This window comes from Filimonas zeae (assembly GCF_014641615.1).
GTDB classification, from domain to species: domain Bacteria; phylum Bacteroidota; class Bacteroidia; order Chitinophagales; family Chitinophagaceae; genus Filimonas; species Filimonas zeae.
The window spans coordinates 1-57,671 of record NZ_BMIB01000003.1 but is presented as its reverse complement, the minus strand read 5'-3'; the positions used below and the strand labels follow the sequence as shown (position 1 = coordinate 57,671).

Below are 57,671 nucleotides of genomic sequence, written 5' to 3'. Positions count from 1 at the left end.
TCGGGTGATAGCATCAACCAAACATTTCCCTCAATATTACTGTTGACATTAACCATTTGCAGCTGGTATTTCAGACCGCCCAACCGCAGACTGGTGGCGGTAAACACGCAAACCGCACACATATGAACCCCCGAAAGGCCTGAACGATTAAACAGATAAATAACCACATCATGAGCACTAAAAAGAAATTGTCTTCCGAAGAAACCACCGGCCTGTTAAAAATATTAAAAGCCCGCTTTGGTAAAAACGCGCATCGCCATAAAGGCATAGAATGGGAAGATGTAGAGAAAAGGCTGAAGGCAAACCCGGCTAAACTATGGTCGTTACAGCAGATGGAACAGACCGATGGCGAACCGGATGTAGTGGCACAGGACGCCAAAACCGGCGAATACCTTTTTTACGATTGCGCAGCAGAAAGCCCCAAAGGGCGCAGGAGCACCTGCTTTGACCATGAAGCACTGGAAGCCCGTAAAGAACACAAACCCGGAGACAGCGCCCTTAACATGGCCGGGACTATGGGCATTGAGGTGTTGAATGAGGAACAGTACCGACAGCTGCAGCAACTGGGAGAATTTGATTTGAAAACATCCAGCTGGATACAAACCCCGGCACCTATCAGAAAATTGGGTGGCGCTCTTTTTGCCGATCGCCGGTACGACCATATATTCGTGTATCACAACGGCGCTTCTTCTTACTATGCAGCAAGAGGTTTCCGTGGCTCGCTGAGAGTCTGAATTTAATCCAATAACCGTACACAACCCTAATGAGTCAGTCCGCAACTATTTACAGAGTATCAGAACAGGTATTTACACAACTGGAGCAGTCAGAAGAAAGTCATTTTGATCAGGCCGCCGCAACAGATCACGTACTGTTTCACGGAACTTTCGCGGCACTGGAGTATCTGCTGGCTAAACACCAGGATGCGCCGGCCACCAGACTGGTACACGCTATTTTTAACCCGCAAACCATGCTGGGCAGCGAAGTGATGGAAAGCAACGTATCGTACGATGGGCAGATTGAGTTTTTTGAAGTGCCCCTGCTGTACCCCTATCATGCACCGGCAGCTGTTGCACTGCTGCACGCTTTTCTGGAAAACGTATCGGCAGCAGATATAGAGGCCCGGTATGATGCAGATGAACTGAACCGTAACAAAGTGTACCCCGAAATGTGGCAAAAGGAAATGGTACCCGGCAAGGCTTATAACAAAGTACAACTGGTACACGACCTGGCGCAGCTGAAAAAAATTATCCGTGAAGCAAACGAAGCAAAAGATTACCTCTTCGTTTTCATAGGTTAAACATTCCGGAGGCGGCCGGTATAAGTCAGCACACTTATACCTGGCGCCTGGCCGGGTATTTACAACCTGTATTCTCCCAATACAAAGTAGTACGATTCATCACCCTTCTTTTCCTCTACCAACCGCTCATATTCCTGCGCAGCGGTGTTGGCATTGTCAAAAACCCTTTCTTCCGCAACACCGTTTGTGCCTTTTTGTCCGCTCCGGGTTCTTACAACGGTATCTTCTAGTGTAATCTCTAAAAAGCAGGAAACGTTATCATCCTGAAACTCAAAATATTGCATCATCGGCCTTTCTCTTTTTCTACTAATAATTATATTTACACCCGCTAATTCGTACACGAAAATAGGGCCGCAAGGCAGCGATCAGGAAAATCCGGTATCTACAAATACTCTACATGAGTGGAAAGATGCTAACTACAAACACTATACAAACGCTCACATGTTACAGAAAATCAGCAAGATAGCGCTCTACATTCTTCTTTTGGGTGTATCTGCGCTTACCAGCCCCGCACAAACACCGGCAGACTCCCTCACTGCTGTACTTAAACAACAAAAACTTACCACGGAGCAAAAAGTACACACCCTTAGCCTGCTGGCAAGGGCCCAATCGGCAACCCAAAACAGCCTGGCTATACAAAACGGACTACAGGCAGTACAGCTGGCACGCCCCCTTTCCAATGCGCAGCACCTGGCCATTGCTTATGCCATTCTGGCGCCCGTGTATCTGCAAAACGATGATATGCCACAGGCCACACAGGCGGTGGACAGTGCTCTTTTTTACGCTGCTAAAACAGAAAACCCATTGGCCAGAGGCATTGCCTGGTACCGCAAAAGCTGGATAGAAAATCAGAAAGGCAAATCCAAAGAGGCACTTGCCAGCGCCAGCCAGGCACTGCAATACCTGGAAAAAGCAGGCTCGCCTTATTACGAAGCCGGTGTTTATTATGTAATGGCTGGCATTTACGCCAATGAATACGATGGCCCATTACATAAAAAGTATGCACAGCTAAGCCTGCACGCAGCACAAAAAGCCGGTGATATAGATGCCATACTCTGCGCCTGGCAAACACTGGGCACCTACTGGCAATACAACTATATAGAGCATAAAGACAAGAAAGCGCTGGATTCGGCCCTGTATTACAACCAACTTGCGTTGAACACGTATCTCACCCAAAAAAATAAGGTTATTACCCACAGCGTTGGTGCCATTGTAGCGCTAAATACCGCCGATATATACGCCCAGTTTTTTCCGGCCAGCTACCGCGATACAGTATTCCATTACCTGGATTACGCAGAAAAAATTGGTACAGAAACACACCATACAGAAGTAGTGGCCAACTGCTATGGTATGAAAAGCGACTATGAAGTGGCCGCCGGTAATTATGACAATGCAGAAGCGTTACTGCTGAAAGGCCTGAGTATGATGCCCACCGACAGCAGCAGAAACCTGGCCACCAAAATTCAGTTTATGGCCTCTCTCTCCGGCCTGGCAGAAAAGCGGGGCCGCTACAAGGATGCGCTGGAGTACATGTACAGGTATAACCACCTGTATACCGACCTGTACAACCAGGAAAAACTGAATACCACCAAAGAACTGGAAGCCAGGTATCAGGCAGAGAAAAATGCCACTGCACTGGCTACTTTACAACAAACCACCCGGCTGCACAAAAGGTTGGGCTATCTGTACATAGGCCTGGCACTGGTATCCGTTACCGCTGCTATTTTCCTGATACGCTCCCTCCGCTTTCGCCTGCAACTGGCAGAAAAAGCGAAGAACGATGCGGCACTTACCGCGCAACTGAAACAACAGGAAAACAAACAACTGGCCATGGAAAAGCAGGAGGCAGAACTACAGGCCCTGCTTAAAAACGAAGAAACCCTGCGCCTGACCGCCGAACAGGAGTTGTTACTGGAAAGGCAGGAACGCCTGCAGAAAGACCTGCTGGCAGGCACCCTGCAGGTGGAACAGAAAACAGAATTGCTGCAAACCCTGCAAAAGACCATTGCCGAAAACAAAAGCGCCGCTTCTCTGCTAACACAGATAAACCGTATTATTAACCACGATAAACGGCTGGACGAATCGTTTGCCGATAGCAAAGCAGAACTGGACAGCGTTCACCCCGGCTTTTTTGAAACACTGAAAGAACGCTCTGCCAATCAGTTGTCTAAACTGGATTTGAAACATTGCTCTTACATCTACCTCGGCCTCTCTAATAAAGAAGCCTCACAGCGGCTGGGTATTGCACACAAAAGTATACTGATGGCACGCTACCGCATTAAACTAAAACTGGGGTTGAGCAAGGAAGAAGAACTGGACGATTACATAAGATCGATATAAACCAAAGAGGCGTTGCCGGATAAACGGAACGCCTCTTTTTATTTCCGGGATGTGGTTGTTCATGCCCCGGTCTGTGGTGTATTATACTATATCAAACCTGTCCAGGTTCATCACCTTTGTCCAGGCAGCTGCAAAGTCGTTTACAAACTTCTGTCCCGCATCGCTACTGGCATACACTTCTGCAATAGCCCGCAGTTCTGCATTGGAGCCAAATACCAGATCAGCACGGGTGGCAGTCCATTTGGCTTTGCCACTTACACGGTCGCTTCCGGTATATACTTCCTTGTCTGCAGAAGCTGCTTTCCAGGCAGTATTCATATCCAGCAGGTTTACAAAAAAGTCGTTGGTAAGCACACCGGCACGTGTAGTAAACACACCATGCTGCGAGCCATCAAAGTTGGTATTCAGCACACGCAGGCCACCAACCAGTACCGTTAACTCAGGCGCAGTAAGCGTAAGCAGATGTGCTTTATCAATCAGCAGTTCTTCTGTAGATACAGGAAACTGTATGTTACGGAAGTTACGGAAACCATCCGCCACAGGCTCCAGGTAGCCAAACGATTCTATATCAGTTTTTTCCTGTGAAGCATCTGTACGGCCGGGCGTAAAAGGTAAGGTAAGCTCCTGCCCTGCATCCCTTGCTGCTTTTTCTACACCCGCATCACCCGCCAGTACAATCAGATCGGCCAGCGATACTTTCTTACCATTCTGCTGCGCACCGTTAAATTCAGCCTGAATACCTTCCAGTACATTCAGCACTTTCTGCAACTGCACCGGGTAATTGGCTATCCACTGGTTCTGGGGAGCCAGACGAACGCGGGCACCGTTAGCACCACCACGTTTATCAGACCCACGGAAAGTAGAAGCAGAAGCCCAGGCAGTAGCAACCAGTTCAGAAACAGATAAACCGCCTGCCAGTACTTTCGCCTTCAGCGCCGCTACATCTTCTGCACCGATAAGTACATGATCTACTTCCGGCAGCGGATCCTGCCACAACAATTCTTCAGCAGGCACTTCCGTACCCAGATAACGTGCACGCGGCCCCATATCGCGGTGGGTAAGCTTAAACCATGCCCGTGCAAAAGCATCTGCAAACGCATCGGGATGCTCCAGGAAGTGACGGGATATTTTCTCGTACTCCGGATCTAAACGCAGCGAAAGATCGGTAGTAAGCATAGCAGGCAAATGTTTTTTGCTGCCATCATACGCATCCGGTATAATACTATCTGCATTTTTAGCCACCCACTGGTGCGCACCCGCAGGGCTTTTGGTCAGCTCCCACTCAAACGCAAACAGGTTTTCGAAAAAGTTATTGCTCCATTGTGTGGGTGTGGTAGTCCATGTAACCTCCAGGCCACTGGTAATGGTATCTGCCCCTTTGCCGGTATTGTAGCTGCTGCTCCAACCCAGGCCTTGCGCCTCTAAACCCGCCGCTTCCGGTTCTTTTCCTACATGCGAAGCAGGAGCTGCGCCGTGGGTTTTACCAAAAGTATGTCCACCTGCTATCAGCGCTACGGTTTCCTCATCATTCATAGCCATACGGGCAAACGTATCCCGGATGTCTCTGGCCGCCGCAATGGGGTCAGGGTTGCCATCGGGCCCTTCGGGGTTTACATATATTAATCCCATCTGTACCGCAGCCAATGGCTTTTCCAGATTGCGGCTTTTATGAATATGCCCATCTGCGTTATCATCAGACGATACTACGCCATGTTCTTTAGGTACGCCGTGCGAGCCATCTGCATAACGGATATCACCACCCAGCCAGGTGGTTTCAGCACCCCAGTATACAGATTCATCGGCCTCCCATACATCTTCACGTCCGCCTGCAAAGCCAAAGGTTTTAAAGCCCATGGATTCCAGTGCTACGTTACCGGTTAATATCAGCAGATCGGCCCAGGAAAGGCTTTGACCATACTTCTGTTTAATAGGCCATAATAAACGACGGGCCTTATCCAGACTTACGTTATCGGGCCAGCTGTTCAACGGGGCAAAACGTTGCTGCCCCATACCCGCGCCACCGCGGCCATCCCATACGCGGTAAGTACCGGCGCTGTGCCAGGCCATACGCACAAACAGGGGACCGTAATGACCAAAATCTGCCGGCCACCAGTCCTGAGAATCGGTCATCAACGCATGCAGATCTTTCTTTACAGCTTCCAGATCCAGACTTTTAAAAGCTTCGGCATAGTTAAACGCCTCACCCAGCGGGTTAGATTGAGGGGCATGCTGGCGCAGAATACTCAGCTTTAACTGGTTGGGCCACCAATCGCGGTTTCTGGTGCCACCACCTCCGGTTGTGTGTTTTAAACTGCCATTGTGAAACGGGCATTTACTGATGTCGTTAGAGTCTTTTTGCATTGTTATCTGTTTGTAGTATTTGACTAAACAATTTCCTGCGGCAGTAAGTTGTGCCGGAACCCGGTAAAATTAGGAAGCTGCGCAAATAATCGTAATTGATTAAATCTATGCTTATATAGTCAAAAACTATCAATACAGAAGAATAATGGAAACCAGACACACAATACCGGTTAGAAAGTATTAAAGTGCTACGCTACAATGGTGCGGAAAGTGAGGTTTATGCGTGCAGCGTGTATCAGCTTAGTAGGTGGCAACCGATGCAACCAATGGGTTTGCGTAGTATGTTTCATAACCAGCAGACTGCCATGTTCCAGCACCAGCTCTACCTTTTCTTTGGTTGCTTTATGCTTAAAGGCAAATTTCCTTTCTGCACCAAAGCTTAGCGAGGCAATAGCACCGTCTTTTTTCAGATCCGTTTCCCCATCGCTATGCCAGGCCATTCCCTCATCACCGGTATGGTATAAATTCAGCAGGCAGGAATTGTATGTTTCACCGCTCTCCGTTTCTGCCAGCTGTTTTAAAGTCAGCAATTCCTCCGTCCACGGCAGCGCATATTTAGATACGCGCGAATACGTATACTCAAAAGGCTTCTCACCATACCATGCCACCTTACGTTTGGTAATAATCTTCTTACCCATAATAATGGCTTCATCATTACGCCATTCAATCTTATCCATCAGCAGGTTAAAATACCGGTTCGCCTCTGCCAATGGCAGTACTGCGCCGTAATACTGCACTACTCCGTCGTACGGCAGCCAGTTCTTACCCTTATCCCACTCTTTTGCAAATAGCTCCATAGTATTCAGTTCCCGCATGGGGCAGGCACAAAGGTCTGCATTTTCCCCAACAGCACAACCCGATTCCTGCGCAATACGGCACCCGCACGTTTTACACCCGGCATCATACGTGCTCTTACGGTATTTTAAGCCGCAGGCTATCAAAGCAACCCGGGCAGCTTCAGATACAGCCAGGAAGGAAACTTTGTTGGAGACATCCATAATTTTTTACCAGATAAGCGCTGTTGAGTATACATTTACAGCCAATCAATCAAAGGCAAACCCTTACAACAATGAAAACAATAACCCTGCTACTGTTCGTTCTCTTTTCCATAAACGCCTGGGGCCAGTCGCCATTCGCAATTATTGCAGACAAAGATGGATACACTAACGTGAGAAGCGGAGCAGGCAAAAGCAATAAAATAACCGATACACTTCATAACAACCACCTTATCTACTGTTTGGAAAACCAGGGCAACTGGAGCTATATCTTTTATTCCAAAGGCCCGGGAGAAGAAGATGGATGGGTATACAACGACCGGTATATAATGGTGTCGGCACTGCCATCGATACCGGCAACTACTAAAACACATAATTCTCTGAAACTAAACAAAGACAGCATACAGGTAATAATTACCACAAAAAAGTTTCAGAAAGAAAAGCATACTATTAAATATATTGACGGAGGAAGCCTGACAGAGCGCATTGACAACAAACCCATATGGGGAACAGACGGTAACATGCCCGAAACAGAATACCAGAGTATTACCGTTAAAATAGGACAAAATACTATTACCCTACCCCAATCTGCCCTGGCTACTTTATATCAGCCCAATCTGGAGCATACGAAAGCGCATCTGGACAAAACATCAAACACATTGTACATTCATTCGCTCAATAGCGATGGAGCCGGAGGCTACGCAGTTATCTGGAAAATACAAAACGGTGTATACAAAGAACGTTTTGTTACACATGGTTTTTAAGTTGATGCTATCGGATTTGAACCGATGACCTTGTGCGTATAAGGCACCTGCTCTAACCAGCTGAGCTAAGCATCAATAATTACTTTTCCGGAAGACTACAGCATACAGGTACTCTTCCACTAAAACCAGACGGCAGTAACAGTAAACACTTTGAGAAAGGATATAACACGTTAAGGCAGGTACATAAAAAAGCCCCGTGCTATATGGCTCCGGGGCTTTTAATATCTTGATATGATGTATACCTCATAACAAAAATCAATAACCACGGGAAAGCCGTATGCTTCCTATGACAGTATTGTTTGTTATGATAGATATTCGTTTCATTTTCTTAATTGATAGAGCGAAGATAACTACTTGATTTTAAAAAGCAAATATTTTATTCTTTTTATTCAACAGCACTTTACAACTATCTCAACTATTGCAGCGCTACCGCCGCCGCCTTACGCTTATATACCGTATACCATACCACCCCTACCAGCAATGCAGATATTGCCATATACCGGGTTACTATATCCTGCTGCGTATTTATTTTACCTGTGATGGATAACAAAAAGCTAAACAGCGAAGTAATCAGATACACCATACCGCCCATAAGTCCACTGGTCATACCCGCATGTTGCGGAAAGCACAGCATGGTGCTGGTAAAATGCAGGGTATATAAAAAACCGGAACAGATATGAATAAAAAAAGCCAGCAGCATAAAGCTCCACAACTGATGACTTTGTAACCCCACCAGCAGTAACACTACAATTAAGCACAACTGCAAAGTGGCAGAGCCAGTCACCTTTCGGTTAAAGTCCAGCGCAGTAAGTCGCTTGGCTATAATACCACCAATCATCCACGAAAAGCCCAGCACCAGCGTACAGTAACCAATTACAATAGAATTGTAATGAAAATAGTTTTCTATTACAAACGGGCCGGCAATATTAAACACCATTACTACCGAGTAAGCCAGCCCCAGCGTAAATATGCCCAGCACAAATACCCGGTTACCCAGCATCATGCCGTAATTATCTTTAATACGCTTCAGCTGAAAAGGCTTACGTACTGCCATGGTTTCACCACTTACCAGCAACTCTGCCACCAGCATCAGTAAAGCGTAAGCGGCAATAAAATAGAAATTGCTCTGCCAGTTAAACAACTTTTGCAGGTAACCACCTAAAAACGGAGCAACAATGGGCCCCAGCGACCAGGTGATGGTAAAATAACTCAGGTAATGCTTCAGTTTATCGCCCGAATACAAATCCACAAAAAACGCCCGCTTGGCTACCACCACAAAAGCCACTGCAATGCCCTGCAATACCCGCAGCAGGCAAATCAGTTGAATATCTTTGGTTAAACCTATTACCACGCTGGATACAATCAGCACACCCAATGCATACATAGCAGGCTTAAAACGGCCAATGCTATCCAGCAAGCTGCCCACAAACAGCTGCGAAATACCGTAGCTCATAAAAAAACAGGTAAGGGTAAGCTGAATATTACTTTCCGCCACCCCAAGGCTGTTGGCCATGGAAGGGAAAGAAGGCAAATAAATATCGGTTACAAAACCAGATAAAGGAATGGAAATAAATGCCAGAATGGTTGCCAGTCTCTTTCTTCTCTCAGACGCACTTTGTAACATATACGCTTCTTTAAATCTGCACTACAAAAATAAGTATACCTGAAAACAGGCGCATTAGACAAATCAAATAGATAATTGTAATAATCAAACAAAAACACCCGGCATACCTGCAAAAAGCCGCTGATCCCAAAAACGCCACTAACAAAAAACAATCACTTAGATTTGTTAAGCAGCAAAACACACTACTTATGAATACCGGCCAGCAACTACTTTTTCTTACCAGCGCCCTTGGCGCAGCAAATGGCCTGTTACTGAGCATTTACCTGTTTATAAGCCGCAAAAGAAAGTCCATGCCCGCAGTATTTCTGGGCCTGTTATTACTGGCTATGAGCCTGCGGGTGGCCAAATCCGTAGTGGTGTATTTTAACCCGCAACTGCCTCCCATTTACAAGCAACTGGGCCTATCTGCCTGCTTTTTCATCGGCCCTTCGCTCCTGTTCTTTATAAGGTCGTCCATCGAGTCCCACCTCAACCCACGACCTTCCTGGAAATGGCATTGGGGCACACTGGCCGCCATAGTACTAATAGGTGGTATACGGCTACCCTATCAGGTATATCCCCAATTGTGGAACGGCATTATTATACAGCTTATTTATCTGCAATGGGGCCTGTACACAGCGGTTGCCGGATATTTGCTGTGGAAAGATTATCAATTACCCATTATACCTTCTAAAAGCTTAAAAGCTACCCGGCAGTTCAGACTACTGGTATTCCTGGCTGCCGCCTGTATATTTACCCTGTACGTGCTGGCTATGCGGGTATGCAGTATTTATATCAGCGGGGCGCTTACTTTTTCCTTTTTCCTTTATCTCTCTTTTCTGTTTTACCTGCAAAACAACCAGCTGGAAAGTATTTTACAGGTACAAACCGCCATTATAACAGAACGTACAAAAAAGAAAATACCCGATAATGAGGCGCAGGTATGGATAGAAAAACTGGAAAAAGCGCTGCAGGAAAAAGAACTGTACAAAAACCCTCATCTGAAACTGAGTGATCTGGCACAGAAAATAAACATTTCCGCCCACCAGTTATCGCAGCTACTGAACGACAATATGGGTAAAAGCTTCTCTGCCTATATGAATGAGTACCGCATTCATGCCGCCTGCCGGCTTATCACCACCCACTCCCACCTTACACTGGAAGCCATTGGATACGAAGTGGGCTACAATTCAAAATCTACATTTTACGCTGCATTCAAAAAAGTAAAAGATACTACACCGGCCTTTTACAAGGAAAACCAGGGAAAAACCACCAACACCTAACTTTCTGATTCTCTGTATAGTTCAACATACGTACACGTACGGTTTTATAAATCCGTACGCCGGAATTGCAAAACCAGACGCTGCCAGCCAATAGCCTTGTTAGGTTTACGCAAACACGGGCAATGGCATACCGAACACTCCTCAGCAGCCTGCTGGCCGCAACCACCCTTACAGCAACCGCACAAATCAACACCGATACCGCGCACCTGCAACAGGTGGTGGTAACCGGCCATCGCCCGGCCTTTCAGCGGCAGGCAGATAAACTGATAGTAAACATAGCCGGCAACAGCCTGTTTAAATCAGCTTCCAATGCATTGGATGTAATGAAAAAAATACCCGGACTGGAAGTAAGTGGTGAAGGGAATCTGCTGTTATCTGGCAGAATAGCCCCCACCGTTTTCATCAACGGCAAACCCGTGCCCATGAGCCCCGAAGAATTGCTCAACTACCTCAACACCCTGCCAGCGGATATGATTACCTCCATAGAGGTAATGAATACCCCCTCCGCCCAATACGATGCCACCTTTAAGGGTATTATTAATATACGGCTGAAGCCCGACCAAACCCTGGGCTGGAAAGGCTCCCTTACCTCCCGCCTGCAACGCAACGCCTATACACTGACGGATAACAACCTGCTGCTTACTTATAAAACACCGCGCCTGGCTTATACAGCCCGGCTGGGCCATACCGGAGGAAATACCATACGCGGCTATAAGGCGTACCAGCATTTATTTAACACCAACATTATGGCCACCAATACAGATACACGCACCAACAACAACAACTTTAATTATCAGCTGAATACAGAATACAGTTTCAGTACCCGGCATCAGCTGGAACTGCAACTGAGGGCCTTCCGCATCAACAGAGACATATTTTCAGAGAATACCCTGCGCACAACCGACTCTACAGCCACCCACCTGGTATCGCACACCAGCTCCCATAACAATGCGCACCTGCAACAAAACAACTATGCCGCCAACCTCAACCATACACTGCAATGGAAGCAAACACAATGGACATTTTTTGCCTCTCTGCTAAAAATCAGCAACCAGCAGCAGGAAAACATACAGAACACCAACACCCGTAATAACCAATTACTATCTTATTGGAAAACAGCCCTGAAAAATGAGGTAACTATCCGCACTGCCCAAACCGATATCAGCGGCAGGTTACTAAAAGGCGAATGGAGCGCAGGTGCACGCATTTCCTTTACCACCACCCACAACAACCTGCGGTATGATACGCTCGCTATCAGCGGTCAATTTCAGCCAGACAGCGGCCGCAGCAACGGCTTTCTGTATAAAGAATATATAACCGCCGGTTATCTGAATTACAAAAAACAGTTCAGTAATATCAGTATAACAGCAGGCCTCCGCGCCGAACACACCTATACCAGCGCCGATGCTTTTACCAAAGACCCGCTTACAAAAAGAGACTACCTTAACTGGCTTCCCTCCCTCAATATCAATTATGCTTTCTCTGCCAGCCAACAACTCAACATGGCATTCACCCGTCGCATTACCCGGCCCGATTTTTCACAGCTTAATCCCTTCCGCTTTTACTTCAGCCCCCTCAACTACTGGGTAGGCAACCCCTATCTCCGTTCATCTGCCACCAGCCAGCTCACCCTTTCCTGGAACCAGAAACGTTTTACAGCTTCCGCACATATAGGTAAGGAAACAGATCCTGCCACCCGTTACCCGGAATACAACCCCATTACCAACGAACTGGCCTACCTGGGCAGAAACCTGCCTTACAACCATTTTGCCGGTCTGGAAATAAGCTTTCCCATAACCGTAACCCCCTGGTGGAAGATGAACTATAATATAAACGGATACTATAAAAAAGAACCCACCCCTTACCACAACGCCACGTACGCCATTCCTATAACTGCATTCACCACTGCTACCACACAGGTATTTACCTTACCCAAAGGTTTTACGGCTGAGGTGTATTACTACTACACCTCACCACGCGGTGACGGATTGTACATGGGCAAACCCGTATCTAACCTGGACCTGGGCCTGCAAAAAAGCTGGTTGAAAAACAAATTGAATACCCGCATTAATTATTACGATCTGTTCAACACCTATACAGTAACCCGCATATTCCGTGAAAAGAGTATTATCAACAACCGGCTATCGCATTGGCCCGGTGTGCAACAGCTGGTAATTACCGTTAGCTATAGCTGGGGCCGCTCCACCTACAAAGCCCGGCAAATACGTAAAGCGGAAGAAGAAAACCGGGCCGGGATATAATACCCAAACACCCTCCTACCCTCAAAATCATACTTTCAGAAAATAAAATAAGTAAGCAAAAACTTGGAGCCAATAAGATTGTGCAGTTAATTTTACTGTACTTGCCGGAAGCGATGAATCATTTTAGTTGAAATGAGTACACGTGTTTGGCAGTATTTGATTCATAGCTTTCCATTGCAGGGAAGCTATTGTTATTTTTAGAAGGCTATTGATTTTTAACAATTCAGAGGTTTGACTATTTAACAAACTTCATGTTACTTTGGGCCCCGATGAAGAGATTTTTTATCAGACTTATTCTATCTCTGTGTTTCCTCCTGGTAAGGGGGAACGATCATCTGCATGCCAGTCTGCAACAATACACACCTGGCTTCTACCCTATCGAAACGCTGTCTGACTTTACTTCTTTCACGCAAACCTCTCACACAAAAATTACACGGGACACCTTTAAACAAGCCCACCCGGTAAAGAAAAAAGAGAGTGAAAGCAAGAATGAAGAGCTGGAAGACGAAGAAGACCTTACATCATCTTCTAAAAAGTACCTGGAGTTAAGCCACTTTGCAGTAGCCCTCTTCTACACCTTTACCCCCGGGTTTACCAGCCTTAACCAGCACAACCGCCTGCCCGTTTGCGAGCATCTTTCTTACTCATCTTCTTTTAAGTATCTCCTGCACTGCGTATTCAGAATCTGATGCTGTAATACCGTTTAGCAGTGTACGGAAGCATTTGCATTTCCCGTTCACATCCGTTTTTACGTCGGCTACCGTGCCCTGTGGTGTTGCGTTATAACATTCCCTGTGCCATGCACATACCTAAACCGCAATGCCGGCCGGCAATATCATTCAACATTTTTTAGAACCCATAATAATATGAAGAGAATCCTCATGTTCCTGAGCCTGTATGCCATTATTTGCCATACAAGCTGCAAACCTAAAACCGAAAAGAAAGAAGAGGCTACAAAATTCCTTGTAACCAGTCCCGCGGTAATGGACACCACTATTACCAAAGAATACGTATCGCAGATACGTTCTATCCGCAACACAGAAATCAGAACCCAGGAAAAAGGCTACCTCCAGGGCATTTATGTAGATGAAGGTCAGTTTGTAAAAAAAGGCCAGCTGCTGTTTAAAATTATGCCGCAGTTGTACGAAGCAGAAATGGAAAAGTCGCAGGCCGAAGTAAATGCCGCTGAAATTGAAGTGCAGAACACACAGCCCCTGGCAGAAAAAAACATTGTATCTAAAAACGAACTGGCTATGGCCAAAGCCAAACTGGCTAAAGCTAAAGCAGAGTTACAGTTATCTAAAGTACACCTGGCTTTTACGGAAATAAGAGCGCCTTTTGATGGCCTTATAGACAGGCTGCACATGAAACTGGGAAGCCTGGTGGAAGAAGGGGAATTACTGACCGACCTGAGCGATAACAGCCAGATGTGGGTATACTTTAACGTGTCTGAACAGGAATACCTTAACTACCAGCAAATGGTTAAAGCACAGGGCAAACTGAAAGTAAGCCTGCGTATGGCCAACCACGAACTGTTTGAACATACCGGTGTAGTAAAAACCATAGAAGCAGACTTTAACAACGAAACAGGCAACATTGCTTTCCGCGCCACCTTCCCTAACCCCAAAGGTTTATTAAGAAACGGCGAAACCGGCAGCGTACAGGTAACAGACCCTATTAAAAATGCCATGTTAATTCCGCAGAAAGCCACTTTTGAAGTGCTGGAAAAGAAATACGTGTATGTGATTGACAAAGACAACACTGTTAAGTCCAGAGAAATTACCATAGCAGCAGAACTGCCACATATTTTCATTATCAAAGACGGACTTTCTACCGGCGATAAAATATTGCTGGAAGGCCTGCGCCAGGTAAAAGAAAACGAAAAAATAGAATACAGATTTGAGAAGCCGGAAGAAGTGTTATCACACCTGGAATTATACGCAGAATAATCGCATCACCTAAAGACAGAAAATATGTTTTCCAAGTTTATACATAGGCCTGTATTTGCGATAGTGATTTCGATTATTATTGTTTTTATGGGTACACTGGCAATCATCAAATTGCCTACCTCTCAGTTTCCCGATATTGCCCCCACCACGGTCAATATCTTTATTGCCTATCCTGGTTCCAGTGCCGATGTGCTGGTAAAATCAACGCTGATTACATTAGAAAACGCCATTAACGGCGTGCAGGATATGCGCTACATGGCAACAGATGCCACCAGCGCCGGTGAGGCTACATTAAGAATCATTTTTGAGCCCGGCACAGATCCCAACCAGGCCGTAATACGAGTCAAAACCAGGGTAGACCAGGTAATGCCATTGCTGCCCGAGCTGGTGCAGCGCGAAGGTGTGGTAATTACCCCCATACAGCCCAGCATGCTGATGTATGTAAACCTGTATGCGAAGGACAAGAACATGGATGAAAAGTTCCTGTACAACTATGCCAACGTAAAAATGCTTCCTGAGATCAACCGTATTAAAGGCGTAGCACGTTCACAGATATTAGGTAGCCGTACCTACGCTATGCGTATATGGCTCAATCCCGATCGGATGCGTGCATACAATGTATCGGTTGATGAGGTAATGAAAGCACTGGGCGAACAAAGTATTGTAGGCCGCCCCGGACGTATTGGTCAAAGCTCAGGTATTAAAGCACAGTCACTGGAATACGTGTTAACCTACAAAGGTCGTTTTAGTGAGCCGGCAGAATACGAGAATGTTATTATACGTGCCAATGCCAACGGCGAACGCATTCGCCTGAAAGATATTGGTAAGGCAGAACTGGGTAGTGAGTTTTTTGATATTTACTCTAACCTGGATGGTCACCCTTCTGCCTCTATTGTATTAAAGCAGAACTACGGCAGTAACGCCAACGAAGTAATTGAAAGTGTAAAAAAGAAGCTGGAAGAAATGAAAGAAACCTTTCCTCCCGGCCTGGATTACAAAATCAGTTACGACGTATCTAAATTCCTCGACGCCTCTATTGAGCAGGTTATTGATACCCTGCGCGATGCCTTTATACTGGTGGCCATTGTGGTATTTATATTTCTGGGCGATTGGCGTTCTACCCTCATCCCCATTCTGGCCGTACCGGTATCGCTGGTGGGTGCCTTCTTTGTAATACAGTTCTTTGGTATTACCATTAACCTGGTAACCCTGTTTGCACTGGTACTGGCTATTGGTATTGTGGTGGATGATGCCATTGTGGTGGTGGAAGCCGTGCACGCCAAGTTTGAGGAGCATCCGCACATTTCGCCTTACAAAGCGGTAAAAATGGTTTTGGGCGAAATAAGTGGCGCCATCATAGCCATTACGGCAGTAATGGTATCAGTATTCGTTCCTATCTCATTCATGTCGGGCCCGGTGGGTACCTTCTACCGCCAGTTCTCTATTACCATGGCCAGCTCTATTGTTATCTCGGCCATTATTGCCCTTACACTTACACCGGTATTATGTGCCATGTTGCTCAAAAACCATCATGGCCATCCCAAAAAGAAAAACATACTTACCAAAGCGTTAGACAGCTTTAACCGTGGGTTTGATAAACTTACCGGTGGGTATGTAAGCATACTGAAAAGAATAGTAAACAGAAGATGGGTAACCTTCCTGGTATTGATAGCCTTCTGTGCCGGTACTTACTTTGTAAACAAAACACTTCCGGCGGGTTTTATACCTATTGAAGATCAGGGTACCATTTACGCCATTATTCAAACACCTCCCGGCTCTACACTGGAAACCACCAATCAGGTTTCTCAGCGGCTGCAGAAGATTTGTGAGGAAATAGATGGGGTAGAATCCGTATCCTCTCTGGCAGGCTACGAGATTATGACAGAGGGCCGCGGCTCCAACGCCGGTACCTGTTTGATTAACCTGAAACCATGGAGCGAAAGAAAACATAAGGTAACCGAGATTATGGAAGAACTGGAAGAAAAATCCAGAGACCTCGGTGCTAAAATAGAATTCTTTGAGCCACCTGCTATTCCCGGCTTTGGTTCTTCCGGCGGTTTTTCCATGCGTTTGCTGGATAAAAACACTACTACCGATTACCAGGACTTTGACAAGATACAGAAACACTTTATGGATGAACTGGCTAAACGCAAGGAACTAACCGGCCTGTTCAGTTTCTTTGCCGCCAACTATCCGCAGTACGAGCTGGAAGTGGATAATGATCTGGCTATGCAGAAAGGGGTATCTATTGGTAAAGCCATGGAAAACCTGGACATCATGATTGGTAGTACCTACGAGCAGGGCTTCATTAAATTCAACCGCTTCTTTAAAGTATACGTTCAGTCCGACCCTCAGTTCAGAAGACTACCTTCTGATGTACTGAATATGTATGTAAAGAACGATCAGGGTGAAATGGTGCCATACTCTGCGTTTATGAAACTGATTAAAACCCAGGGGCCTAACGAGATTACACGCTATAACATGTACAACTCTGCAGCTATCCAGGGCTTGCCAGCCAACGGATACACCACAGCAGATGCCATAGCCGCCGTACGTGAAGTAGCTAAAAAACTGCCTAAAGGGTACGATATAGCATGGGAAGGTCTTTCGTTTGATGAAGCCAACAAAGGCAGCGAATCTATATACATCTTTGCTATAGTACTGATATTCGTATACTTTGTACTGGCCGCACAATATGAAAGCTTTATCATTCCTATCTCCGTAATCCTGTCACTGCCCGTAGGCATTTTCGGCTCCTTCTTCCTGCTGAAGATGATGGGCCTCGAAAACAATATCTATGCACAGATTGGTTTAATTATGCTGGTAGGGCTATTGGGCAAGAACGCAGTACTGATTGTGGAATTTGCCGTGCAGAAACGCCACGAAGGTTCTACCATTATAGAGGCCGCCATAGAGGGTGCAAAGGTGCGCTTCCGCCCTATCCTTATGACTTCCTTCGCATTCATTGCAGGCTTAATACCACTGATTATAGCTACAGGCGCAGGTGCCATTGGCAACCGTACATTGGGTGCAGCCGCACTGGGTGGCATGCTCTTCGGAACCATTTTCGGGGTGGTAATTGTGCCAGGCCTGTACTTCATATTCGCTTCTCTTGCCGATGGCAGAAAGCTGATCAGATTTGAAGAGGAGACTTCTTTATCAGAAGGATTCGTGCACCAGATAGATAACTTTTCACACAACGAAGAAGGGGAATAACATGGTTAAAAAGATAAAATACAGCAGTCTGGCAATAGCCTCAGCTGCATTCAGTTTCACCGCATGTAAACTACCCGCGGTTGTGGAAAAAGCTGAAAATAAAAACACACCTGCCAGTTATAATAACGCGCAGGATTCTACTAACTCTGCTAAGGTAAAATGGAAGGAATACTTTACAGATCCTTACCTGAATGCACTGATTGATTCTGCATTGCAGAACAATCAGGAGCTGAATATTACCTTACAGGAGATAGCCGTTACCCGTAATGAAATACAGGCCAGAAAAGGGGAATACCTGCCTTTTGTGGGTGTAAAAGCTGGTGCAGGCGTGGATAAAAAAGCCAGGTATACCCCACAGGGTGCGCTGGAAAAGAATGTAGAAATTGCCCCCGGCAAAGAAACACCTGAGCCACTGGGCGACTTTCTGATAGGTGCTTATGCTACCTGGGAAATAGACATATGGAACAAGCTGCATAATGCCACCAAAGCAGCCATCAACCGGTACGTAGCTACTGTGGAAGGCCGGAATTTTGTAATCACCAACCTGATTGGCGAGATAGCCAACTCGTACTACGAGTTATTGGCACTGGACAACCAGATGGATATTATAAAGCAGAACATAGACATACAAACCAATGCCCTGGAAATTGTTAAGCTGCAGAAAGAAGCCACCCGTACTACCGAACTGGCGGTAAAAAAGTTTGAAGCCGAAGTGCTGAAAACCAAAAGCCTGCAGTTTGATATTCAGCAGCAGATTGTAGAAACAGAAAACCGCATCAACTTTCTGCTGGGCCGTTATCCGCAGCCAATACCGCGCAACAGCCAATCGTTCACCACACTGTTGCCCGCCGCAGTACACGAAGGCCTCCCCTCTCAGCTGCTGGCTAACCGCCCGGATATACGCAAGGCAGAGCAGGAACTGGTAGCCGCCAAACTGGATATAAAAATAGCCAAGGCGCAGTTCTACCCTTCCCTGGGCATTTCTGCAGGCATCGGCTATCAGGCCTTTAACCCTTCGTACCTGTTCAGAACACCGGAATCTATCCTGTATTCGCTGGCAGGCGATTTAATGGCCCCACTGGTAAACAGAAATGCAATAAAAGCAAGTTATTATAACGCCAGTGCCAAACAGGTGCAGGCCGCTTACAACTACGAGCGCACCATATTAAACGCTTATGTAGAAGTAGCAAACCAATTGGCAAAGATCAAAAACCTGGAGAAGAGCTACGACCTCAAATCCAAACAGGTTCAGGCGCTAACGCAGTCAATCGACATCTCTAACGACCTGTTCAAATCAGCACGGGCAGATTACATGGAAGTATTAATGACACAAAGAGACGCATTAGAATCAAAATTTGAACTGATCGAAACCAAAAAGCAGCAGATGAATGCCATGGTAAACATTTACAAGGCATTAGGCGGCGGATGGAATTAAGAGAGTTTATTGGCTCATTCAGCAGAGCCTTGATGCAGAGTAGCCGGTTTTTACCGGCTATTCGTTTTTTACGGCAATCAATATCATAAACAGCCCGTTGACAAGATCCTTCAGGAAAAAAGCTATTTATAATACTTAAACATAAGCAACTCTACCAAATAAAAAAATGCCCCATATCTCTGTAAACCCATGACACTGGTGTACATTTAATAACTATGACTATTACACAACAATTAGCCAAACATTTGCGCGATGTACACTTCGGTGGTAACTGGACCAGCGTAAATCTGCGCGACACTGTTAGAGATATTACCTGGCAACAAGCCACCACTAAAGTATATACTTTCAACACCATTGCCGCTTTGGTATACCATATTCACTACTACGTAGACGCCGTACTTAAAGTGTTACAGGCAGAACCACTGAACGCACACGACAAATTTAGCTTTGATGTACCGCCAATACAATCTCCGCAGGAATGGGAGCAACTATTGGAAACCACCTGGAAAGATGCAGAACTGTTTGCAGCACTGATTGAAACATTGGAAGACGAAAAACTGCAGGAATACTTTTCCGATGAAAAATACGGTAACTACTTCCGTAACCTGGCAGGTATTATTGAACATTCGCATTACCATCTGGGGCAGATAGTATTGATAAAAAAAATAGTGCAGGTAGAAACACCCGTTTAACGGGGCTACTACGCCTGCACCAATCCGGAAACATCATTGCGGAATGAACTGCAAAAAACAAACTGGAAACGCATCCTTCTTTGCAGTTCAGGCAACACGCACTTTATTCTCCTGGTCAACGAAAAAGAGGCTGCACCAGGCAGCCTCCTTAAAACAAAAACCGAAAGTCTATCGTAATACCATCACCCGTTTTCTTACAAGAAGCGAATTGCCGGAATACAGTTGTAAAAAGTATACACCATTGGTAATAGATGCAGGCAAAACAATACTGTTCTGCTGTACCACCCCTTGTGCAACCGCTGCTCCATTATTATTATACAGCGTATAACTGCCGGCCTTCCCTTTCAGCCCTGAGAGGTACACAACACTGCTGGCGGGGTTAGGATACACCTGTATCTCCATATCCGGCGTGCCGGCAAATGCTGGTGCTGCACTTTGTGTATTGGTCACCAAAGCGGTACTGCTTGCCGCAAGTGTAGCAATATCAGCAGCATTCAGTGCATAGTTATAAATCCGGAAATCATCATAAATATGATCACTATACGGATCTGCGGGAAACTGTGAGCGACCGAGGTAATTGATAGCGGTAACCCCCATATCCGATGGCTTCACTGTAGCTCCGCTGTCCGTGTATTGCAATACGCCGTTCGCATACAGTTTAAACACATTACCACTCTGCGAAATGGTAAGATGCACCCAGCTATCCAGCGGCACTGCATAAGGAATGTAACGATCGTACGTACCGGCCGGGCAGGTAATTTTATACCGCACCGTCTGGTCTATTTTAGGTACCAGCACCATAAATGTGCCTGTACCATTTCCAAAATCAAACAGGCGGGTGTTATTACCCTGATTAGCTGGCAGCTTTACCCAGGCTGCAATGGTAAAGTTATTCAACTCACTCACCACTCCTGCCGGCAAACCTACATAAGAAGAAGAAGCTTTTACCAGCTGCACCGCTGCATCGTTCTGGCCGCTGGCCCACACAGCGCTATTCTGCAAACTTCCGTGAAAAGCACCCCAGGTATCTTCCGCAAAAGTGCCGGTGTTCTCATTAAAGTTCAGATGCAGGTGCTGCCCTGCTTTAGGCGTAGCAGTAAGCGCAGCTGTTTGCGGACTGCTACCGGCTGCGTTATAAGCCACCAGTTTATAGTAATAAGTGCTGTTGTTACTGATATTATAGGTATCCACGTAACGCACGGTATTCACATTAGTAGCAATGGTACTATATGTTCCGTTCACCGTGGCAGAGCGCAGAATATTATAGCTGGCATCATACATAAAATCCCAGGTAAGCGTTACCCGTCCATCACCCGATGCTACCCGTGGGTTTACCACACCGGCAGGTGCCACCAGATCTTTCGTACGCAGCGTTAACACCGTTGAGTTAACACTCTCCCCCGCCGAGTTCAGCGAGGTAACCACGTAATAGTAATTGGTAGAGGGGGTTAAATTATCATCCGCAAAGCTGAGCCCGGTAGTACGCGCTGCAATAGTAGCAAACGGACCAGACGCACTAAGCGATCGCTTCAGGTTATAAGAACGCGCCGTAGCTGCCGCAGTCCAGTTCAACTGGTTTTTAGTGGAAGCCAGTGCGGTACCCGTAAGGCTGGCTGGTGCCTGCGGAGCATTATCACGCAGCACTTCATACAATGCAGAATACACCGAAGCACTGAGGGCTGTATTGTAGGCTTTTACGCGATACGTAGCTTTGCTGTATACACTATCAGTATAGGTAAGTGTGCTACCTGCCGTATATCCTGTAAACTCCTGAACTGTAGTAAAGTCAGCGTCTATCCCATCCCGTTTCCTTTCCAGCACATATTTACCACCCAGCTCTCCGTTTAAATCACGCCAGCTCAACCGCACCCTAAAATAGTCAGACGTATCTATAGCACCACTCAGCGGTGCCGCCACCAGCTTCCAGGTATGCGTAAACGCTTTCTGCGGGTTGTACGCAAAGTCAGACTTATTGGCCGCATAATACCTTCCCGCAGGGGTAAGCGTATCAGCCAGTATCATAGCACGCTTATCCTCCACCCAGTTGTATATAGAATAACGTTCTACAAAAGAACAGGTATCCAACACACGCAAAATACCTTGTAAATCTGCCAGCTGCTTGGCCTGCTGCTCAGGAACGGTAGAAGGCCAGGCCTCCCCTGTCCAGTTAGCACCATTATTCCACTCTGTAATCCATAAAGGACGTTTTACCTGGTCATAAACCGCTTTCAGGCCGCTGTACCACTGTTCGGGCGTTCTGCTGTTCCAGTAACAATGAATTGCTACATAATCCACCCGGTAATTCAGGCTATCACACTTGCTGATGAAATTGTACAACCAGCTGTTAGGGTTACTCGGTGCAGGCGACCCTATCCTCAGGCCCGACTTCATCATTTCCGGCCACTGGCTCAGCGCTTCTTCTATAGTCATGTTGGCCTGGTCAGGGCGGTCAGGCTCATTAAAGCCCAGCAAATGGTTTACGTTCTGTTTATTGCCAATATCTGTCCACGAAGGCCAGCCACCATGCTGCCGTATAATAGCATACTGCTGGTTGCTTGTGGTTTGCCCGGCTATATTCCAGTCGTAATACCAGGTAGCGTTCACCTTGTCCAGTGCATTACCGCCACCGGCCCAGCCTTTCTTACTCACCCAATCCCATTTAAACACGCGGATAAACGAGGTTGTAGCCACCAGTCCTTCCGGCATAACATTCACCACCAGATCGCGGTCGTTGGCTACAAACACACGGCTATAGCCCGATCCGTCTGCATTGGTAGCAAACGTAGCCGAGTAACCTCTCTTCAACACAAACGAACGGATAGCATTATCAAACGCACCCAGATTGTTATGGTACGTCTGTATCTCCATGGTACGGCTGCTGCCGCCCAGGCTGGCCTGCGTATACACCTGCAAAGCAGCCTGTGAGGTTACATTTCCATTCGGTATTATCACAGTACCGTTCTTATAAATGGCAATACGCGCACTGGTATTACCCGATGCCGATACGCCATTAATATAAATATTACTCAGCATTCCTGCCGTTACGGTGGAAGGCTTTACATTATCCAGAAACAGCCACGCATCATTGCTGTTCAGCTGCACCGTGCTGTTTACAAGCGGACTAAAATCGCCCGTCAGGTGCAAATCCGTTTTACCAGGAACAATGTAATTGATATTCACGCTGGAAGGGAAAAATGCAATACTATCTGTAATAGTAGTATTCTGTTTTGTCTGCACCAGTACAGAGGAAGGGGCATAAGCACCCTCATCATAGGTAACAGAAGCAATGTCCATATTCACCGCACCGCTGGCATAGTTCTTACCAAACAAAAAGCGGGGCGTTATCTGTGCTTTCGTTACAGAAAGGTCTGCCACAGAATATAAAGCCCAGGAACCGGTAAAAGTGAGGTAATACACGCCTGCCTCCTGCGAGGTAAACAGAAAGCTTTCCCGCTTCAGCGCCTTCGTTCCCTCCGGGCTGAAGGTATGGGTAGCCAGCCGGTCTGCTGCTGAAGTGGTTTTACCAATACCCGCTGTTATATATTTACTGCCGGTAGCATTGGATACATATGAGTGCAGCATAGTAAAATCATAAGTAGTATTGGCTTCCAGCGTAACAGGATAGCTGTAACAGGCACCCGTAATAGCACTGTTATCCCAGCGCAAATACAGCACCCGCCCTGTCCAGGCACTATTGTTATATGTATGTGTGTTGGCAGTAGTGGTTACATCCATGTAACGTACACCGCTGCCACTGTTGGCAGTATTAAACAGCGCAGTGGTGGTGCCGGTAAGCGCCCAGCCATAGGTTGCGGGGCTACCCGCTTTGCTGGTATCCGTACCTGCCCAGTTGGCTATCAGGTTGGTGGCCTTCAACTGCAGTTCGCCAATCGAATACAATCCCCAGGTACCGGTAATACTCAGGTAATAAGTACCCGCCTCCTGCGTGGTAAAAGTAAAGTTGCTGCGTACCAGGTTTTTAGTACCCGCTGGCGTAAAACTCTGCGAGGCAAAACGGGCAGAAGCCGCTGTTGTTTTACCTACACCCACCGTAAGGGTTTTACCACCCGTAGCATTAGATACATACCCCTGTAGCATAGAAAAAGTATACGTGGTATTGGCCTGCAGCGTAACCGGATAGGTATAGCACGCATTAGCTATATCACTGCCATCCCAACGCACATACATGGCCCTGCCGGTCCAGGCAGCTCCATTATACGTATGTGTGTTGGCGGTAGTAGTTACATCCATATAACGCACACCCGCAGTATTATTGGCAATGGTAAACAACCCCGTATTGGTAGTGCCGTTATAGGCCCAGCCATAGTCCGCAGGCGTACCGCTATTGTTGCCGTTAACACCAGCCCACCCGGTAAGATATACAGCGGTATCCTTCACAGGCACCACCGGGTCATTCACCTCCGCGCCGTTTACAATGTCCTTTACATCAGCCAGCGTACCCGCCTGTATAAAAGCGCCGTTGTGATAGTAAAAAGCAGAATCATTTTTTACTGCTATCCGTAAAGTTTGCTGGGTAGCAGCAGGAAACACGGAAAGCGCCTGGGGGGAATTAAGACTGGCGGTATTACTTACCCCGGACGCCCCCATACTTAAACGAAATCCTTTAAAAGAAGCATTACGGGCTTCAATATCCAGCCCGCGCCCCGCAGCAGCATTTACCCGGCCGGTAACCTCCAGGGTATAGCTGGCAGGTAGGGTAACCGGCTTCATTACCGTATCTACCTGTGTAGCATTGGTAAACGTGCGGGAACTGAATAAAGTGTTGCTTAATGTGCCTTTCACAGGCAGAACGGGTGTTTGGGCATTGCCCGTGGTACACAGGCAGGCCATAACAACCCACAGTAGTAGAAAATTCCTCATATGGCTATTGTTTAATGCAGTGTTTATAGCGGTTTCCCGCCAAAGGCCGCGCACAGGCAATCGTCAGCTTCGTATCATTGGCAATGCACAAAAATAACAGCCCGTAACAGCAACCGGCATGGGGGTATTCGCAAAAAAAGGGGGACAAATCTGCACGCTATACCGCCCTCAGAAAGGCTATCCCGTTATTTTTAAGTAGTTTGCGCCAAACTGTTTCAATAAGAATATGGACGTTAAAATTGAATCCAGCTGGAAAGAAGCGCTGCATCAGGAATTTAACCGGCCCTATTTCCAGGAAGTAACCGCCTTTCTGAAAACGGAAAAAATGCAGGGCAAAACCATCTACCCACCCGGCGCACTCATATTTAATGCGTTTGAAAAAACGCCTTTCGATAAAGTGAAAGTGGTAATACTGGGCCAGGACCCCTACCATGGTCCCGGACAGGCCATGGGTTTAAGCTTTTCCGTTCCCGAAGGCGTACCTCCACCACCCTCACTGGTAAATATTTATAAGGAACTGAATAAGGATATTGGTATGGTTATTCCCAAAACAGGCGACCTTACCCCATGGGCCAGCCAGGGCGTACTACTGTTAAACGCCGTGCTTACAGTAAGAGCCAATGAACCAGCCAGCCACAGCAAAGTGGGTTGGATGAGTTTTACCGATGCTGTGATACGCAAAATATCTGACGGGAAAACAGGGGTGGTATTTTTACTGTGGGGCAAGTTTGCGCAGGAAAAGCAGATTCTGATAGACGAAACCAAACACTATGTGCTGAAAGCAGCACACCCTTCGCCCTTTAGTGCCGACAAGGGCTTTTTCGGCTGCAAACACTTCAGCAGAACCAACGAATTACTGGCAAAACAAGGACTGGACCCGATAGACTGGACGGTATAATTACCTTTGCAGCGTATATAGAAGCATAAAAGACAAACATGAATTTAGTTAAGAACATAACAGGCAGGATTTGGGCGCTCTGGGGTTTAACCACCTTTTTCGCTACCATGATGATAGCAATCTTCTTTTATCTGCCCTGTTTTATTATGCCAGAGCCTAACGCCGCCCGCTGGCACCGTCAGGTATCCCGCGCATGGATGCGTGTTTTCCTGCTGCTGGCAGGATGCCCCCTGCGTATCAGAGGAAAGGAAAACTATACACGCGGCAGAAACTATGTGGTTATCTGTAACCACCGCAGCCTGATGGATGTACCCGTTACCACCCCCTTTATGCCCCAGGCCAATAAAACCATCGCTAAAAAAAGCTTTGCCGTAGTACCCATCTTCGGTTGGATTTATTCGCTGGGTAGTGTACTGCTCGATCGCAAAAGCGCGGTAAGCCGCCGCAAATCCTTCGAACAGATGCGCAAAGTATTGGGTATGGGCCTGGATATGGTAATTTACCCCGAAGGTACCCGCAACCGCACCAGCGAACCGTTAAAGAAATTTCACGATGGCGCATTCCGCCTGGCTGTAATAGCAGAAAAACCTATCGTTCCCGTACTTATTTTCAATACAGATAAGGTGTTACCTGCCAATAAAGTCTTTTACATGCTACCACATCATCTGGAAATGCATTTTCTTCCTCCTGTGGAAGTATCTGCTCAGGACAATGTAAATGAGTTAAAAGACCGTCTGTTTCAGATAATGACCGATTATTACCGCAGCCATCATAAGCCTTAATAAAGAAAAGCCCGGCACAAAGCCGGGCTTTCTTCTTCATGCATATATAGGACCGTTACTTTACGCGCGCACGGTCCTATATATACAGCAACAGCCGCTATAAAAATAGCAGCTGCCACATCAATGTTAATACACTATTTAATGAAAAGGCGAAATTACAAAAGGCAGATACGGCTCCAGCTCAACTCTTTCTCGTGTACAAAACTCAGTAAGGTTAATCCTATACCTACCAGCCCATTCAGCAGATCCTTCTCACGGGTTCGGTACAGGCCGCTTTCCAGCTCATGCTCCAGTAAATCCATCATCTTTTCCATCCAGAAATAATAGCCCTTTTCATAAGCAGGCAGCGGGCGTAACTTATGCAGGGTTTTATACATCTGTGCCACACCAGAAGCGCCTGCGTAAAAGCCAGCATCGGTGCAAAGCGTTTCCTCTTCCGTAATGCGCATCAGAGACGATGTGCCAACAATATCCGCTACCTGCAGGTATTTTTGATTACTCAGTGTATCTGCAGCATGATACAATAACAGCGCCTCCGTTAAATCACCACCATTCCAGCCAAGCCGGTTAGAATAGGTACGTTGGTGGGTAACACTGTTGACTGATTCGGGAAAAAAGGAGTATTGGGCGCTCTCATTGTCTACATCCTGCTTTACCTGCAGCATATAACTGATGCCGCGGGTAATAGCCATATAATTACGGTCTATGCTAATACCTTTTTCCAGCGCCTGAAGCAGAATAAGCAGGTAGGCCGGCTGCCCTTCGGCAAGGCTGAAATCAATAGTATGTTTATGATGCCCTGCTCCATTGCGTATCCAGTAACGGCTCAGGTTTTGCACCGCATGGCTGTCTATCTCTTCCAGCAAAACCTCTATCTGCTCGTGTCTGCCTTTGTTGTGCATCGTATTCAGAAAGCTGAACAAAATACCAAAAGAGCCATTCAGAAAGCTATTGGAATCATTGGCAATGCAACGCCTTGCCCATGTGTAACAGTATTGCTCAATCAGTTCGCGCTTGCGGGGTTGCAACACGTAGTGGCCCTTGCGCTCCTGCATATCCGCCAGGTATAGCAGTCCGCTTAACCCCTTGGTTAAACCGGGGTTCCAGGTGCGTACACTCTGCTCATCTACAAGGGCAAAAGCTTCGGTAAGCAGGTTATCGGCCAGGCGGCCATACACCTCATCGCCGGTAGCTTCATACAGCGCGGCATAGTACAGTATTAAATCGGTATCAGGTGGCTGCTGTGGCAGGTAGTCTGCTTCATGGTACAGGATGGCCTCTTCTGTTTTTTCCAGTAACAGCGAGGCACGGGCTTTCAGCGTTTCCCGGTATACAGTGGGGGCTTCTATGTCTTTTGAAGCGTATAGGTAACCAATTCCCTTCATGTGACGTTATTAGAATACAAATCTAAAAAAGGCACCTATACGTATTCAGACCATTATGTGAAACTGAGTTTACGGCATGTAAAATGAGGTTATAGCCTAGTCACCCATCAGTCTGGAACGCATTCTATCCATAAACCCCTGCTTATAGGTAGCACTTAATGGTACGCGCATCTGGGTATCGTGCATTAACAATTCACCGTTTTCCACACTGGATATAGACTTCAAGGCAACTATAAACGATTTATGTACCCGCATAAACTGGCTGGCAGGTAAACGCTCTTCCAGATCCTTCATGGTCAGATAAGCAAGAATTCTGTCCCTGCCCCGCTGAAAAGCAACATAGTTACCCATGGCCTCTACAAAGTCAATATCATCTACATTAATCTTAATCATCTTACCCTTCTGCTCTGCCTTTACAAAAATGTAATCGTCTGGTATAGCATCAGGAATAAGTGCGCTTTGTGAAAGAATAACGTTAGATACACGCTGTACCGCTTTTACAAAACGGCTGAAGGCCACCGGCTTCATCAGATAATCCACTGCATCCAGCTCATAACTCTGTACAGCAAATTCTGAAAACGCGGTACAGAACACTACTTTAACAGCGGGCCCCAGTACTTTCATTACATCTATCCCCCCCATTTCATCCATCTGTATATCCAGAAAAACAAGGTCTGCTTTATGCTGCTGCACCAGCTCAATACCCACCAGCGGATTAGTGGCAGTGCCCACCAGCTGCAGGTTGGGCATCTTTTTCACGTACATCTCAATTACATTAATGGCAAGCTGCTCATCATCAATAATCACGCACTTGATCATGCATTCATTTTTTAATAGTTAGTTCAAAAGTATAAGCATCCTCACCATTATCCGCCTTAATCTCATACTTGTTTTTAAAGGAAAGATCCAGCCGCTTACTCAGATTACTCAGACCTATATTGTGCGAAGCCAGCTCCAGCGAAGGCGTGGCTTTCTTTTTATTATGGCAGTAGAAATAGATATTGTCTTCCTCCAGCTTCACCCGTATTACCAGTGGGCGGGATGGGTCTTTTAAATCGCCGTATTTAAAGGCATTCTCTACTATGGTAATAATAGACAGCGGCGGCAGCATATGGCCTGCCATGTCACCGGTTACGCTGAAGTCCACCTTTAGTGCACCTGAAAAACGTACCTGATGTATATCAATCAGCGTTTGCAGGTGTTGCAGTTCGTTACGGATGTTTACTTTTCCTTCCTCTGCCTCAAAGCTCTCCAGCGCATAGCGCATCAGGTGTGACAGCTTCATTATATTATCAGCCAGCTCCTGCGAGTGCATCAGCGCCTGCGAAAACAGCACGTTTAAGGTATTGTGCAGAAAATGCGGGTTAATCTGCGAACGCAGGAAGGCATATTCCAACTCCAGCTTCTCCTGCTGTATCTTCATCTCCTGCTGCTTCAGCAAAGCATTTTCCAGCTCCTTCTGTTTCTTCTCCCGTTCCAGCATAAAGTTCTCTTCCTGTATTAACCGCAGGCTCTGCTCGCGTTTAAACAGCGCACGTATCATATAATACAACAGCGCATACACAAAGTACTGCAGGTAACCGGTAAGGGCAGCCTGCAAAAACTCGGGCAGCTTCATGCTTTTGTATATGTATATGCCCACATTGGCAAGCACCCGGTAGGTGTAGTTATACCCCAGGTACAGGAGCGACAGCAGCGAACCTATCAGCGACAGTATGCCCAGAATAAAACTTTTCTTAAACAGCTGTAAGCAGGCAAGACATACGTAAAAAGACAGGCAGAACGGCAGCAGATGGGCAATAACTTTAACGGGGGCAATAGTGGGGTCTGTTATGCAGTTGACAATATAAATATACAACGCATAAACAAACCAGGCGGCAACGTGCCTTAGCACGAGCCGCGTCTGGTTGCTGTTTTTTAATCCGGAAGAAGACATAACTGTTTGTAAAGGGGGTAAGTACTTCAACAGGCTAAATATAATGTAAAATACAATACGTATTTAACCATGCAGAAGTTTATGCCCTAAGCCTGAATAAACACTTTATGTGCATATAACTGTTCAAATACCTGACTGCTGATTTCCTCTCGCTGTACAGCGTTGCTGAACGATTTAAACAACAGCTGATAAATATCTCTGTTAACCGGGTAAGAGGTATAGGATTGTTTATGAAAGAGGTACCACTCGTTGCCGATATTAAAAACGCCATACCGGCTTTTGTTGAGATGAAAGGCGCCGGTAGCCGGGTGCGTATCCTGCTGCACAGCGTCTGCTCCGGTAAAGGCCTTACAATCTACCATCTTGTGAAGATACATCCAGCACTCCCACTGCTCCGGATACTGCTGTAACAACGGTGCAAAAGCATTATAAATCTGCTGAGTGGCTGTAGCTGCATACTGCTTTCTGGATACCGTGGTATCGGGGTAAATAGCCTGCTCAATACGCAGCCGTATGCAGTTAAGGCTGGTGCGGTAACTTACCACCGGTATTACAGGCACATTGGCCAGGTGCGACAGATACGCCACACCACTGCGCGCATAAATATGTCCGTTCAGAAAATCAATACGCGTACGGTTTTCATTGTGAATGGTATCATCACCCGACCCCGTATTACCATCAATATATATTAAAAGCGATCTTCCTTTTTTCAGTTCACGCAGCATCTGTAACCCTGCATTCGGTTGCTGGGCCTCTATTACCGTAAAGGGCTGCTGCCGGTTGTATTCACGCGCATACATCTGGCTAAAAGCTTCGCCTTCGCCACGGGCTATATGGTTGGCAGCCACTACCGTAAATGGTATACCTGCCGCCGCCAGCATATGATTCAGCACCCGGTTGCTGCCCATATGAAAAGTACATATAATAGCCGGGCGGTTTTTCAGTAAAGCAATGGCATCTTCATAAGCGCCTTCGGTACGCACCTGGTTTAACGCGTCCGGGTGGTGGTAGTCCAGCATACTCAGCTGCTGATGCATAAGCATTTGAGAAAACAGGGCCTCGTGGGTATCTGCCGGTATGCCGGGCAGAAAATTAAGCAGGTTGGCGCTTACAAAATTGAACGTTCTGTTAAGCGTATCATCCTGGCTAAGGTCTGCTTTAAGCAAGGTGCCAGCTGCTATACGCTTCCTTTCGGCCAGGTATTGTTTTTTGCTCATTGCTACAGAGTTTATACAGTTGAACAGCATGCTTTATCAACACCCATATGCTTACCACCGTAACACACGCAGCCAGTACACCTGGTAACGTTACGGTAACATAAGCAAAGCCCCGCTGCTGCACATGAGCAAACAGCGTACGGCAATTATTAACAATCAGTGAGGCCACTTCTGCGTACACAAATAACCAGAACACAATACCGGCAAGTGTGTAAAAGTGTAAAGCAAGGGGAAGGGAACCTTTTAACTGCCGCCATTTTCCAATACCACCCAGCAACAGACCGGCGCCAAGAGCCGCCGACTTTGTCCGGAGATTGGGGATATTAAAGTAGTCGCTGAATAACCAATATCCATCGTAGCGGAAAAAAGGGATTAAAGAAATCACCATGCTGATTGTGTTGCTGATAATAAGCGTACACAGAAGTGGCTGACTGATGTTTGTATAAAAACAGGAAATAAGAATTACGTTAACAAGCAATTGAAAGTAAATGCCTCCTATGTTTACTACATTACGCTTACCCGCGCTTAGCTGCCATACATCTGATACATTGGCGTACAAAACCGGGAAGATGAAGTACAGGCACATACCTATTTCCCGTGGCCGTATGCCAAAGGAGAATGCGGCGCTGGCATGCCCCACTTCGTGCAGTAATATAATGAACATAAAAAGCGGATATACCACCAACATGGCACCGGGCGACAACTGCGTTACAGAATGCTTCCATAATGCGGCAGGCGACAGCAGATGCTGGTTATACAAAAACAAAAAGGTAGCGGCAACAGAAAAGCAGAAGAGAAATGTAAATAACTGTGGCTGAAATAGTGCAGCAAGCACACGGTACAGGCCATGCAGGCGCCCCTCCTTTATCAGCGGCACGCGCAAATGCACGTAGTGTTGTTCTGTAGGGGTTGCAACCGGTTCTGTGTGTACAGAGGTTAGCACCTGGTTCAGGGTATTTTCTACAAAAGCGGGTGTAAACGAAGTGGTATTATGCAGCACATTCATTGCAGCTGCTATATCACCGGCGCTTTTACCGCTTTTATGTTGTAATAATACCTGATACAAAACAGCACTCAGCTGGTACATGCTGCCTGCCTTGTTCAGCAGCAAGTACCGCTCTTGTCCGTTTTCCTCAGTTTTTTTCAATTCAAAATCCATTGCGTCCTTCTTTGGGGGGAAATACATAGTATTCAAAGGCAGTTCTTTTGGCAAAAAACTGCCTCAATACATAACTCGGTGGTGTTTTTCAGAAGTGGCAACGGCTGCTAAAAGCCAGGTGTGCATAGGTAAGTCAACGGCATGCTACTATCGTATTACAGTGGAATCACCTGTAAAAACAACGGGAGTTTTTACAGTGGATAATTCCAGGCGCGGCTCCAGTTTTTCGATGCTGATGGCAGTAGCGAAAATATCAGGAGTAGCTGTAGTAGTATTATTTTCCATAACAATGCGGTTTTACTAGATATTGGTGCGCTTACTCTGTTAAAGGGTTTTCAGCTTGCCCCCTGTTTTTATTCTACCGGCCGGTGAGAATGTATATTTAATCCGAATACTTGCTGGAGATTGTCCGTTTCCAGTATTGTAGAACGAATATCAGCAAACTGGAAAATGTGTAAAAAACTGTTATGTGAAATGGCTTTTGCCCGATGTAAAACTGTTAAAACCGTTACAAACGGACATAAAAAAAGGTTTTCGCTATGCGAAAACCTTGTAAAATAAATTATCGTGGTTACCATCCACCACCTCCGCCGCCACCGCCGCCGCCGCCGGAACTGCCTCCCCCACTGCTACCACTGCTCCAGCTGCTGCTACCACTACTGCTGCTGCCACTGCTGCCGGAGTTTGGGTTGGTACCGGCGCTGGTGAGCGACCGGTTAAAGGAAGAAGGAAACGATGTTACAACAACCATATAAGAACGGTCACCTTCATACCACTCAGGGTTATACCCGGCCGTAGCTAACACTGCTTCAAACTTTCGTCCCCACGCACTTTCCAGATCCAGTGCCACAGCGTACGGCAACAACTGTTCAAACAATTCCGGTGTGCGCCCGGGCGGGGTTAATATATTTAATCTACGCTCCTCCGCTGTTTCCAGATACATGCGGAAGCCCGCAATGGCTGCTTTGGCCTCCGCCCCTTTTTCGGTATAAGCAGGAATGAGTATCCAGAAAATGGCATAAGCCACCATAACTACCAGCAGTAATACTATAGACAGCGTTGGTAATCCCTTAAACAAGTACACCAGCACCATAGAACAGGTACCTATAAATGGCAGGGAAAACAATATAAGAAAAATGCCTGCCGCCTTGCTTTTACTTCTCAGACTACGGATACCAAAAATGAGCATACTTGTAAACCCGGCCCAGAATGGCAACACAAACAGCATGGGCAGCATCACCTGCCAGCCTTCTGTAAGCACCAGAAACACAAGCAGCCACACCAGCAAACGCCAGGTACCCTGCCACCAGGCTTTCCAGTTAGCTGTGTAATAATCTTTTATATCTATCTGCTCCTTCACCGATTTTTCAAAAGCCTTCCACGCTTTATCAAATTTGTGATAGTTTCCGTCTGTAGTGCGTACCGGTTTACCTGAGCCCAGCAACGGTGTATACGCCGCTTCTTCTTCCGCCGTCAGCACTTCCTTGCCGGCAGTACCTTTTGCCAGGCGGTATATGTACTTACTATCCTCATCTTCTTTAATAACAAGGGCTTTTTTCACCCCCATATGTATAAAGGCAGCAGTATACCCTTTGGTATCCACAGCTTTTTTATACACGTAACGTATTACTGCGGGCGACCAGCCATATGGCGGTGTAAACGTGGGTACTACCACCTGTTCCCGGGCATCGCGCCCCACTTTGTTCCATTTGCGGTAAAAGAAAACCAGCAGGTATACCAGGCCCGCCAGCCCGAATGCTGTTCCCGCCTGCTCCTTCAAACGCTCCCAAAAGCCGGGCGGCGGCGGTCGTTGTATTAATCCTGCCTGCCAGGCTACCGCAGCAGTAAGCCCCTCATTGGGGGCCAGCGCCTTATTGCTGTAAAACACAGGTGTGCCATCTGCATCAGGCTGCATAGTACAGTCGCTGGCGGTAGAGCCACTCTCCCCCGTGTAACAGGCGCTCTGTTTTAACACCGCACCGGGCGGCATGTGAAGCCGGGCCGATGCTCCCTGTATTTCATACGCCCATTCGTTACCAGTAATATTCCAGTACAGCTCATCGTAATTATCAAAAAAGCCTACATGGCCCCTGCTGGTATACGTAATGGTGTAGGTGTATTTGCCTGGCTGCAGGTATACATCGCTGCTGCCGCAGTAAATTACCAGGTTGCCATCTTTATCCTCCGTATGATAGCTTTCGGTTTCTCCATCGCGCAGCACTTCTTTTACTTCAATATCAATACGTTGCTTCCGGCCGCTCCGCTCCTTGCGAAACAGCGGAATACTGCGGAAAATACCGCGCCGTATCTGATCCTGATTGGCATATACCCGTATGGTTTCGGTTATGGTAACCCAACCGGTGGTATCTATGCCTATGTCGGAATGGAAAAAGAGAATGCGTTCGGTAGTGTTGTCATCTGTAGTATCGCCATACACATGCTCCGGTGTAACAGCGGGCCGCTGCGGGCCGGCAACAGCATCATCAGCAATGTCCTGGGCATGGGTAGCGGCGCACACCAGTAGTGCGCACAGGAATAAAAGCTTTTTCATGGGTATGGTTATCAGAAGCTAACCCGCGGAGCTTCGCGGTGGGTGATATTGTCTATTTCAAAGAATACACCTTTCTTAAAACCAGCGGTGTTGGCAATAATGTTGGAAGGAAAGGTTTCCACCAGTACATTATTATCGCGCACGGTAGCATTGTAATACCGGCGGGCACGCTCCAGTTCAGTTTCTATTGCACCAATATCGGTTTGCAGCTGCTGAAAATTAGCACTGGCCTTTAAGTCGGGATAATTCTCCGCCACGGCAAACAGATTACCAATGGCACGGGTAACCGCCTGCTCTGTTACCTGCTTTTCTGCCACACTGCCGGTTTGCATAGCGCGTGTACGCAGGGCGGTTACCTCCTGCAACAGCCTGGTTTCATGGGCGGCATAACCTTTTACGGTTTCCACCAGATTGGGCAGCAGATCGTACCGCTTCTTCAGCAATACATCAATGCCGCTCCAGCCCTCTTCCATATAAGTGCGGCCGCGTACCAGGCGGTTGTACAGGCTTACCACCCATATAAGCAGTAATACCAGTACGCCTGCAATAATCCAGGTTGTATATTCCATAGTGCTTGTTTCAATTGTAAAATGCTGATGCCAGCCTGCGGCAAATATGCTGCCATTTTATAATTTATTCCTGTGGCAGCTGAATCATACAACGCTCATTCTTCAGCACTTCTATCATCTCACGCTGCTCTACTTCCGATTTCAGGCGGACTTCCTTTTTCCGGTAATACTTCTTCAGCTCTTTCTTGTGCAGGGCTTCAAAAAAGCGGCGCACCTCCTGCTGGTTCTGCAGCAGCAGCCCCGGCACCTCAGTGGGCTTATGTTCGTCATCCATTGCCACCATGGTAAAATAGCTGGTATTGGTGTGCTTTACTACTTTGGTTTTAATGTTCTCGGCCATTACTTTAATGCCTACTACCAGCGAGCTGCGGCCAACGTAGTTAACGGATGCATACAAACTCACCATTTCACCCACTTCTACCGATGCCAGAAAGTCTACCGTTTCAATAGATGCCGTTACACAATAGGCCTCCGCATGTTTTACCGCACACACATAGGCCACCTTATCCATCAGCGACAATATATGCCCGCCATGTATTTTACCACCGAAATTAGAATAAGAAGGAATCATCAGTTCGGCCAGAACGGTAGCCGATGCGGATACGGGCTTGAAGTTGCTCATACAAACGTAATTGGTTGAAAAGGAACGCCAAAGTACTGATTATTCTTCAATACCCAGCGCCGTCCATTCATCCACCACCTCCCAGAAAGGCAGTTCGTACTCCGGTTCTTCCTGCGAATACCATAGAATGGCTTCTTCACCGGTGTTCTCTTTTTCCAGATCCAGCACCAGGTAATCCCCCATCCCGTTTTTAAAGAAACCATAGCTGGTTTCCAGGTTCAGCTCCAGGTCTTCATCCAGCTCTTCCAGTATAGGCCACGCTTTATCGCTCAGCTTCAGCAGCGATTGCAAAGGCACCAGCCCCATGTTGCCACTGGAAGAATAATAAAATCCGTTATGGAGCGTTTCGTAAAACCGCTGTAACGCAGCAGGCAATTGCTGCCAGTGTGCCTGCAGGTACGGGCTGCGGGCAGAAAGTTGCGGAAAGCCCCCTTCGTAGTAATACACCACTCCGTCTTTATTACGGATAGCGTACAATAGCAACAGCTGGCCCTTGTGCAGCAACAGAAACACATCTGTCAGATGCGTATTCAGATGGGTTATTACCCGGCTGAATTCTCTGCCACAGGTATGCTGCCATAAACTGATGAGTTTGTTTTTTCTGATAGTAATGTCTTCCGCCCCCAGTATGCTCATCCACTGTTCAGGAATCTGCTCTTTTTGTAAAGCGTCTTCGCTGTTAAAGGGTATCATGTCAATGTCGGGCCGGAACTTGCGCAGGTATTCGAGTATATCGTTCATAAGAGTGGTTGTGATAAAAATCAACACCGGAAAATTACGGATTGGTATAGGCAACAGGCCGGGGAAAAACTAGTATAAACCTGTGATTTTCATGACTTAAACACCGTTAAAAATCACGCCTGTATCTAAGGCTGCCTGTGGCCACTGCGGGGAAAGTGGCAATACAGCACGTCTGGCTGGCGGGTGAACACGGCAGAACAGCAGTTGGGGGTACTGCGGCAACCGGAAAGATGGCACACCCAGGGATACATAATATGTATATAAAGCCATACCGGTAAGGCCGGTGCGCTGTTTCGCGCTCTTTTGTAAACGCGGATAAGCACGGCTGGCTGCAGGTAAAACAGGCCTGCTGTTATTATGGTTATGTTTTGTAGCAGCTACACGCATACCTGCACCCGATACACGTTTGTTTTTATGAATACCTGTATCGCTACATGTATTCTGCGGCGCTTCGTTAATCAGCAACTCTGCCAGCATAATCAGTGCATCTGCCTGTAACTGCGCTTCTATTACCGCCACCGCATGCCCCTGTTTCAGCATTTGTATAGCGGTACCGGTAAGCTGACGGCGGTGGGTAATAGTACGCTTACCCTTTGGCAGGGTTTTATACACCGCACAAGCCAGCGGCGAAGCCTGTTGCAGCAAAGCAGCTGCACGGCGGGTACCGGCAAACTCAGGCGCCGTTTTTACCCTTTTGCTGCTAAGCGGGTTACTGATACGGGCATACCCCTTCCCGTTCATTTCATAGAAACAAACATTGTCGATAGTACCCTTAACAATATAACTTCCGCATTGCTTTGCCATACACGCCCCTATTTCACTTCTAATTTACGAATAAAACAGGCGGATTGTTAGGAAGGAGGCAATAAAAAAGGCTTAGTTAACAACCTTTTACAAAGCCATTAACACCATTCTGCGCTTTAACCCGCCAGCTGTACCGAACCGGTACTGATGCTATCCCCCGGCAAACATCCGCGTAAGGGCCAGGTTTCACATACGCCAACCGTTGGCTCCTCACTACTAATTCGCTCCTTAATACCCACTACTCCCCACTATACTCCATGCCAACCCGTACCTTCCCCCATAGATGCTTCATAGCTCCTCCGTAGATACCTGTACTATCCTCCGTACATCCTCCATACATGCTATATACCAACTCCTACCCATAAGCATACTTAAAGCGCACAACAAAAAAGCCTGCCTCCAAAAAGGAAGCAGGCCCATATAGAATAACGTAAACGAAAAATTTATTGTGAATAGAAGAAACGGGAACGGTTCACCTTCAGATCACGCAGGATACCCGATTTAGGGTTCAATACAATACTGAACGATTTGAAAACACCTACCGGGGTAATATTGATACTCATCTGCCAGCAGTGCATCTCGCGGCTGATGAACATGGTAAGCGTTTGTATGGAATTGGTGCGGATATCGTAATAAGCACTACCCCCCATTTTCCATTTGGGCGTAAGGCTGAAGTCGCCGTTTACGTTTAAACTGCTGTTGATCTGGGTGTAAAAGCCTTTGTAATCCGGACGCAGCAGCCGCGAAAAGTTAACAGACAACGAGGTTTGCACGTTCCAGGGAATATTGAAATCCACAAACTCCGATGGGTTGCTACGCACATAATCCAGCTGACGTTGCTGCTCATCGGGTGTCATAGTTGGGTCGTTAGGCATACGTTGGTTATCGGCACGGTCATCCGTTTTCTTACTCTGGAAAGAGGAGGAAAGAGAAAGTGAACCGCTGGAAATACGCCCCAGCTTACCTTGCTTCCACAACAAACGGTTAATACGGTTGCCGGTAGAATCCACATCATACGGGTCCAGCGAGGTGCTACCGGTAATATTCACCTTCTCAAACAAGGTGGTACGGAAAGCAATAGCCACAGGCGACCATTTCAGTGTGTCGGCAAAAAAGTTATAACCGGTATTAAAACTCAATCCATCAATCAGCTTAATCTTCCGGGTAGGCTCTTCACCTGTAGAATCCTTGTTGTTCTTCACCTTCATTTCAAACAGGTTATCAAACCCGAAGTTGAAGCCACCAAAAGTACCCTGGCCAAAACCGCCCACCGGGCTGCCATCGAAACGGGAAACCAGTGTTTTCCGGCCATCATAGCTTACCTGCACGGTATCATAAAACTGCTTTACCAGATCGGGCTTATAGTTGATGCTGAAAGTAGGTTTTATTTCATGGCGCAGCTTGCTGGTTTTACCCAGGTTGAACGTACCAAAAATACGGGTGTTGGTACTCATGCCAAACGTAACCTCACGGGCAGTAAAAAAGCCCCGTTTAACGGTAGTAACTACCGTATCTTCTATACCAGGAGCAGGCTGTCCCCATTTTCTTTCGAAGTACTGTCCGTACCATTTTTCTGCATAGGAAACCGAAGGCGAAAACAGCAATGGCCCTACCGCAGGCAGGGTTAAAGTGATAGGTATATTGTGCGACATGCCCCATTGTGCTGTATCCAGAAACTTGCGGAAACTGAAAGCAGAGTCGTAAAACGACAACTGGTTTAAAGCACTACCGGTATAGCTGATACCCAGTTTCTCGTACCATTTGGGAGTACCGATAGCTTCTTTCTTTTGAAAAGGATAAAAGGTAGTAGCCGTAAACGCCAGTGTAGGCAGTGTAACGTTTATTAAACGCGTGCTGTTGTTCTGGTTGTGGTTGGCGCTGGCCGTCAGGTTGTACTTGCCATTATTCCAGGTTTTGCTGTACGTAATAGACGAGCTCATCTGGTTCTGGAAGTTCTGCACCGCGTTATTGGGTACATAACTGTTATACTTGGTACTACCGGCGTTTACGCTGGCAGAGAAGCTGGTACCGGGGCGCGCCCTGGTATCGCTGCTATGGCTCCAGTTTAACTGAAAGCTGGTATTCTTGGTAAACTCCTGCCCGGTACCGGCACCGGTATTGAGTATTTTGGTGCTGAGAATATTCAGGTTAAGGTTACCGGTATATTTATACCGCTTCATGTACTTGGAGTTGAAGTACGCCGCCCAGCCACCGTAACTATATATATTGGTACGGGTGGTTAAATCCCAGTTATCATTAATTACTTTATAATAGCCTAAGCCTTCCAGACCCAGCCCATAACTCTGGTTGCTGGTAAATTGCGGCGGCAGCAGACCCGAATGGCGGCCTTTGGCCAGCGGGAATATACCAAATGGAATAGCCACCGGCATAGGCACCCCTTCAAACTCCGGGAAGGCAGGCCCCGATACCGCAAACTTGTTATTGATAATCTTTACCCGTTTGGTACGGAAATCAAAGTGCGGCGTATCCAGATTACAGGTGGTAAAACGCGCGCGGTACCCGTAGGATACATCTTTATCTATCTTTTTCAGCTTATCGGCATGCACATACATCTCCCCTTCCTGGTAGTAAGAGTTTTTGGTAACACCCCGGCCTGATTTAATATTATATCGTATGGTATCACTGATGGCCTTGCTTTCCCCCTCGGTAAACGTGGGCAGGTTCAGCGGATTATTTGAGGTATCTTTTCCACCATATGCCTCCAGTACCTGCTTGTTCTGATCGTAGTGAATTACGTTGGCTTCTACTTTTAAGGAAGTATAGTTTACCGTGGCTTTACCATAGAGAAAGAACTGACGGGAAGGTATCTTAATAATGGCAGAGTCTTCTGCAGTATAGTCTATCGGTGCATCCAGCGAATCCTGCGACATGGTAAGCGTATCCACTTTAGGCACGCGACGGGTGCTGTCGCCCTTTAAAAAGCTGGTATCGCCCGGGTTCATCAATGTATCAATACGCAGTTTTGGCACAGTATCTGAAACTCTGCCGGTGGTATCATTCATGCGTCTTGCAGGCCTGCGGTTGTTCTGTGCGCTAGCTTCAAACGTAGTAAAAAACAATAGCAGCAGTACAGACAAGGCTGTAATATAATTTACCCTAACTTTACAACGTTTGCTCATAACTTGGTGGTGACAAAAATAGGGGTTAATTATAAACGAGTTGTGAAGAATACCCTAAACAAGGACGAATATGTTTAAAAAGGCAGAACGGTTATTACTATTGATTTTCCCGGCTGTATTCATGGTGTCGTTTACGCCACTGCGTACAGAGCCGGCAATCTTTGCACGTCAGCAACTTAAGACCATTATTATAGATGCCGGACACGGATTACCCGACCCCGGTGCTGAAGGTGACGAAACCAATGAAGCCGCTATTACCCTTGCCGTAGCCCTGAAAGCCGGTAAATTACTGGAGGAAGCCCTGCCCGATTGTAAAATTGTTTACACCCGTACAGGCCCCGGACTGCCCGGCGGACTACAGGATTTACGTGAGGCCAACCGCCTGCGCGCCAAAATGGCCAACGAAGCACACGGCGACCTTTTTATTTCTATCCACTGCAACAGCGCCGGCCCCAACTACCGCACTAAGGTAACCGGTTATACCACTCAGACGTATTACGTTAAAAGTGGTAAGAAAAAGGTAAAGAAAACCCGCAAAGTACCTATTGTAAAGAGATACAAAGTGCCCGGCACCACCGAAGGCACCGAAACCTATATTTGGGCAGCAGGTAAAAACGACCTGAAAAAGCAGTTTGTAGGTTCCGGACAGGGAGAAGAGGAAGAAGAGTTTGGGGAGAAAACAGACAGCAACTACCACTATTTCTCTTCTGCAGAAGCCAAAATTATGGCCTCGCTGCGTACCCGTAAATACTTTGACAACAGCCTTACCATAGCCAGCTTTGTGGAGGAGGAGTTTGTAAAAACAGGCCGCCCCAGCAGAGGTGTGAAACAACGCGACTGGGAAGCCATATGGGTATTACAGGCTACTGCCATGCCCAGTATTTTAATTGAAACCGGCTTTATCTCCACCCCTGCCGAAGAAGAATACCTCAACAGCGCAGAAGGGCAGAAAGAAGTCAGCAACGTTATTAAAAACGCAGTACTCCGCTATAAAGCGCATCTGGAAAGATAATCGTTAAAACAGAGGGTTAAAAGCTTTAACACTCCCGGCCATTTTGCAGGGGGCGTGTTATCTTTATTGCGCATCAGCATAGTAGCATGAAAAAAATTGTTGTATTTGGGGTGGCGTGGCTGTTTTGCACCTCCTTTATCACTTTGAAAGATCCGGAAAACGACGTACCTCCGCAGCGTCGTGCCCTTCACACTATTATTATAGACGCCGGACACGGCGGCAGAGATGAAGGTGCGCCCGGAGCGTATTCCTTTGAAAAGAATATTTGTTTGGCTATAGCCCTGAAGCTGCAGCAGAAAATGGCGGAAGAACTGCCGGAGATTAACGTGGTAATGACCCGTACTACCGACAGCTACCCTTCCCTGTACGAACGTGCCGATCTGGCCAACCGTTCCAAAGGCGATCTTTTCCTTTCCATACACTGTAACAGCGCCGATCCGCATCGCGAGCGTGAATTGCTGGGTTACAAAACCGAAACCTATTATAAAGGCAAGGGCAAAAACCGGAAAAAGTATACCCGTAAGGTACCCAACTACCGTTACTATACCGTACCCAGTACCGCTAAAGGCACCGAAACCTATATATGGGCCGCGCATAAAAACGAAGCCAAGGAAGTAGCTATGCGCGAAAATGAATCGCTTTACATGGATAGCGCTACCACTGCCCAGATGAAGGATTTTGACCCGGAATCGCCCCAGAAACGCATCCTGTATACACTGAAAACCAGACAATATTTCGATCGCAGCGCCAGCTTAGCGCTTACCGTGGAAGACGAATTCAGTAAGGTAGGCCGCATCAGCCGCGAGGCCCGGCAGCGCCAGGTAGGAATATGGGTACTGCAGGCTACAGCTATGCCCAGCATTCTTATCGAAACCGGCTATATTTCCAACCCCGAAGAAGAAGAATACCTGAACAGTGAAAAAGGACAGAACGAAATAGTGGATGTGATTATAAAATCGCTGAAAAGATACCGTTATTCACTGGAAAACAGGCTTATTCCACCCGCTGCTGCTACATTAGCGGCTGATACCGCGGTGGGCACTATACCACCTGCGGCAGTGGATTCTACGGAGGCGGCAACACCGGCTTCCAACTAAATTAACAGGCTCCTTTCAAGGCAGTTATAAATATCCCTTACTTTTGCTCCGGTGCAGGGGGCTGAAATGGCATAGATAGGATGTGCGGCACAATGATTGATTAATTGAGGATATAAAACAACAATAACCCGGATGAAAGTCGCAAATGAAACCAAGATTGGAGCGCTAACTGTAGTTGCCATAGCATTACTGGTATTAGGATTTAATTTTTTGAAAGGAAAGAGTCTCTTTAAGTCAGGCAACTATCTCTACGCGCGCTTCACCAACACCAAAGGCGTTTTGTCCTCCAACCCCGTTATGATTAACGGCTATCAGGTAGGTTCTGTATCCGATATAGAAGCAGCCGATAACAGCCTCCGCGAGATTATTGTGGAAATGAAACTGAACGGCCCTTATAATATTCCCGACAACTCTGTAGCTGTTATTAACGGCAACCCACTGGGAAGCGCCAATATTGAAATAAATCTGGGTAACTCCACCAACTTCCTCGCCAACGGCGCTACGGTTAAAAGCAATAACGACGCGGTAGGCGTGCTGGGCGAACTGACCGCCAAGGTAGGCCCGGTAGCAGATCAGCTGCAACATACACTGGCCAGCCTGGATACGGTGTTAAACAACGTAAATACCGTTCTTGACCCCAATACCAAAGGCAACCTGCAGGATGTGGTGAAAAACCTGAGCAGGGCTACCGGTAATTTTGTTACCACTTCTGCCTCGCTGGACAAACTGCTGAACAGCGAAACAGGTGCTATTACCCAATCGCTTAACAACGTAAACAGCTTTACTAAAAACCTGGCCAGCAACAACGAAAAGCTGAACGGGGTAATGAATAATCTGGAAGAAACCACCAGCCACCTGGCCAAAGCCGATATTGACGGTGTGGTAAACAAATTACGCGCATCGGTAGAGCAACTGAACAGCGCTATGGTAAAACTGAACAGCACCGACGGCTCGCTGGGTGCCATGATTAACGATAAACAGTTATATAATAACCTTAACAATACAGTTCGCAGTCTGAACACCCTGATGGACGATCTTCGTGTTCACCCGAAAAGGTATGTGAGCTTCTCTGTTTTTGGTAAAAAAGACAAGGGCACACCTTTAACGGCGCCATTGCCGCAGGATACTACTACTATTAAAAAATAATGTATCGTTTAACAATACCTGTTTTATTCAGCCTGCTGGTTTGTACGGTAACCGCTACCGCACAGAACCAGAACCCGCAAGACACTACCACCGAAAAGAAAACGGTTACCATTATACATGGTGACCGTGTGGGCCAACGTACTACCGATTCGGCTACGTTTAAGATTCTGTCTGGTGATGTAAAATTGCTGCAGGGTAAAACACTTTTCTACGCAGACAGTGTTTCTATTAACGAAACCCGTAACATAGTGGAGGCTTTTGGCCGTGTACACATTAATGATAATGACAGTATACACACTTACTCTGATTATCTGCGGTACCTGCCCAAAGAGAAAAAGGCTTTTTTGAAAGATCATGTAAAGCTTACTGACGGCAAAGGCTCGCTTACCACCCCTACCCTGGATTATGACCTGCTTACCAAAATAGGCCAGTACACCCAGGGCGGAAAACTGGTAACAGACAGCAGCGTATTAACCAGCCAGGAAGGATACTATTATGGCGAAACGCGGGATGTGCTGTTTAAAAAGAGGGTAAAACTGGTTGACCCACAGAGCACGGTTACCACCGATACCCTTTGGTTTAACACGGCTACCCGTATAGCCACTTTTACGGTGCCTACCAAAATTGTAAACAAAGACAGTTCTAAAATAAATACGAGCAGCGGCTACTACGACTTTGCTAAAAAGAAAAGCGTATTTGGCCAACGCTCCGAGCTGCAGAGCGGCACCAGTACGCTGATAGCTGATGATATAGCCAACGATGAAGCCTCGGGTTTTGGCGAGGCGCGTGGTAATGCTATCTTCCGCGACACGGCAAAAGGCCTGGTATTGTTGGCCAATAACATGAAAACCAACCGTAAGGACGAAGCGGTGCTGGCCACCCAAAGCCCCGTAGCCATTATTAAACAGGGAGAAGATTCGACTTATTTTGCTGCAGACACCTTCTATTCAGCCAAACTTTCGCAGCTAATACTGGATCGCTATGTACCTAATGTACGTGACAGCGGCTACCTGAACGACTCTATTAAGCAGGTGCGTATTGTAAATAAAGACAGCAGCAGCGACCGTTTTCTGGAAGCATACTTTCATGTAAAGATATTTTCCGACTCTATGCAGGCAGTGTGCGACAGTATGTTCTACTCTATGAACGACAGCACCTTCCGTCTGTTCCGCGATCCTATTGTATGGGCCAAAAACAGTCAGATTACAGGCGATACACTTTATGTATTCACCGCCGGTAAAAAGCCGCAGCGCATGTTTGCCTTTGATAACTCGCTTATTATTAACAAGCCGGTAGCCAAAGACAATTTTTACAATCAGGTAAAGGGCCGTAATACCAATGCGTATTTCGATACTTCTGGTAATATCAACTTTACCCGTACACGCGGCAGCCAGGCAGAGTACGTATACTACCTGCTGGATGAGAATAACCGCTATATTGGTGTAAACAAATCATCTTCAGATATCATAGAAATGTACTTCCTGAACAGAGAGCCTGAAACGCTGAAACTGTTCAACGCCGTAAAAGCCAACACCTCGCCTATGGGTATGGTAGATCATGAGAATATTAAACTCAGAGGCTTTAAATGGCAGGAAGACCGTCGTCCGAAAACGAAATACGACCTGTTTGGCAACTAGCGATAATGGATGATTTATCTGCCATTGCGTATAAAAAGTACGCATACGGTTTTAGCAGCAGTACAGCACATTGCAAAAATATCCGTATTATTGGAGTCTTCAATATCCATCTTTTAAGCGGCGCCCGGCCATATACCGGACTAAAACGCTTTATGAAAAATACGCTTAAATAAAAGAAACTGGCTTATGCTGAAAAAGGAACGTCATGCTTACATCATGCAGCAAATCAACATCCACAACAAAATACTGTCGTCTGATTTGTGTGTGCAGCTGAACGTATCGGAAGATACCATCAGAAGAGATTTGCAGGAGCTGTCGGAGGAGAACAAGCTGATTAAAGTACACGGCGGCGCCCTGAGCAATTCGTTTCATTTCACGCTACAGAACAACGATATTTATTCCCTCTCTGAAAAAAGAATCATAGCCCATAAAGCTGTGCAGCTGATTCAGGACGGGATGTTTGTACTGTTATCCGGCGGTTCTACCATACGGGAGCTGGTAAAAGCCCTGCCGCCCGACCTCAATGCTACTTTTATTACCGTAAGCATACCCACCGCGCTGGAACTGCTGAGCCACCCGAATATAGAAGTGATATTTCTGGGCAATAAACTGCTGAAGAACGCACAGATAGCCGTAGGCGCCGAAGTGGTGCAGAAACTGAGTACCCTGAAGACCGACCTCTGCTTTCTGGGCACCAACAGCATAGACGTACAAAACGGCATCACCGATCTGGAATGGGAAGTAATTGAAGTGAAGAAAGCCATGATACAGGCTGCCCACAAAACCATCTCCCTGGCCATATCCGAAAAGCTGAACAGCGTACAACGCTTGCAGGTTTGCCCGCTGCCGGAACTGGATTTATTGATTACCGAGCTGCACCCGGATAACGAACTGCTGACTCCGTTCCGCGAAGCAGGCTTGAAGGTGATATAACTGACCTCCGATAATATTATAAGGTGTTGCTGTTGCAGGCAGCACCTTTTTTTGTTAACTTCCTTCCGTCTAACAACAACTCCTAACAAACTCTATCCGCCAACCTATATTCCCTTCCATTAAACTGCCAGGTAGCACTTAAGCATCAAACTACCCTTTCCCCAAAACTTAAACTTCTCTCTCAACTAACAACTACCAACTTCAAACTCCCAACTTTCAATCTCGCACCTTACCGCAAACACAACCTGCACAAGCAAGCCGCCACCTCCTTCCCGCCTTATTTCAGTTACGCTTTGCCGATTTTGCGGGTAAAGATGCTTCTTTATGCAGCTTTCTACTAACAAACGTTGTCATTTCCCTAAATAAACACTAATTTAACATTCAAATAACCGCAATCGGGAGTTATTAAGTACGTGAGCACCCATTTGAGCATGCTGGTTCACTCATATTTGTTATTGCTGCTTTTTGCGTTATCTGCCTCTATTCCTATGTAATTCCACCACTATTAAACAGGCACAAACAAACAAACTGATATGAGTAAAACTCTCTTGCAGGTAGTTCTGCATTTGGTACTGCTGCTTTTTACGGGCAAAGCATTCAGTCAGGAAGCAACCGTATCCGGCACCATTGTATCGGAAGAGGATAACGCCCCCCTGTCTGGTGTTACGGTAACCAACCAACGTAGCGGTAAAAAAACAGTTACCACCGCAGCCGGCTATTTTTCCATAGCTGCGCAACCTAAAGATGTGCTGGAGTTAACCTATGTAGGTTATGCCCGCAAAGAGTACACTGTAGGCGCCGAAACCAAAGTATCAATACGGCTGACTTCTAACAGAGAAAAGCTGGGTGATGTGGTAGTAACCGCCTACGGCATTAAAAGAGAAAAGAAATCGCTGGGCTACTCCACCCAGGTTGTAGCGGGTGAAGACATAGCCCAGACCAGACGCGAAAACTTTATTAACTCCCTCGCTGGACGTGTAGCAGGTGCAACCATTACCGCTACCTCAGGCACACCCGGAGCTTCTTCACAGATTGTACTGCGTGGTGCCACCTCTATTGGGGGTAACAACCAGCCACTGTTTGTGGTAGATGGTGTACCGTACGACAACCAGACCTTAAACCAGGAAGGTTTGATTGGCGGGCAGTCTGTAGCCTTTAACAACAGAAACTCAGACTATGGCAACCGTGCTATGGATATTAACCCGGAAGACATTGAAAGCCTTACCATATTAAAAGGCCCTGAAGCCACTGCGCTGTACGGCTCAGACGGCGCTTCCGGCGCTATTGTTATTACTACCAAAAAAGGGAAGTCAGGCAACGTATCTGTAGGCTACGACAACTCCTTCCGCTTTGAAAAAGTATACCGCTTTCCGGAAGTACAAACAGAATACACCCTGGGCCGCAATGGCGTTTACGACCCCAACGCAGTAGTAAACCCTTACGCCATTTTTGGTACAGGTGGTGGTATATCAGCAGCCTTTGGTCCGCGTATGCCCGCCGGTAAAACCACGTACGACAACGTAAGAAACTTTTTCAAAACCGGTTTTACCCAGCAACATAACCTGAACATAGAAGGTGGTAATGACATCTCTACCTATCGCTTTTCCACCAACTATATCAATCAGGACGGCGTGGTACCCAGAACAGGTTTTGACCGTGCTACCTTTAAACTTACAGGTTCTACCCGCTTAGGCAAGTTGCGCATCAGTTCTTTTATGAACTATGTTACCAGCACTACCAACAAAGCCACTAAAGGCTCCGGCGGTTACCTGCAGAACCTGTTATTATGGCCCGTGGATAACGATGTAAGAAACTACATGAACCCGGACGGCACCAAAGTAACCCTGCGCAACATCAGCACTTACTCGCTGGAATACGATAACCCGCTGTGGGACGTGAACAAAAACCCTTCTCAGGATAAAGTAGACCGCCTTACAGGGAATATGAATATGACCGCAGATGTAACGCCGTGGTTGAACCTGGGTGCTATATTCGGTATTGACTATTATACCCAGTATGGTTTCCTGGCCACACACCCACAGTCGCGCTATGGTTATGCCTCCAACGGTTTTTATTCGTTGTATACCCAAACCACCCGCAACTTCAGCAATACCTACCGTGCGGTGGTAAACAAAAAAACAGGCGACTTCTCCCACACTTTCACAGCAGGTTTCTACTTCGAAGACAACAAAACCAAGCTGGAATCACAAAAAGGAGAACGCTTTTACGAGAGAGATTTCTATTCCATCAATAACACCGATCCGCTGTCAAGAGACGCTAAAACCACCCTTACCAATATCAGAAAAGTACGCTTCTTTGGTAACCTGGTAGAAGGCTATAAAGGCTTCCTGTATTTATCATTAGCCGGTAGCCGTGAAGGTGTATCTACCTTTATGTCTCGCGTGGTAGATAAAGATCCGTTCTTTAACTACGGCTCTTCTTCCTTAAGCTTTGTGTTCTCCGATCTGCCGGGTGTTAAAACAGCACTGCCATGGCTCTCCTTTGGTAAGGCAAGAATATCTTACGCCACTACCGGTAAAGGCCCCTACGCGCCTTATGTAATTGACTACAAATTTGCCAACCAGATTACAACGGGCGGCGGCTATGCATATGATGTTACCGGCAACAACTTTACCCTGCAACCGGAAAGGTCTAAAAACCTGGAGTATGGTGTGGAGTTAGGTGCGTTTAACAACAGACTGAAAATGGATCTGGCTATTTACTCCCTCAGAAGCGACAAGCAACTGCTGGCTGCACGCGCTTCTTACGGCACCGGTTACGTTATCAAGTGGTTTAATGGTGGCGAGGTAGAGAACAGAGGTGTGGAAGTGCAACTGACTGCTATACCTGTTAAAACCAAAAATGTATACTGGGAAAGCACTATCAACTTTGATAGAAACGTAGGTAAGATTATATCTATGCCTGCTGACTTACCAACCTATTACGACTCTGATACCTGGGTATTTGGTAACCTGCGCTCGCAGTACTTTAAAGGCGCTAAAATAGGTAACCTGGCTGCCAACACGTACAAAAGAAACAATGCCGGACAGATACTGATTAACCCTGCATCGGGCCTGCCGGTAAGGGATGAAGGTTTTACTACCGTAGGTGACAGACAGCCCGCTTATAAGTTTGGCTGGTTAAACACCTTCAGCTATAAGAGCCTCACCCTTTCTATGAACCTGGATTTCCGCAGAGGTGGCAGTGTTTTCAACGGTACCGAGTTTCTGATGTACTTAACCGGTTACAGCAAGAAAACATTAAACAGAGACAAACCGCTGGTGGTAAATGGTGTGTTACAGGATGGCTTTGAAAATACGGCTACCCCAACCAAAAATACCATGGCTATTACCCCCCTCAACAACTCTGATTACTATATCAGCAGTGCAAACGCCGCTACTGCTACGGAAGAGGACTTTATTGAAAACGTGAACTGGATAAGAATGAGAGATGTAACGTTAAGTTACAGCCTGCCAAAGAGTCTGCTGGGTAAACAAAGAGTATTTAAGTCAGCCTCCGTATTCTTTACCGGAACCGACTTATTTATGATTACCAATTACTCCGGAGCAGACCCCAGCGTAAACGCCAACAATGCTGCTAACAGAGGTTTTGGTGGTGCCGGTATCGACTTCGGTTCTTTAAGCACCCCCAGAGGCTTCAACTTCGGATGCAGAGTTTCACTTTAAAACAAAAAGACAATGAGAAAGAATACATATATAGCTGCTTTTCTGCTGGGGCTTTCACTGGCAACCACCGGCTGTAAAAAATACCTTGATATAAACCAGGATCCGGACACGCCGCAAAACCCGGATGCTTCTTCCGTATTTCCTGCTATGCTGGCGGCTATACCCCGCGGCACCCAATATGACGCGCGTTATATTGGTAAATACATTCAGAACTTCTCTACCAATACTGCCAACAACGCGTGGGACATCCACAATTTTCAGGGCTACCCTACCGCTACTGACGTAGGTGGTGATATGTGGCGCCAGGTATATTTTGGACTGGGCGCCAACCTCAACTACATCATCAACGAAGGCACTAAGAAAAGACAATGGGATTATGTAGGCGCCGCTTATGCCCTGAAAGCCCTGATGTTTCAGATGTGTACCGATGAATATGGTGAAGTGATTTTTACAGAAGCGTTTAAAGAAAATACGTCGGTATTCAAGTATGACACCCAGCCGGATGTGTACAGAGGGGTAGATTCTTTGTGCCGCCTGGCCCTGGCCAATCTTCAGCGTACCGATCTTAACCCTGCCAGCTCACCACTGAGCAAAGGCGATTATATATACAACGGCAACACCGCCTTGTGGACTAAGTTTGTGAACGGCCTGCTGGCCCGCAACTTTCACAGAACAACCAACAAAGCATCTTACAACGCAGACTCTGTTCTTTATTACATAGACCGTTCCTTTGCTTCCGGCTCGGATGACTTTATGGTGCCTTTCGATGCCAGCAAAAACGACGACTCTAACTTCTTCGGCACGTACCGGGATAACCTGGGCACTTTCCGTCAGACCAAAATGATTGTAGGCTTGCTGGATGGTTCTCTGCTGGCAGGCAGCACCACCTTTAACAACCGCGACCCGCGGATTAAACATATGCTGTCTACCTCTACCGATACCACCAATGGTAACGGCGGCTACCGCGGTGTAGACCCCGGCGTAGGCGAAACCAACACGCTCAACTCAAGAACAGCTGTACCCTGGGGCGACTCACTGTATGCTAACCCAAGCTCTACCCGTTTTGACCCTACCAAAGGCAAATTTCTGTTTAAAGACCAGGTAGTATCTCCGGTAATGAGTTATGCAGAGTTACAGTTTATGAAAGCAGAAGCTGCATTTAAAACCAACAAAACACTGGCTTACGAATCTTACCTGAAAGGAATTAACGCACACTTCGATTTCATTAACCGCGCCACCTTCCCCAGAAGCAATAAGGTGATATTTAACGTAACACCTATTTCAGCGGTGGAAAGAGCCAATTATCTGGCAAGCGCCAACGTGAAGAAGTCTGGCGGCGACCTTACCATTACAGACATCATGCTGCAGAAATACATTGCACTGTGGGGCTGGGGCTTTTATGAAACATGGGTAGATATGCGCAGATACCACTATACCGATATAGATGGCACTACCGGCCAGGTGGTATACAAAGGCTTTGTAATACCTGCCTTGCCAGCTGGCAACAACGGCAAACTGGCCAACCGCATACGCCCCCGCTACAACTCGGAATACGTATGGAACCTGCCCGAACTGGAAAGAATAGGCGCATTGGCTCCAGACTATCATGTAAAAGAAATGTGGTTCAGTATTAAAGACTAATTCCAAACAGTAGTTATGAAAAGATTCAACAACATATACTTTGCAGGCTGTAGTTTTCTATTACTGCTTACAGCATGCACCAAGAATGAATTACATTCCGTAGAAGCCGTTGACCAGAGCAATCAGGCACAGGCTAAAGTAATGGTTTGTACCCCTTACAGAGGCAACCCGCTTTATCAGATTAAAGTAAACGGAACAAGGGTAAGTAATACCTTAGGTGCCACCACCAACCCAACTCCCTTTCCTGGTGGCGGATTAAACACCGGTGGCGGCAGCACATCTGATTATATAGCGCTTGCCCCTGGCAGTAACAAGGTAGATATTGTAATACCTAAAGCAGGTACCACTACCGACTCGCTGTTGCTGGCCACCAGCACCGTTACCCTGGATGCAGCGAAAAAGTACTCCCTGTTCTTTACAGACACAGCCGCCAACACAGCAGCTGTGCTGGTACAGGACAGCCTGGCCAGGCCTGATTCCGGTTATGCTAAATATGTATTTGTTAACCTGATTCCGGATGCTGCTGCGCTTGACCTGTATATTGGTACTGTAAAGGTGGCTACGGCTGTACCGTACAAAGGGGTAAGCACCTCGTTTGTACTACCTACCAATAATACCAGCACCGTATGGGGTATACGTACAGCAGGAGGTGCAACCAACCTGATTACTTATACCAGCGCCAGCTCCATTGGCAATCAGCGTATTTATACGGTTATTGCCAGAGGTTACGCAGGTATTACCACCGCATCAGATGTACGCTCCAGAAAAATAAGTTTGATTTATACCAGGTAAGAACCAGCTGAAGTATGTAACAACAGTTGTTTTAAGCCGGGCCTTTATAAAATGCCCCCGGATTCTATGATACCGGGGGCATTTTACATCTTGTATTGCTTTATACTAACCAAAACCGTGGGTTTGTTCTACAACGGTTCTTAACTGTCTCTGAAAACAGATGCTGATTCTGATTCTGTTTGCGGCTGCTTACACAGTGCCAGAGTTACTTTACTATATTTTGGAAGTCTTCTCCGGATGATTTAAACAACTTCTATAAGCGTGTGAGCGTACTCCGCGAGTACGCTGCAAGACTTACATAAGGGTGTGAGTGTACTACCCGGGTACGTTGCATGAGTTACATAATGGTGTGAGTGTACTCCCCGGGTGCGCTGTAAGAATTACACAAGGGCGTGAGTGTACTACACGGGTACATTGCATGAGTTACATAATGGCGTGAGTGTACTCCCCGGGTGCGCTGTAAGACCTACAACAAAGGTATGAGTGTACTACACGGGTAACTTACAAGACTTACACAAGGGAGTGAGTGTTCCCCAAGTGTGCTGCAAGAATTACGTAAGAGTGTTAGCGTACTTCGCGGGTACGTTGCAAGACTTGCATAAAGCTGCGAGCGTACACATCACGTGCGCTGTAAGACCTGCATAAGGCTATGAGTGTACTCATCAGGAGCGCTGCAAGACTTACACAAAGGAATGAGTGCACTCGCCAGGTACGCTGTAAGACGTGCATCAGGCTATGAACTTATCCCCCAGGTGCGCCGGCCAGAGTTACATAAAAGACGCTGGTTGTTCTCATGCACCATGCTAACATTCCACATTTGTGAGTCCTCAGATTCTTACTCCTCTGCCTTCCTCTTAAAAACCATACCTATAGAAAGCTCGTGCGAACCTGTCTGATACCGGCCTATACCATTGGTAGTAAAATCGTAAGAATAGCCAATACGCAGCTGATCTGTAGCAAAATACTCCACCATAACACTTAACGCGTTACTAATACCCAGATCTGTTTTAAGCGCTTCTTTACTCCACATTTTAAAACTGCTACGGTACGAAAGCCCTGTCCACACCTTCTGAGCCAGGAAAACCAGCACATTAAAATCTACGTTGGTAGGGCCTTTAAAGTCCTCCTTCAGCATAAAGGAAGGCTTCAACATAATACTTTCAGACACTTCCCACTCCGTGCCTGCAGTCAGATAAACGTGTCTGGTTTTACGTAAAGTGGTATAGGTAGTGTTATTGCCAAAGAACAACTTCTGCGAGCCGGCAATAGAAAACAGATCCATTACCGATAAACCATAGTAAGAATGCGGGGTGGTATAATATACCCCAAAACGCGCATCAGGCTTCCAGGTACTTACCTTTCCCAATGGAATATCCGGCTCATCAGCATCCAGATACTTATAATCTGTACCATCCAGTGCATACTGGTTAATACCAAAGCCAATACCCAATGCCAGTCTGCGGTCCTGGTCATACCCCAACGGAATGCGGTAGGCATAAGAACCGTATAGAGACATGGATGATTGTGGCCCCAGCTTATCCCATGTAATCTGGCCCCCTATACCAACACGCTCTTCCCGCGCGTTGGTAATACCATCCAGCGAAATAGTACCTGTTTTAGGGGCACCCGGCAACCCCGCCCATTGCTGCCGGTAGGTGGTGTTGAAATAAAGCGTTTCCTTATACCCCGCATAGGCAGGATTAACGCTTAACCCGTTAAAGACATACTGGCTAAACTGCACATCCTGCTGGGCTTCCGCCCTACCTGCTGTTGCCAGCGCCACCACCAGAATCATCACGCTTTTTCTCATAAGAGGAGATTTTCCTTTTCTTTATTTCAACACCTGTATATAACCTTTATAAGCCTGTTCGTTACCGCCGCTTATAATTTTCAATACATAATAGTACACACCTGCCGACAGCCCTGTTCCATCCCACCTGTTATCATAATTCTTAGAGCGGTATACCTCACTACCCCATCTGTTAAAGATGGCAATCTCCATACGGGAAGTAGTTGGTACACCCGGAATTACAAACCGGTCGTTCTTACCATTGCCATTCGGTGTAATCACGTTTGGAATCATGAACTTATCCGTCACCGCCATCGGTTCAATCGACGCTGTATTATTATTCGGATTCGGATCGTTCTCTGTAGCAATTACAGTAGCCGTATTGCGTAAAGTGCCCGCAGCAATTACCCCTACCCTGAACGACAGCTGAGCTGTTGAATCCATATGTAAGGAATCCATAACCCACTCTACTGTTTTTGTTACAGAGTTATAAGTAACCGTACCTTTTGAAGCCACGATAGAGTCCACACCATCCAGCATAGCAATCAACTGGTCATTTACCACAACATGGGATGCATCATCCGGTCCTTTATTGGTAGCCGTAATCACAAACTTCACACGCGATCCCACCGATACATTTTCAGACGCAATCAGCTTCTTGGTCAGCGCAATATCTGCCGATGCAGAGCTGCCATATTGAATAGTATTGGTACAGGTTGCACCGGTTGCCGCATCAATAACAGACACCACCACGTTACCCGCAGTTACCGCTCCTGAAGATGCCACACTGAAGGTTCCATCCGCCGCAGCCTGCGACTTAATCAAGGCCACCCCCGGATAAATCACCAGCACCGTAGCATTAGGAATAGTAACACCGGTAATCACCACATCACCGTTCGTCCTTCTCACCGGCGGATTCACCGTGAACACACCAATGATCTCACGCAGCGCAATGGACAGGTTTGCGTTACAACCCACAGAATCTTTCACCTGAACAAAGTATCCGCCCGCAGTAAGACCAGAAAGATCTTGTGTAGTTGGTCCATTGTTCCAGGTATAGGTGTAAGGCGCTGTACCGCCCATAACAGAAAGGTCTATCGAACCAGTTGCAGCACTATGACAATCAATATCCACTTTGGTAGCGCTCAGTACCAGTGCTTTTGGCTGTCCAACTATCACCTTCTGTTCTACCGCACAACCCAGTGAATTCATAGCGGTAATAGTATACTCACCCGCCTTCAGCCCATCGAACCGGCCACCAGACTGATAAGCGCCATTGTTCAGCGAGTATCTTAACGGCAACTCTGCCGAACCAATCACAGATCCATTCTCCTCTCTAAAACAACGAACATCCTTAGCAATCACCGTAAACTCAGGCACCGGATTCACCAGCACCGCCATCTGCGTATCAGCCGAACATCCTGCCGGAGTTGTAACTGTATAATGGATAATCGTTTGCCCTGGCGCTACACCTTTAGCCAGTCCCTGCTGATCTATAGAACAAATAGCGCTGTTATCTGATTTCCAGACACCACCTGCTGCCGCATTCCCCATTTGAACAGTGCCGTGTACGCATATTTCGTTTGCACCTGTTATTTCAGAGAGTTTGGGAAGGGCGTTTACCAGCACTTGGGCAGTATCCACACTTACACAACCTTTGGCAGTGGTTACAGTATAAGTGATAACCGCAGAACCAGCAGCTACACCACGAACTAATCCATCATTATCTACTGTAGCTACACTTACAGCACTGCTGCTCCATACACCAGTACCACCAGTGGAGCCGTTTGTCAGTGTAACCGTACTTCCGGCACATACCTCACGCGCGCCAACACTCTTCTCCATCTCTGGTAAAGCATTTACCAGCACGTGCGCAGTATCCACACTTACACAACCTTTAGCGGTGGTTACAGTATAAGTGATCACCGCGGAACCTGCAGATACACCACGAACTACACCACTATTATCCACTGTGGCTACACTTACAGCACTGCTGCTCCATACGCCAGTGCCACCAGTTGAGCCGTTTGTCAGCGTAACAGCACTTCCGGCACACACTTCACGCAGGCCAACACTCTTCTCCATCTCTGGTAAAGCATTTACCAGCACGTGAGCAGTATCCACACTTACACAACCTTTGGCAGTTGTTACAGTGTAAGTGATAACCGCAGAACCAGCAGATACACCACGAACTACACCATTATTATCTATTGTGGCTACACTTACAGGACTGCTGCTCCATACACCAGTACCACCAGTTGAGCCGTTGGTCAGCGTAACAGCGCTTCCGGCACATACCTCACGCAAGCCAACACTGTTCTCCATCTCTGGTAAAGCATTTACAGCTATATGAGCAGTATCCACACTTACACAACCTTTGGCGGTGGTTACAGTATAGGTAATCACTGCGTTACCAGCAGCTACACCACGAACTAATCCATTATTATCAACAGTGGCTACACCTACAGCACTGCTGCTCCATACGCCAACACCACCAGTTGAGCTGTTTGTCAGTGTAACCGTACTACCGGCACATACCTCACGCAAGCCAACACTCTTCTCCATCTCTGGTAAAGCATTTACCGCTATATGAGCAGTATCAACACTTAAACACCCTTTGGCAGTGGTTACAGTATAGGTAATCACTGTGTTACCAGCAGCTACACCACGAACTAATCCATTATTGTCTACTGTAGCAACACTTACAGCACTGCTGCTCCATACACCAGTACCACCAGTAGAGCCGTTTGTCAGTGTAACCGTACTTCCGGCACATACCTCACGCGCGCCAATACTCTTCTCCATCTCTGGTAAAGCATTTACAGTCATGCGGGCAGTATCCTGGCTTACACAACCTTTTGCGGTGGTTACAGTATAGGTAATCACTGCGTTACCAGCAACTACACCATGAACTAATCCATTATTATCTACTGTGGCTACAACAGTATTACTGCTGCTCCATACACCAGCACCCCCAGTTGAGCCGTTTGTCAGTGTAACAGAACTTCCGGCACATACCTCACGCAGGCCAACACTTTTCTCCATCTCTGGTAAAGC

At 46.9% G+C, this 57,671-nt stretch carries 41 protein-coding genes and 1 tRNA gene (1 of these 42 running past the window's edge); 22 read left to right on the top strand and 20 right to left on the bottom strand.

All coding sequences use genetic code 11. The annotated features are described in order from the left end of the window. The 3 genes in view from IEY13_RS13205 to IEY13_RS13195 are tightly spaced (at most 44 nt apart) and all read left to right on the top strand, a layout consistent with a single transcriptional unit that may run on beyond the window. Positions 1–126 carry the 3' portion of a DoxX family protein gene (locus IEY13_RS13205; RefSeq protein WP_188952829.1) on the top strand. Its footprint begins 273 nt before the window's first position, so only the last 126 of its 399 coding nucleotides appear in the window; its start codon lies beyond the left edge, outside the window; its stop codon occupies positions 124–126. A gap of 44 nt (positions 127–170) precedes the next feature. Next, entirely contained in the window at positions 171–734 is a 564-nt protein-coding gene (locus IEY13_RS13200) for a DUF4256 domain-containing protein (protein ID WP_188952827.1), read from the top strand. A 29-nt stretch (positions 735–763) separates the two neighbouring features. Further along, positions 764–1,297, top strand: coding sequence for a DUF1877 family protein (locus IEY13_RS13195; protein WP_188952825.1), 534 nt, complete (start codon positions 764–766; stop codon positions 1,295–1,297). 59 nt (positions 1,298–1,356) lie between these two features. Here IEY13_RS13195 and IEY13_RS13190 read toward each other — a convergent pair whose 3' ends face one another. Beyond that, complete coding sequence (locus IEY13_RS13190) at positions 1,357–1,584, bottom strand: WGR domain-containing protein (protein WP_188952823.1); 228 nt, start codon at positions 1,582–1,584, stop codon at positions 1,357–1,359. Between the two features lie 154 nt (positions 1,585–1,738). On the opposite strand from IEY13_RS13190, the gene IEY13_RS13185 reads away from it, so the two are divergent. After that, positions 1,739–3,637, top strand: a complete 1,899-nt coding sequence (locus tag IEY13_RS13185) for a hypothetical protein (RefSeq protein WP_188952821.1) — start codon at positions 1,739–1,741, stop codon at positions 3,635–3,637. Positions 3,638–3,718: 81 nt separating this feature from the next. On the opposite strand, the gene katG is transcribed toward IEY13_RS13185, so the two are convergent. Beyond that, the gene (katG, locus tag IEY13_RS13180; protein WP_188952818.1) at positions 3,719–5,998 is read right to left on the bottom strand and encodes a catalase/peroxidase HPI; all 2,280 of its coding nucleotides are present in this window, start codon (positions 5,996–5,998) and stop codon (positions 3,719–3,721) included. Positions 5,999–6,186: 188 nt separating this feature from the next. Further along, a complete protein-coding gene (locus IEY13_RS13175) occupies positions 6,187–6,996 on the bottom strand; it encodes an alpha-ketoglutarate-dependent dioxygenase AlkB family protein (protein WP_229687854.1) in 810 nt (269 codons plus the stop codon). A 71-nt stretch (positions 6,997–7,067) separates the two neighbouring features. Between IEY13_RS13175 and IEY13_RS13170 the strand changes: the two genes are divergently transcribed. Further along, positions 7,068–7,757: an SH3 domain-containing protein gene (locus IEY13_RS13170; protein WP_188952817.1), complete on the top strand. Its 690-nt coding sequence runs from the start codon at positions 7,068–7,070 to the stop codon at positions 7,755–7,757. Position 7,758: 1 nt separating this feature from the next. Here the strand turns inward: IEY13_RS13170 and IEY13_RS13165 are convergent. Then, positions 7,759–7,832, bottom strand: a tRNA-Ile gene (locus tag IEY13_RS13165). Between the two features lie 340 nt (positions 7,833–8,172). Beyond that, entirely contained in the window at positions 8,173–9,381 is a 1,209-nt protein-coding gene (locus tag IEY13_RS13160; RefSeq protein ID WP_188952815.1) for an MFS transporter, read from the bottom strand. A 188-nt stretch (positions 9,382–9,569) separates the two neighbouring features. Here IEY13_RS13160 and IEY13_RS13155 point away from each other — a divergent pair, with 188 nt between their 5' ends. The 7 genes from IEY13_RS13155 (at position 9,570) to IEY13_RS13125 (ending at position 20,196) form a co-directional block, all read left to right on the top strand. Then, positions 9,570–10,643, top strand: coding sequence for a helix-turn-helix domain-containing protein (locus IEY13_RS13155; protein WP_188952813.1), 1,074 nt, complete (start codon positions 9,570–9,572; stop codon positions 10,641–10,643). 122 nt (positions 10,644–10,765) lie between these two features. Beyond that, positions 10,766–12,904 (top strand): TonB-dependent receptor domain-containing protein, encoded by a 2,139-nt coding sequence (locus IEY13_RS13150; protein ID WP_188952811.1) that lies wholly within the window; start codon positions 10,766–10,768, stop codon positions 12,902–12,904. 269 nt (positions 12,905–13,173) lie between these two features. After that, complete coding sequence (locus IEY13_RS13145) at positions 13,174–13,593, top strand: hypothetical protein (RefSeq protein ID WP_188952809.1); 420 nt, start codon at positions 13,174–13,176, stop codon at positions 13,591–13,593. 177 nt (positions 13,594–13,770) lie between these two features. Next, entirely contained in the window at positions 13,771–14,853 is a 1,083-nt protein-coding gene (locus IEY13_RS13140) for an efflux RND transporter periplasmic adaptor subunit (protein WP_188952807.1), read from the top strand. Between the two features lie 24 nt (positions 14,854–14,877). Then, on the top strand, positions 14,878–18,069 hold the full coding sequence (locus IEY13_RS13135) for an efflux RND transporter permease subunit (RefSeq protein WP_188952805.1): 3,192 nt from the start codon (positions 14,878–14,880) through the stop codon (positions 18,067–18,069). Between the two features lies 1 nt (position 18,070). After that, a complete protein-coding gene (locus IEY13_RS13130; protein ID WP_188952803.1) occupies positions 18,071–19,504 on the top strand; it encodes a TolC family protein in 1,434 nt (477 codons plus the stop codon). Between the two features lie 215 nt (positions 19,505–19,719). Further along, entirely contained in the window at positions 19,720–20,196 is a 477-nt protein-coding gene (locus IEY13_RS13125; protein WP_188952801.1) for a DinB family protein, read from the top strand. 168 nt (positions 20,197–20,364) lie between these two features. Here IEY13_RS13125 and IEY13_RS13120 read toward each other — a convergent pair whose 3' ends face one another. Then, on the bottom strand, positions 20,365–25,077 hold the full coding sequence (locus tag IEY13_RS13120) for a glycosyl hydrolase (protein WP_188952799.1): 4,713 nt from the start codon (positions 25,075–25,077) through the stop codon (positions 20,365–20,367). A gap of 226 nt (positions 25,078–25,303) precedes the next feature. Between IEY13_RS13120 and ung the strand changes: the two genes are divergently transcribed. Next, a complete protein-coding gene (gene ung, locus IEY13_RS13115; RefSeq protein ID WP_188952797.1) occupies positions 25,304–25,975 on the top strand; it encodes a uracil-DNA glycosylase in 672 nt (223 codons plus the stop codon). Positions 25,976–26,013: 38 nt separating this feature from the next. Continuing rightward, positions 26,014–26,757 (top strand): lysophospholipid acyltransferase family protein, encoded by a 744-nt coding sequence (locus IEY13_RS13110; RefSeq protein ID WP_188952795.1) that lies wholly within the window; start codon positions 26,014–26,016, stop codon positions 26,755–26,757. 155 nt (positions 26,758–26,912) lie between these two features. On the opposite strand, the gene IEY13_RS13105 is transcribed toward IEY13_RS13110, so the two are convergent. The 12 genes from IEY13_RS13105 to IEY13_RS13050 form a co-directional block, all read right to left on the bottom strand. Further along, positions 26,913–28,142 (bottom strand): lanthionine synthetase LanC family protein, encoded by a 1,230-nt coding sequence (locus IEY13_RS13105; RefSeq protein WP_188952793.1) that lies wholly within the window; start codon positions 28,140–28,142, stop codon positions 26,913–26,915. A gap of 96 nt (positions 28,143–28,238) precedes the next feature. Next, positions 28,239–28,961 (bottom strand): LytR/AlgR family response regulator transcription factor, encoded by a 723-nt coding sequence (locus IEY13_RS13100; protein WP_188952791.1) that lies wholly within the window; start codon positions 28,959–28,961, stop codon positions 28,239–28,241. Between the two features lie 4 nt (positions 28,962–28,965). Beyond that, complete coding sequence (locus tag IEY13_RS13095) at positions 28,966–30,078, bottom strand: sensor histidine kinase (protein WP_188952789.1); 1,113 nt, start codon at positions 30,076–30,078, stop codon at positions 28,966–28,968. An 86-nt stretch (positions 30,079–30,164) separates the two neighbouring features. Then, positions 30,165–31,295: an LpxL/LpxP family acyltransferase gene (locus tag IEY13_RS13090; RefSeq protein WP_188952787.1), complete on the bottom strand. Its 1,131-nt coding sequence runs from the start codon at positions 31,293–31,295 to the stop codon at positions 30,165–30,167. Further along, entirely contained in the window at positions 31,237–32,454 is a 1,218-nt protein-coding gene (locus IEY13_RS13085; protein ID WP_188952785.1) for a zinc metalloprotease, read from the bottom strand. The genes IEY13_RS13090 and IEY13_RS13085 overlap by 59 nt, the downstream gene beginning before the upstream one ends. Positions 32,455–32,601: 147 nt before the next feature. Next, a complete protein-coding gene (locus IEY13_RS13080; protein WP_188952783.1) occupies positions 32,602–32,739 on the bottom strand; it encodes a hypothetical protein in 138 nt (45 codons plus the stop codon). A 286-nt stretch (positions 32,740–33,025) separates the two neighbouring features. Next, a complete protein-coding gene (locus IEY13_RS13075) occupies positions 33,026–35,005 on the bottom strand; it encodes a DUF2207 domain-containing protein (RefSeq protein ID WP_188952781.1) in 1,980 nt (659 codons plus the stop codon). Positions 35,006–35,016: 11 nt separating this feature from the next. Further along, a complete protein-coding gene (locus tag IEY13_RS13070; RefSeq protein ID WP_188952779.1) occupies positions 35,017–35,574 on the bottom strand; it encodes a LemA family protein in 558 nt (185 codons plus the stop codon). A 64-nt stretch (positions 35,575–35,638) separates the two neighbouring features. After that, positions 35,639–36,196: an acyl-CoA thioesterase gene (locus IEY13_RS13065; protein ID WP_188952777.1), complete on the bottom strand. Its 558-nt coding sequence runs from the start codon at positions 36,194–36,196 to the stop codon at positions 35,639–35,641. A 39-nt stretch (positions 36,197–36,235) separates the two neighbouring features. After that, the gene (locus tag IEY13_RS13060; protein WP_188952775.1) at positions 36,236–36,937 is read right to left on the bottom strand and encodes a hypothetical protein; all 702 of its coding nucleotides are present in this window, start codon (positions 36,935–36,937) and stop codon (positions 36,236–36,238) included. Positions 36,938–37,033: 96 nt separating this feature from the next. Continuing rightward, positions 37,034–37,741 carry a hypothetical protein gene (locus IEY13_RS13055; RefSeq protein ID WP_188952773.1) on the bottom strand — a complete coding sequence of 236 codons (708 nt, stop codon included), beginning with the start codon at positions 37,739–37,741 and terminating at the stop codon, positions 37,034–37,036. Between the two features lie 443 nt (positions 37,742–38,184). Then, positions 38,185–40,881 carry a putative LPS assembly protein LptD gene (locus tag IEY13_RS13050; protein ID WP_188952772.1) on the bottom strand — a complete coding sequence of 899 codons (2,697 nt, stop codon included), beginning with the start codon at positions 40,879–40,881 and terminating at the stop codon, positions 38,185–38,187. A 70-nt stretch (positions 40,882–40,951) separates the two neighbouring features. Between IEY13_RS13050 and IEY13_RS13045 the strand changes: the two genes are divergently transcribed. From IEY13_RS13045 to IEY13_RS13010, 8 genes are all read left to right on the top strand, one after another. Beyond that, complete coding sequence (locus IEY13_RS13045; RefSeq protein ID WP_188952770.1) at positions 40,952–41,893, top strand: N-acetylmuramoyl-L-alanine amidase family protein; 942 nt, start codon at positions 40,952–40,954, stop codon at positions 41,891–41,893. Between the two features lie 86 nt (positions 41,894–41,979). Beyond that, positions 41,980–42,990 carry an N-acetylmuramoyl-L-alanine amidase family protein gene (locus IEY13_RS13040; RefSeq protein ID WP_188952768.1) on the top strand — a complete coding sequence of 337 codons (1,011 nt, stop codon included), beginning with the start codon at positions 41,980–41,982 and terminating at the stop codon, positions 42,988–42,990. 132 nt (positions 42,991–43,122) lie between these two features. Next, the gene (locus IEY13_RS13035; protein ID WP_188952766.1) at positions 43,123–44,136 is read left to right on the top strand and encodes an MlaD family protein; all 1,014 of its coding nucleotides are present in this window, start codon (positions 43,123–43,125) and stop codon (positions 44,134–44,136) included. Further along, positions 44,136–45,773, top strand: a complete 1,638-nt coding sequence (locus IEY13_RS13030) for an OstA-like protein (RefSeq protein WP_188952764.1) — start codon at positions 44,136–44,138, stop codon at positions 45,771–45,773. The genes IEY13_RS13035 and IEY13_RS13030 overlap by 1 nt, the downstream gene beginning before the upstream one ends. A 186-nt stretch (positions 45,774–45,959) precedes the next feature. Further along, entirely contained in the window at positions 45,960–46,706 is a 747-nt protein-coding gene (locus tag IEY13_RS13025) for a DeoR/GlpR family DNA-binding transcription regulator (protein WP_188952762.1), read from the top strand. A gap of 533 nt (positions 46,707–47,239) precedes the next feature. Then, a complete protein-coding gene (locus IEY13_RS13020; protein ID WP_188952760.1) occupies positions 47,240–50,392 on the top strand; it encodes a SusC/RagA family TonB-linked outer membrane protein in 3,153 nt (1,050 codons plus the stop codon). A gap of 12 nt (positions 50,393–50,404) precedes the next feature. Next, complete coding sequence (locus IEY13_RS13015) at positions 50,405–52,033, top strand: SusD/RagB family nutrient-binding outer membrane lipoprotein (RefSeq protein ID WP_188952758.1); 1,629 nt, start codon at positions 50,405–50,407, stop codon at positions 52,031–52,033. A 15-nt stretch (positions 52,034–52,048) separates the two neighbouring features. Beyond that, positions 52,049–52,825: a DUF4397 domain-containing protein gene (locus IEY13_RS13010; protein ID WP_188952756.1), complete on the top strand. Its 777-nt coding sequence runs from the start codon at positions 52,049–52,051 to the stop codon at positions 52,823–52,825. Between the two features lie 835 nt (positions 52,826–53,660). Here IEY13_RS13010 and IEY13_RS13005 read toward each other — a convergent pair. After that, entirely contained in the window at positions 53,661–54,635 is a 975-nt protein-coding gene (locus IEY13_RS13005) for a PorP/SprF family type IX secretion system membrane protein (RefSeq protein WP_188952754.1), read from the bottom strand. Positions 54,636–54,656: 21 nt separating this feature from the next. Next, positions 54,657–57,671: Ig-like domain-containing protein (locus IEY13_RS13000; protein ID WP_188952752.1), on the bottom strand; the 3,015-nt coding region annotated here is incomplete at its 5' end.

What these genes read in the sequence shown, in the direction of transcription:
- IEY13_RS13200 (WP_188952827.1), top strand. Translation starts at nt 171, where the DNA reads ATGAGCACTAAAAAGAAATTGTCTTCCGAAGAAACCACCGGCCTGTTA.
- IEY13_RS13195 (WP_188952825.1), top strand. Translation starts at nt 764, where the DNA reads ATGAGTCAGTCCGCAACTATTTACAGAGTATCAGAACAGGTATTTACA.
- IEY13_RS13190 (WP_188952823.1), bottom strand. Translation starts at nt 1,584, where the DNA reads ATGATGCAATATTTTGAGTTTCAGGATGATAACGTTTCCTGCTTTTTA.
- IEY13_RS13185 (WP_188952821.1), top strand. Translation starts at nt 1,739, where the DNA reads ATGTTACAGAAAATCAGCAAGATAGCGCTCTACATTCTTCTTTTGGGT.
- katG (WP_188952818.1), bottom strand. Translation starts at nt 5,998, where the DNA reads ATGCAAAAAGACTCTAACGACATCAGTAAATGCCCGTTTCACAATGGC.
- IEY13_RS13175 (WP_229687854.1), bottom strand. Translation starts at nt 6,996, where the DNA reads ATGGATGTCTCCAACAAAGTTTCCTTCCTGGCTGTATCTGAAGCTGCC.
- IEY13_RS13170 (WP_188952817.1), top strand. Translation starts at nt 7,068, where the DNA reads ATGAAAACAATAACCCTGCTACTGTTCGTTCTCTTTTCCATAAACGCC.
- IEY13_RS13160 (WP_188952815.1), bottom strand. Translation starts at nt 9,381, where the DNA reads ATGTTACAAAGTGCGTCTGAGAGAAGAAAGAGACTGGCAACCATTCTG.
- IEY13_RS13155 (WP_188952813.1), top strand. Translation starts at nt 9,570, where the DNA reads ATGAATACCGGCCAGCAACTACTTTTTCTTACCAGCGCCCTTGGCGCA.
- IEY13_RS13150 (WP_188952811.1), top strand. Translation starts at nt 10,766, where the DNA reads ATGGCATACCGAACACTCCTCAGCAGCCTGCTGGCCGCAACCACCCTT.
- IEY13_RS13145 (WP_188952809.1), top strand. Translation starts at nt 13,174, where the DNA reads ATGAAGAGATTTTTTATCAGACTTATTCTATCTCTGTGTTTCCTCCTG.
- IEY13_RS13140 (WP_188952807.1), top strand. Translation starts at nt 13,771, where the DNA reads ATGAAGAGAATCCTCATGTTCCTGAGCCTGTATGCCATTATTTGCCAT.
- IEY13_RS13135 (WP_188952805.1), top strand. Translation starts at nt 14,878, where the DNA reads ATGTTTTCCAAGTTTATACATAGGCCTGTATTTGCGATAGTGATTTCG.
- IEY13_RS13130 (WP_188952803.1), top strand. Translation starts at nt 18,071, where the DNA reads ATGGTTAAAAAGATAAAATACAGCAGTCTGGCAATAGCCTCAGCTGCA.
- IEY13_RS13125 (WP_188952801.1), top strand. Translation starts at nt 19,720, where the DNA reads ATGACTATTACACAACAATTAGCCAAACATTTGCGCGATGTACACTTC.
- IEY13_RS13120 (WP_188952799.1), bottom strand. Translation starts at nt 25,077, where the DNA reads ATGAGGAATTTTCTACTACTGTGGGTTGTTATGGCCTGCCTGTGTACC.
- ung (WP_188952797.1), top strand. Translation starts at nt 25,304, where the DNA reads ATGGACGTTAAAATTGAATCCAGCTGGAAAGAAGCGCTGCATCAGGAA.
- IEY13_RS13110 (WP_188952795.1), top strand. Translation starts at nt 26,014, where the DNA reads ATGAATTTAGTTAAGAACATAACAGGCAGGATTTGGGCGCTCTGGGGT.
- IEY13_RS13105 (WP_188952793.1), bottom strand. Translation starts at nt 28,142, where the DNA reads ATGAAGGGAATTGGTTACCTATACGCTTCAAAAGACATAGAAGCCCCC.
- IEY13_RS13100 (WP_188952791.1), bottom strand. Translation starts at nt 28,961, where the DNA reads ATGATCAAGTGCGTGATTATTGATGATGAGCAGCTTGCCATTAATGTA.
- IEY13_RS13095 (WP_188952789.1), bottom strand. Translation starts at nt 30,078, where the DNA reads ATGTCTTCTTCCGGATTAAAAAACAGCAACCAGACGCGGCTCGTGCTA.
- IEY13_RS13090 (WP_188952787.1), bottom strand. Translation starts at nt 31,295, where the DNA reads ATGAGCAAAAAACAATACCTGGCCGAAAGGAAGCGTATAGCAGCTGGC.
- IEY13_RS13085 (WP_188952785.1), bottom strand. Translation starts at nt 32,454, where the DNA reads ATGGATTTTGAATTGAAAAAAACTGAGGAAAACGGACAAGAGCGGTAC.
- IEY13_RS13080 (WP_188952783.1), bottom strand. Translation starts at nt 32,739, where the DNA reads ATGGAAAATAATACTACTACAGCTACTCCTGATATTTTCGCTACTGCC.
- IEY13_RS13075 (WP_188952781.1), bottom strand. Translation starts at nt 35,005, where the DNA reads ATGAAAAAGCTTTTATTCCTGTGCGCACTACTGGTGTGCGCCGCTACC.
- IEY13_RS13070 (WP_188952779.1), bottom strand. Translation starts at nt 35,574, where the DNA reads ATGGAATATACAACCTGGATTATTGCAGGCGTACTGGTATTACTGCTT.
- IEY13_RS13065 (WP_188952777.1), bottom strand. Translation starts at nt 36,196, where the DNA reads ATGAGCAACTTCAAGCCCGTATCCGCATCGGCTACCGTTCTGGCCGAA.
- IEY13_RS13060 (WP_188952775.1), bottom strand. Translation starts at nt 36,937, where the DNA reads ATGAACGATATACTCGAATACCTGCGCAAGTTCCGGCCCGACATTGAC.
- IEY13_RS13055 (WP_188952773.1), bottom strand. Translation starts at nt 37,741, where the DNA reads ATGGCAAAGCAATGCGGAAGTTATATTGTTAAGGGTACTATCGACAAT.
- IEY13_RS13050 (WP_188952772.1), bottom strand. Translation starts at nt 40,881, where the DNA reads ATGAGCAAACGTTGTAAAGTTAGGGTAAATTATATTACAGCCTTGTCT.
- IEY13_RS13045 (WP_188952770.1), top strand. Translation starts at nt 40,952, where the DNA reads ATGTTTAAAAAGGCAGAACGGTTATTACTATTGATTTTCCCGGCTGTA.
- IEY13_RS13040 (WP_188952768.1), top strand. Translation starts at nt 41,980, where the DNA reads ATGAAAAAAATTGTTGTATTTGGGGTGGCGTGGCTGTTTTGCACCTCC.
- IEY13_RS13035 (WP_188952766.1), top strand. Translation starts at nt 43,123, where the DNA reads ATGAAAGTCGCAAATGAAACCAAGATTGGAGCGCTAACTGTAGTTGCC.
- IEY13_RS13030 (WP_188952764.1), top strand. Translation starts at nt 44,136, where the DNA reads ATGTATCGTTTAACAATACCTGTTTTATTCAGCCTGCTGGTTTGTACG.
- IEY13_RS13025 (WP_188952762.1), top strand. Translation starts at nt 45,960, where the DNA reads ATGCTGAAAAAGGAACGTCATGCTTACATCATGCAGCAAATCAACATC.
- IEY13_RS13020 (WP_188952760.1), top strand. Translation starts at nt 47,240, where the DNA reads ATGAGTAAAACTCTCTTGCAGGTAGTTCTGCATTTGGTACTGCTGCTT.
- IEY13_RS13015 (WP_188952758.1), top strand. Translation starts at nt 50,405, where the DNA reads ATGAGAAAGAATACATATATAGCTGCTTTTCTGCTGGGGCTTTCACTG.
- IEY13_RS13010 (WP_188952756.1), top strand. Translation starts at nt 52,049, where the DNA reads ATGAAAAGATTCAACAACATATACTTTGCAGGCTGTAGTTTTCTATTA.
- IEY13_RS13005 (WP_188952754.1), bottom strand. Translation starts at nt 54,635, where the DNA reads ATGAGAAAAAGCGTGATGATTCTGGTGGTGGCGCTGGCAACAGCAGGT.